This is a genomic window from Terriglobia bacterium, assembly GCA_020073185.1.
GTDB lineage: Bacteria > Acidobacteriota > Terriglobia > Terriglobales > Acidobacteriaceae > JAIQGF01.
In genome coordinates, this window is sequence record JAIQFT010000018.1 from 1 (window position 1) to 55999 (window position 55999).

Annotated in this window: 58 protein-coding genes and 1 pseudogene (1 of these 59 cut by a window edge); 34 read left to right on the forward strand and 25 right to left on the reverse strand. The window is 62.3% G+C overall.

The genetic code is table 11. From position 1 onward, the window contains the following. Window positions 1–139: 139 nt before the first annotated feature. The 10 genes and pseudogenes from LAN64_08555 to LAN64_08600 all read right to left on the reverse strand — a co-directional run bounded on the left by LAN64_08555 (window position 140) and on the right by LAN64_08600 (window position 8430). Window positions 140–304 carry a type II toxin-antitoxin system HicB family antitoxin gene (locus LAN64_08555; GenBank protein MBZ5567886.1) on the reverse strand — a complete coding sequence of 55 codons (165 nt, stop codon included), beginning with the start codon at window positions 302–304 and terminating at the stop codon, window positions 140–142. Window positions 305–372: 68 nt separating this feature from the next. Continuing rightward, window positions 373–2160 (reverse strand): acyl-CoA dehydrogenase family protein, encoded by a 1788-nt coding sequence (locus LAN64_08560; GenBank protein ID MBZ5567887.1) that lies wholly within the window; start codon window positions 2158–2160, stop codon window positions 373–375. A gap of 19 nt (window positions 2161–2179) precedes the next feature. Continuing rightward, window positions 2180–2602 (reverse strand): GxxExxY protein, encoded by a 423-nt coding sequence (locus tag LAN64_08565; protein ID MBZ5567888.1) that lies wholly within the window; start codon window positions 2600–2602, stop codon window positions 2180–2182. 37 nt (window positions 2603–2639) lie between these two features. Then, window positions 2640–3818 carry an acetyl-CoA C-acyltransferase gene (locus LAN64_08570; protein MBZ5567889.1) on the reverse strand — a complete coding sequence of 393 codons (1179 nt, stop codon included), beginning with the start codon at window positions 3816–3818 and terminating at the stop codon, window positions 2640–2642. Then, window positions 3811–4296 carry a hypothetical protein gene (locus LAN64_08575; protein MBZ5567890.1) on the reverse strand — a complete coding sequence of 162 codons (486 nt, stop codon included), beginning with the start codon at window positions 4294–4296 and terminating at the stop codon, window positions 3811–3813. The genes LAN64_08570 and LAN64_08575 overlap by 8 nt, the downstream gene beginning before the upstream one ends. A gap of 58 nt (window positions 4297–4354) precedes the next feature. Continuing rightward, window positions 4355–4566 (reverse strand): annotated as a pseudogene (locus LAN64_08580) (type II toxin-antitoxin system HicB family antitoxin). 114 nt (window positions 4567–4680) lie between these two features. Next, a complete protein-coding gene (locus LAN64_08585; GenBank protein MBZ5567891.1) occupies window positions 4681–4893 on the reverse strand; it encodes a type II toxin-antitoxin system HicB family antitoxin in 213 nt (70 codons plus the stop codon). Continuing rightward, complete coding sequence (locus LAN64_08590) at window positions 4890–5075, reverse strand: type II toxin-antitoxin system HicA family toxin (protein ID MBZ5567892.1); 186 nt, start codon at window positions 5073–5075, stop codon at window positions 4890–4892. The genes LAN64_08585 and LAN64_08590 overlap by 4 nt, the downstream gene beginning before the upstream one ends. A 4-nt stretch (window positions 5076–5079) precedes the next feature. Further along, entirely contained in the window at window positions 5080–7503 is a 2424-nt protein-coding gene (locus tag LAN64_08595; protein MBZ5567893.1) for an enoyl-CoA hydratase/isomerase family protein, read from the reverse strand. A gap of 459 nt (window positions 7504–7962) precedes the next feature. Then, window positions 7963–8430, reverse strand: a complete 468-nt coding sequence (locus LAN64_08600; protein MBZ5567894.1) for an NUDIX domain-containing protein — start codon at window positions 8428–8430, stop codon at window positions 7963–7965. 150 nt (window positions 8431–8580) lie between these two features. Between LAN64_08600 and LAN64_08605 the strand changes: the two genes are divergently transcribed. Beyond that, window positions 8581–9486: a patatin-like phospholipase family protein gene (locus LAN64_08605; GenBank protein ID MBZ5567895.1), complete on the forward strand. Its 906-nt coding sequence runs from the start codon at window positions 8581–8583 to the stop codon at window positions 9484–9486. A gap of 64 nt (window positions 9487–9550) precedes the next feature. Here LAN64_08605 and LAN64_08610 read toward each other — a convergent pair whose 3' ends face one another. Next, entirely contained in the window at window positions 9551–10414 is an 864-nt protein-coding gene (locus LAN64_08610; protein MBZ5567896.1) for a PilZ domain-containing protein, read from the reverse strand. Window positions 10415–10605: 191 nt separating this feature from the next. Here LAN64_08610 and LAN64_08615 point away from each other — a divergent pair, with 191 nt between their 5' ends. Genes LAN64_08615 through LAN64_08630 form a run of 4 tightly spaced genes read left to right on the forward strand, consistent with a single transcriptional unit; the run spans window position 10606 to window position 13238 of the window. Continuing rightward, window positions 10606–11157, forward strand: a complete 552-nt coding sequence (locus LAN64_08615; GenBank protein MBZ5567897.1) for a GAF domain-containing protein — start codon at window positions 10606–10608, stop codon at window positions 11155–11157. Continuing rightward, window positions 11154–11993 carry a transketolase gene (locus LAN64_08620; protein ID MBZ5567898.1) on the forward strand — a complete coding sequence of 280 codons (840 nt, stop codon included), beginning with the start codon at window positions 11154–11156 and terminating at the stop codon, window positions 11991–11993. Before LAN64_08615 ends, LAN64_08620 begins: the two co-directional genes overlap by 4 nt. A 29-nt stretch (window positions 11994–12022) precedes the next feature. Then, window positions 12023–12979 (forward strand): transketolase family protein, encoded by a 957-nt coding sequence (locus tag LAN64_08625; GenBank protein MBZ5567899.1) that lies wholly within the window; start codon window positions 12023–12025, stop codon window positions 12977–12979. A 49-nt stretch (window positions 12980–13028) separates the two neighbouring features. Continuing rightward, complete coding sequence (locus tag LAN64_08630) at window positions 13029–13238, forward strand: hypothetical protein (GenBank protein MBZ5567900.1); 210 nt, start codon at window positions 13029–13031, stop codon at window positions 13236–13238. A 100-nt stretch (window positions 13239–13338) separates the two neighbouring features. Here LAN64_08630 and thiC read toward each other — a convergent pair whose 3' ends face one another. Continuing rightward, the gene (thiC, locus tag LAN64_08635; GenBank protein MBZ5567901.1) at window positions 13339–14802 is read right to left on the reverse strand and encodes a phosphomethylpyrimidine synthase ThiC; all 1464 of its coding nucleotides are present in this window, start codon (window positions 14800–14802) and stop codon (window positions 13339–13341) included. Between the two features lie 140 nt (window positions 14803–14942). On the opposite strand from thiC, the gene LAN64_08640 reads away from it, so the two are divergent. From LAN64_08640 to LAN64_08665, 6 genes are all read left to right on the forward strand, one after another. Continuing rightward, a complete protein-coding gene (locus tag LAN64_08640) occupies window positions 14943–15449 on the forward strand; it encodes a cytochrome c maturation protein CcmE (GenBank protein ID MBZ5567902.1) in 507 nt (168 codons plus the stop codon). Continuing rightward, window positions 15446–16156 carry an ABC transporter ATP-binding protein gene (locus LAN64_08645; protein ID MBZ5567903.1) on the forward strand — a complete coding sequence of 237 codons (711 nt, stop codon included), beginning with the start codon at window positions 15446–15448 and terminating at the stop codon, window positions 16154–16156. The genes LAN64_08640 and LAN64_08645 overlap by 4 nt, the downstream gene beginning before the upstream one ends. A 146-nt stretch (window positions 16157–16302) precedes the next feature. Next, window positions 16303–16668: an isoprenylcysteine carboxylmethyltransferase family protein gene (locus LAN64_08650; GenBank protein ID MBZ5567904.1), complete on the forward strand. Its 366-nt coding sequence runs from the start codon at window positions 16303–16305 to the stop codon at window positions 16666–16668. Next, on the forward strand, window positions 16665–17342 hold the full coding sequence (locus LAN64_08655; protein MBZ5567905.1) for a heme exporter protein CcmB: 678 nt from the start codon (window positions 16665–16667) through the stop codon (window positions 17340–17342). The genes LAN64_08650 and LAN64_08655 overlap by 4 nt, the downstream gene beginning before the upstream one ends. Beyond that, the gene (ccsA, locus tag LAN64_08660; protein ID MBZ5567906.1) at window positions 17339–18037 is read left to right on the forward strand and encodes a cytochrome c biogenesis protein CcsA; all 699 of its coding nucleotides are present in this window, start codon (window positions 17339–17341) and stop codon (window positions 18035–18037) included. Before LAN64_08655 ends, ccsA begins: the two co-directional genes overlap by 4 nt. Before the next feature lie 196 nt (window positions 18038–18233). Then, window positions 18234–18434, forward strand: a complete 201-nt coding sequence (locus LAN64_08665) for a twin-arginine translocase TatA/TatE family subunit (GenBank protein ID MBZ5567907.1) — start codon at window positions 18234–18236, stop codon at window positions 18432–18434. Window positions 18435–18451: 17 nt separating this feature from the next. On the opposite strand, the gene LAN64_08670 is transcribed toward LAN64_08665, so the two are convergent. Then, entirely contained in the window at window positions 18452–19180 is a 729-nt protein-coding gene (locus LAN64_08670; protein ID MBZ5567908.1) for a formylglycine-generating enzyme family protein, read from the reverse strand. A 249-nt stretch (window positions 19181–19429) separates the two neighbouring features. Between LAN64_08670 and LAN64_08675 the strand changes: the two genes are divergently transcribed. Both LAN64_08675 and LAN64_08680 read left to right on the forward strand, forming a co-directional pair. Further along, the gene (locus LAN64_08675) at window positions 19430–19768 is read left to right on the forward strand and encodes an RNA-binding protein (GenBank protein ID MBZ5567909.1); all 339 of its coding nucleotides are present in this window, start codon (window positions 19430–19432) and stop codon (window positions 19766–19768) included. Window positions 19769–19990: 222 nt separating this feature from the next. Further along, entirely contained in the window at window positions 19991–20401 is a 411-nt protein-coding gene (locus LAN64_08680) for a cytochrome c family protein (protein ID MBZ5567910.1), read from the forward strand. A gap of 119 nt (window positions 20402–20520) precedes the next feature. Here LAN64_08680 and LAN64_08685 read toward each other — a convergent pair whose 3' ends face one another. Next, a complete protein-coding gene (locus LAN64_08685; GenBank protein MBZ5567911.1) occupies window positions 20521–22245 on the reverse strand; it encodes a tetratricopeptide repeat protein in 1725 nt (574 codons plus the stop codon). 325 nt (window positions 22246–22570) lie between these two features. On the opposite strand from LAN64_08685, the gene LAN64_08690 reads away from it, so the two are divergent. Then, window positions 22571–22981 (forward strand): hypothetical protein, encoded by a 411-nt coding sequence (locus LAN64_08690; GenBank protein MBZ5567912.1) that lies wholly within the window; start codon window positions 22571–22573, stop codon window positions 22979–22981. Window positions 22982–23242: 261 nt separating this feature from the next. Here the strand turns inward: LAN64_08690 and LAN64_08695 are convergent, their stop codons facing one another. From LAN64_08695 to LAN64_08720, 6 genes are all read right to left on the reverse strand, one after another. After that, window positions 23243–23464, reverse strand: a complete 222-nt coding sequence (locus LAN64_08695; protein MBZ5567913.1) for a hypothetical protein — start codon at window positions 23462–23464, stop codon at window positions 23243–23245. Between the two features lie 147 nt (window positions 23465–23611). After that, window positions 23612–24040: a hypothetical protein gene (locus tag LAN64_08700; protein ID MBZ5567914.1), complete on the reverse strand. Its 429-nt coding sequence runs from the start codon at window positions 24038–24040 to the stop codon at window positions 23612–23614. Between the two features lie 261 nt (window positions 24041–24301). Continuing rightward, complete coding sequence (locus LAN64_08705) at window positions 24302–24610, reverse strand: hypothetical protein (GenBank protein MBZ5567915.1); 309 nt, start codon at window positions 24608–24610, stop codon at window positions 24302–24304. Window positions 24611–24800: 190 nt separating this feature from the next. Further along, window positions 24801–25337, reverse strand: a complete 537-nt coding sequence (locus tag LAN64_08710; GenBank protein MBZ5567916.1) for a DinB family protein — start codon at window positions 25335–25337, stop codon at window positions 24801–24803. Between the two features lie 72 nt (window positions 25338–25409). Continuing rightward, window positions 25410–26426, reverse strand: coding sequence for a TIGR03617 family F420-dependent LLM class oxidoreductase (locus tag LAN64_08715; GenBank protein ID MBZ5567917.1), 1017 nt, complete (start codon window positions 26424–26426; stop codon window positions 25410–25412). 64 nt (window positions 26427–26490) lie between these two features. Next, a complete protein-coding gene (locus LAN64_08720; protein MBZ5567918.1) occupies window positions 26491–26937 on the reverse strand; it encodes a hypothetical protein in 447 nt (148 codons plus the stop codon). Between the two features lie 126 nt (window positions 26938–27063). Here LAN64_08720 and LAN64_08725 point away from each other — a divergent pair, with 126 nt between their 5' ends. Together LAN64_08725 and LAN64_08730 are read left to right on the forward strand one after the other, a co-directional pair. Next, window positions 27064–27741 (forward strand): response regulator transcription factor, encoded by a 678-nt coding sequence (locus tag LAN64_08725; GenBank protein MBZ5567919.1) that lies wholly within the window; start codon window positions 27064–27066, stop codon window positions 27739–27741. A 408-nt stretch (window positions 27742–28149) separates the two neighbouring features. After that, window positions 28150–28884: a lipid-binding SYLF domain-containing protein gene (locus LAN64_08730; protein MBZ5567920.1), complete on the forward strand. Its 735-nt coding sequence runs from the start codon at window positions 28150–28152 to the stop codon at window positions 28882–28884. An 18-nt stretch (window positions 28885–28902) separates the two neighbouring features. Here the strand turns inward: LAN64_08730 and LAN64_08735 are convergent, their stop codons facing one another. Continuing rightward, the gene (locus LAN64_08735) at window positions 28903–29442 is read right to left on the reverse strand and encodes a cytochrome c (GenBank protein MBZ5567921.1); all 540 of its coding nucleotides are present in this window, start codon (window positions 29440–29442) and stop codon (window positions 28903–28905) included. Between the two features lie 151 nt (window positions 29443–29593). Between LAN64_08735 and LAN64_08740 the strand changes: the two genes are divergently transcribed. From LAN64_08740 to LAN64_08755, 4 genes are all read left to right on the forward strand, one after another. Continuing rightward, entirely contained in the window at window positions 29594–30493 is a 900-nt protein-coding gene (locus LAN64_08740) for a lysophospholipid acyltransferase family protein (GenBank protein ID MBZ5567922.1), read from the forward strand. Window positions 30494–30524: 31 nt separating this feature from the next. Next, window positions 30525–31547 carry a UDP-3-O-(3-hydroxymyristoyl)glucosamine N-acyltransferase gene (lpxD, locus tag LAN64_08745; protein MBZ5567923.1) on the forward strand — a complete coding sequence of 341 codons (1023 nt, stop codon included), beginning with the start codon at window positions 30525–30527 and terminating at the stop codon, window positions 31545–31547. 61 nt (window positions 31548–31608) lie between these two features. Then, complete coding sequence (locus tag LAN64_08750; protein MBZ5567924.1) at window positions 31609–32229, forward strand: hypothetical protein; 621 nt, start codon at window positions 31609–31611, stop codon at window positions 32227–32229. Window positions 32230–32373: 144 nt separating this feature from the next. Then, complete coding sequence (locus LAN64_08755; protein ID MBZ5567925.1) at window positions 32374–33240, forward strand: dihydrofolate reductase family protein; 867 nt, start codon at window positions 32374–32376, stop codon at window positions 33238–33240. Between the two features lie 562 nt (window positions 33241–33802). Here the strand turns inward: LAN64_08755 and LAN64_08760 are convergent. Together LAN64_08760 and LAN64_08765 are read right to left on the reverse strand one after the other, a co-directional pair. Next, window positions 33803–36631 (reverse strand): hypothetical protein, encoded by a 2829-nt coding sequence (locus LAN64_08760; GenBank protein ID MBZ5567926.1) that lies wholly within the window; start codon window positions 36629–36631, stop codon window positions 33803–33805. Between the two features lie 228 nt (window positions 36632–36859). Next, a complete protein-coding gene (locus LAN64_08765; protein MBZ5567927.1) occupies window positions 36860–37315 on the reverse strand; it encodes a YbhB/YbcL family Raf kinase inhibitor-like protein in 456 nt (151 codons plus the stop codon). Window positions 37316–37653: 338 nt separating this feature from the next. On the opposite strand from LAN64_08765, the gene LAN64_08770 reads away from it, so the two are divergent. From LAN64_08770 to LAN64_08835, 14 genes are all read left to right on the forward strand, one after another. Then, complete coding sequence (locus tag LAN64_08770) at window positions 37654–38373, forward strand: Crp/Fnr family transcriptional regulator (GenBank protein ID MBZ5567928.1); 720 nt, start codon at window positions 37654–37656, stop codon at window positions 38371–38373. A gap of 177 nt (window positions 38374–38550) precedes the next feature. Continuing rightward, the gene (locus LAN64_08775) at window positions 38551–39069 is read left to right on the forward strand and encodes a cyclic nucleotide-binding domain-containing protein (protein MBZ5567929.1); all 519 of its coding nucleotides are present in this window, start codon (window positions 38551–38553) and stop codon (window positions 39067–39069) included. A gap of 276 nt (window positions 39070–39345) precedes the next feature. Then, on the forward strand, window positions 39346–40305 hold the full coding sequence (locus tag LAN64_08780) for a DmsE family decaheme c-type cytochrome (GenBank protein ID MBZ5567930.1): 960 nt from the start codon (window positions 39346–39348) through the stop codon (window positions 40303–40305). A gap of 18 nt (window positions 40306–40323) precedes the next feature. Then, a complete protein-coding gene (locus tag LAN64_08785; GenBank protein MBZ5567931.1) occupies window positions 40324–42999 on the forward strand; it encodes an MtrB/PioB family outer membrane beta-barrel protein in 2676 nt (891 codons plus the stop codon). Between the two features lie 316 nt (window positions 43000–43315). After that, window positions 43316–45340 carry a hypothetical protein gene (locus tag LAN64_08790; protein ID MBZ5567932.1) on the forward strand — a complete coding sequence of 675 codons (2025 nt, stop codon included), beginning with the start codon at window positions 43316–43318 and terminating at the stop codon, window positions 45338–45340. Then, complete coding sequence (locus tag LAN64_08795) at window positions 45327–46280, forward strand: cytochrome b/b6 domain-containing protein (GenBank protein ID MBZ5567933.1); 954 nt, start codon at window positions 45327–45329, stop codon at window positions 46278–46280. The genes LAN64_08790 and LAN64_08795 overlap by 14 nt, the downstream gene beginning before the upstream one ends. A 30-nt stretch (window positions 46281–46310) precedes the next feature. After that, window positions 46311–48335 carry a cytochrome b/b6 domain-containing protein gene (locus tag LAN64_08800; GenBank protein MBZ5567934.1) on the forward strand — a complete coding sequence of 675 codons (2025 nt, stop codon included), beginning with the start codon at window positions 46311–46313 and terminating at the stop codon, window positions 48333–48335. A 178-nt stretch (window positions 48336–48513) separates the two neighbouring features. Then, window positions 48514–50058, forward strand: coding sequence for a NapC/NirT family cytochrome c (locus tag LAN64_08805; GenBank protein MBZ5567935.1), 1545 nt, complete (start codon window positions 48514–48516; stop codon window positions 50056–50058). 581 nt (window positions 50059–50639) lie between these two features. Next, the gene (locus tag LAN64_08810; protein MBZ5567936.1) at window positions 50640–51875 is read left to right on the forward strand and encodes a radical SAM protein; all 1236 of its coding nucleotides are present in this window, start codon (window positions 50640–50642) and stop codon (window positions 51873–51875) included. Between the two features lie 138 nt (window positions 51876–52013). Next, entirely contained in the window at window positions 52014–52901 is an 888-nt protein-coding gene (locus LAN64_08815) for a YwiC-like family protein (GenBank protein MBZ5567937.1), read from the forward strand. Window positions 52902–52978: 77 nt separating this feature from the next. Then, on the forward strand, window positions 52979–53683 hold the full coding sequence (locus LAN64_08820; GenBank protein MBZ5567938.1) for a Crp/Fnr family transcriptional regulator: 705 nt from the start codon (window positions 52979–52981) through the stop codon (window positions 53681–53683). A 185-nt stretch (window positions 53684–53868) separates the two neighbouring features. Continuing rightward, a complete protein-coding gene (ric, locus tag LAN64_08825; GenBank protein MBZ5567939.1) occupies window positions 53869–54588 on the forward strand; it encodes an iron-sulfur cluster repair di-iron protein in 720 nt (239 codons plus the stop codon). A gap of 72 nt (window positions 54589–54660) precedes the next feature. Then, the gene (locus LAN64_08830) at window positions 54661–54870 is read left to right on the forward strand and encodes a hypothetical protein (GenBank protein ID MBZ5567940.1); all 210 of its coding nucleotides are present in this window, start codon (window positions 54661–54663) and stop codon (window positions 54868–54870) included. Window positions 54871–54911: 41 nt separating this feature from the next. Next, window positions 54912–55097 (forward strand): hypothetical protein, encoded by a 186-nt coding sequence (locus tag LAN64_08835; protein MBZ5567941.1) that lies wholly within the window; start codon window positions 54912–54914, stop codon window positions 55095–55097. A 57-nt stretch (window positions 55098–55154) separates the two neighbouring features. Here the strand turns inward: LAN64_08835 and LAN64_08840 are convergent, their stop codons facing one another. Together LAN64_08840 and LAN64_08845 are read right to left on the reverse strand one after the other, a co-directional pair. Then, window positions 55155–55922 (reverse strand): DUF1211 domain-containing protein, encoded by a 768-nt coding sequence (locus LAN64_08840; GenBank protein ID MBZ5567942.1) that lies wholly within the window; start codon window positions 55920–55922, stop codon window positions 55155–55157. 35 nt (window positions 55923–55957) lie between these two features. Further along, window positions 55958–55999: the 3' end of a cation:dicarboxylase symporter family transporter gene (locus LAN64_08845; GenBank protein ID MBZ5567943.1), read on the reverse strand. The gene runs 1344 nt beyond the window's last position; the window shows 42 of its 1386 coding nt (coding positions 1345–1386); the start codon falls outside the window, past its right edge — the gene reads right to left on this strand; it ends in the stop codon at window positions 55958–55960.

Sequence of the window (55999 nt, forward strand, 5' to 3'; positions counted from 1 at the left end):
CGTACGCCACCAAAATCCTCCGCCGCAGATCGTCGGAAAAGGCTCGTGCCATCAGCTGTATTCGCAGAGACCGCCAGCACCAGCAGCTTACGTCCAAACACTCATTCGCGGGTATATCTACTCGGGAACCGCTCTAAGGTCAGGAGGGAAATTCTTCGAGGTAAAGCTCTGTCGCTTCCTTCAGATTGGCCACTGCTTCTTCGACGGTCGTGCCCTGGCTCACCGTGCCGATCTCAGGACAATCGGTGACGTAGAGGTTCTTCTCTTCCTGGTGCACGACGGCGGTCAAGCGGCGCACCGCCATAGGCAAACAATAACACGGAGACACGGAAGATTGAACCACCGTGTCTCCGTGTGTTTATCGCCTCAAAATTACGCGGTTACGTACTTGCCTTGCTCGATCACGCGCGCGGCGATCTTCTCCCGCAGCGCGATCGTGTTGATGGGTTCGTACTTGAGCAAGCGGCGCAGGATTGCCATCTGGGTGCGCAGCATGTCGCCCTCGGCGATGGCGGCGATTACCTTGCGCGCCGCTGCCTCGACGGTTTCCATGGCGCGCGCCACGTAGACCTGCGTCATGGCGGTGGCGAGTTCGCCATCGCGCCCGCCCAGCTTTTCCGCGCGCAGCAGCGCCGACTCCATGCAGTAGGTCTCGATGATGATGTCGGCCAGCGCGCCCATGATCTCCTGCTGGTCCACCAGCTTCTGCATGTATTTCTGCGACGCGGCGCCGGCGGTGAACAGCGCGATCTTCTTTGCGTTGCTCACGATCGCCTTCTCCGCGCCCAGCGGCCCTTCCGGAGTTTCCGACATCGAGGGCCCGCCCAGAACCTCGTCCATCAGCCTCTTGATGGCGGGCATGAGCGGCAACTGTCCGGTCATGGCGCGTTTCATCAAAAAGCCAGTGATGATGAGGCGATTGATTTCGTTGGTGCCCTCGAAGATGCGGTTGACGCGCGAATCGCGGTAGGCGCGCTCCGCCGGGTACTCTTCCACGAAGCCGTAGCCGCCATAGATCTGCACCGTGGCGTCCACGGCGCGGTCCAGCGCCTCCGAGCCCCACACCTTGATGATGGAGCACTCGACGGCATACTCTTCGATGGCTTTACGGACTTCGCGCGCCGCGTCGGGCGAGCTCTTGTCAATTTCGCCGAGCGCGACGTCCATCATGCCGACCGTGCGATAGACCGCACTTTCACCGGTCCAGATGTCGACCGCCATGTCGGCGATCATTTCGCGAATCAGGCCGAACTGCGAAATAGTGGTGTTGAAGGCCTTGCGCTGCTTGGCGTAAGCGATGGCGTCCTGCAGCGCGGTGCGCGCGCCGCCGACGCATCCGGCGCCGAGTTTGAAGCGGCCGACGTTAAGAATATTAAACGCGATGATGTGACCCTTGCCGATATCACCCAGCAGGTTCTCCACCGGGACCTGGCAGTCGTTGAGGATGAGTGGGCAGGTGGACGAGCCGCGGATGCCCATCTTGTGCTCTTCGGCGCCGACCGCGAAGCCGGGGAAAGTCTTTTCGACGATGAAGGCGGTGAACTTTTCGCCGTCGACTTTGGCGAAGATAATGAACACGTCGGCGAAGTTGGCGTTGGTGATCCACATTTTTTCGCCGTTGAGGATGTAGTGCTTGCCGTCGGGCGAGAGCACGGCCTTGGTGCGGCAATTCAGCGCGTCGGAGCCGGAGGAGGATTCCGACAGCGCGTAGGCGCCGACAAATTCCGCCGTCGCCAGCTTGGGCAAATATTTCCGCTTCTGTTCTTCGGTGCCGAAATAGACGATGGGTAGCGTGCCGATGCCGGAGTGCGCGCCGAAGGTCACGACAAAGCTGCCGTACTTGGCGATACGCTCCGCGACGATGGCGGCGCTGACCTTGTCCATGTCCATGCCGCCGTAGGTTTCGGGGACTTCCACCGAGGTCAGCCCGAGCTCGCTGGCCTTGGTCAGCAGCTCGCGAGTAAGCGCCCAGTCCTTTTTCTCCAGCTTGTCGGCCACGGGAGCGATTTCTTTGAGCGCGAATTCGTCGGTCGTTTGCGCGATCTGACGGTGCTCGTCGGTGAAATCCTCGGGCGTGAAGACTTCATCGAGCCGGCGTTCTTCAATGAGAAAACTGCCGCCGGTGATTTTCGTGCGTGTTACAGGTGTTGCTGTCGCCATAAGTCCTCTCTCTTATCTCTTACGAAACCACAGAGGCCACAGAGGCTCGCAGAGGCTTCTCCCAACCTCTTCCTTCGACGAACCTCTTGATGCCGTCCCGCAAATGCTTGACGTTGAAATTGATCAGCAGCCCGACCGGCCTGCCGCTGAGCTTGAGGTATGAAATCAATTGCGCTTCGTATACAGGCGTAATGCCTTCGCAAGCTTTCAGTTCTACGATCACCAAATCCTCGACCAGCAGATCGATTCTGTATCCAGCGTCAATCCGAACGCCGTCATAGATAACCGGCAACTCAACTTGCGAAGCAGCTTTCAAACCGCGCTTCCGCAATTCATGTAACAAACACGCTTCGTAGGCTTTCTCGAGAAGGCCGGGTCCCAGGGCCGTATGCACCTTCATTGCGCTGTCGATGATTTCAGAGGTGATGTCATTGATTTCCATTCTCTTTTCCCTCTGTGTACCTCTGTGCCCTCTGTGGTTAAGGAACATTCTCAAAAATTCCAGCCGCGCCCATGCCGCCGCCGACGCACATGGTCACGATGCCGTAGCGTCCGTTGCGGCGCTTGAGTTCGCGAATGATGGTGGCCGTCAGCTTGGCGCCGGTGCAGCCCAGGGGATGCCCGAGCGCCACCGCGCCACCGTTGGGATTCACGCGCGCCGGATCCAGCCGCGCTTCCTGAATCACGCAGAGCGACTGGGCGGCGAACGCTTCGTTGAGTTCGATGACGTCGATGTCGGAAAGTTTGAGCCCTGCGATTTTCAGTGCTTTCGGAATCGCGTAGACCGGCCCCACGCCCATTTCCTCCGGTTTGTAACCGGCGGTAGCGAACGCAACAAAACGAGCCAGTGGCTTGATGCCAAGCTGCTGCGCTCGGTCCGCGGACATGACCACGGCGGCCGCCGCGCCGTCGGACATCTGCGAGGAACTGCCGGCGGTCACGATGCCATGGGCATGGAACGCGGGCCGCAGCGCGCCCAGGACTTCCATGGACGTATCGGCGCGCGGGCCTTCGTCAACCTTAAAGATGATTTCCTGACGCTTCGGCTTCGAGCCGTTCGGCGTGGTGAAGCTGACGGGCACGGGAACGATTTCTTCTTCGAAGCGCCCCGCCTCGATCGCCGCAATCGCTTTTTTGTGCGAGTTGAGCGAGAACTCGTCGGACATTTCGCGGGTCACGCCGAAGCGTTTGGCAATGCGCTCGGCGGTCAGGCCCATGGAGAGGTAGGCGTCGGGATAATTCGCCACCAGCCAGGGGTTGGCCGAGACCTTGTGCCCGCCCATGGGAATCATGGTCATGGATTCCAGACCGCCGGCCAGAATCACCTCGGCGCCACCCGCCATGATGCGCTCGGCCGCCATGGCAATCGCCTGCAGGCCGGAAGAGCAAAAGCGGTTCACGGTCATGGCCGAACATTCCACCGGCAGGCCGGCGCGCAGCGAGGCGATGCGGGCGACGTTCATGCCCTGCTCGGCTTCGGGCATGGCGCAGCCCATGATGACGTCTTCGATCTCTTTGGGATCGACTTGCGGCACTCTTTCGAGTGCGCCGCGAATGGCGATGGCGCCCAGTTCATCGGGTCGGGTGGCGCGCAGCGTGCCCTTGTAGGCCTTGCCGACGGGCGTGCGGACGGAACTAGCAATGATTACTTCACGCATTTTGTACCTTCGCACAGAAACTCTTTGCTGCTTCAACAATGTCGGCAGCCAGTTTAGTTCTCAAATACGGATTATCTTCGTACTCGCTGCCCAGACCGACAAAGGGGAGTAGCTCTACAGGCTCGCCTACTTTGTGATAGATTCGGCGCCAGATAACATTCGCGCCTTCGTACGGATCCAAGCGGCCTTCACAAATATCTTCAGCAATCGCTCGACTCAGTGTCAGTGCGGCGTCTTTCTGCGACGTGGAAACAGTGCCGAGCTCGTCAAAGAATTGCGACAGTGTGTGAGAAATTTCGCGAAGCGTAGGGCCATTCAAGGCGGCAATGAACCGAATGCTCGGGCCATCAAACCCACGCTCCAGCGCGCGTTGTGCGATTTCAGGTAAACCCTCCGGCGGAAGAACACCGACCATATGTGCTGCCCTGAAGAGCACCGGATCAAACCTGTCCTTGAAATACCCACCAAAGCTGAACATCAATTCCTCAGCGGTTTCCCCGTCACAGCGTGAACGCAATCCGCTCTCGGATTTGTTGTCAATCGCCGACCGTCACGTACTCCGTAACCGTGCTTGGTTCCGGAATCGGCTCCCCGTGCATGCGCATACCTTCGAGATGAAATTCAATGGCTTCACGGACGAGCTGCTTCACCTCTTCCATGGTTGCGCCGGCCAACCGAGCCCTGGCAAGTCGGGAACATACGCGCCCCAGCCAGTGCCTGATTCTTCGAAAATGACTGCGTACTTCATTTCGTGCCGTCCTTGTGGGACTCGGTTGTTTTCTTGCGCGTATCCCGGTGGCTCACGCCACCTGCTAGGTTCAACCCCAACTGGGCAAGAAGTAGCCGCACGGCTGAAGGTGATTCAGTCTCCGACCGCAATGTATTCCGTTTTTGTAGTCGGCTGGGGCACCGGCTCCCCGTGTTCGCGAAGGCTCTCGATGTGAAATTCAATCGCCTCGCGGATTAGCCGTTCGGTCTCATCGAGCGTTTTTCCTGTCGTGACGCAACCGGGCAAGTCCGGCACGTAGGCCGCATATCCGGTAGCCGACTCTTCAAAAACGACTGCGTACTTCATTTCAGCCCTGCCTGTTTCTTGATGCTGTTCAGCGTCCCGGGCGGAAGGTCGTCGCCGGGATGTCCGGGGACAGTCACCGTACCAGCCTTACTCGAATGGCGGTATTGTCGATGACTACCCTTGACCCGTTTGAGTCTCCAGCCTTCCTGTTCCATCCACTTGATGACGTCACGAACTTTCATGACGTCAGTTCCTCAGCGGCTTCCCCGTCTTCAGCGTGAAGGCAATGCGCTCCTGCGTTTTCTTCTCGCCGCAGAGCGACTTGAACGCCTCGCGCTCGCAATCGAGCAGATATTGCTCGCTTACAGGCGTGCCGGGCGTGATCGCGCCGCCGCAGAGGACTTCCGCGACTTTGTTGCCGACCTTAACTTCGTGCTCGGTGACGTACTCCCCTTGCCGCATTAGATGGACGCCAAGCTTTAAAGTCGCCAAAATGCTTTCGCCCGGCGCGGGAATGTCGATGCGCGGGCGCGGCGGCTTGTACGAACGCGTCAGTTCGAGCACGTGCGCCTTGGCGTCAGCGAGGACGCGGTCGCGGTTCATGGTGACCTGGTCAACCGGCGCGAGAAAGCCGAAGGCGCGCGCTTCGGCGACCGAGGTTGAGACTTTGGCCATTGCGACGGTCTCGAACGCTTTCTTCATCGCCTCCATGAGTTCGACCGACTCCCCGCGGCCGTCGGGCCTAATGGAAGCCGCCGCGTCCACCGCGCGCAGCGTCATCTCCTTGCATCCGCCGCCGCCGGGCAGCAGGCCAACGCCAACTTCCACCAGTCCCATGTAGAGCTCGGCGTGCGGATGCCGCGCCGCGCCGTGCAGGGAGATCTCGCAACCGCCGCCCAAGGTCATCCCGAAAGGCGCCACCACCACGGGTTTCGGAGAGAATTTGATCGCCTGCGTCATCCCCTGGAACTGGCGGATGATCATGTCAATCTCGTCCCACTCCTCTTCCTGGATGGCCATCAGCAGCAGCATGATGTTGGCGCCGGCGGAAAAGTGCTGGCCGTCGTTGGTGATGACGAAAGCGTCGAAGTTATCGCCAGGGCCACCGGGCTTTAGCGTCTGGGTTACAAGTTGAATGATGTCGCCGCCGATGGCGTTCATCTTGGTGTGGAACTCGATGCAGCCGACGCCGTCGCCTAGGTCCACCAGCGTCGCGCCCGCATTCTTCTTGACCACACCGCCGGATTTTTTCGCCACCTGCACCGACCAGATTCCGGGCGGCACTTGCTGGCTCTTGTAGCTGGCGGTGGCTACATCGAAGTACGCCACGCCCGAAGACGCGCCCACTGCGTCGCTGTACCACGTTTTCTTGCCGGAGGCGAGCAGGCGGGAGACATTTTCCGCCACCGGGCGGCCTTCCTTCTTCATGCGAGCGACCGTGGGTTCGACCCCGGCCGCATCCCACAACTCGAACGGGCCCATCTCCCAGTTGAAGCCGAGGCGCATGGCGCGATCAATCTCGACAATCGAATCACAGATTTCGCCGATGCGGTTGGCCGAGTACGTCCACAGGTCCGATAGCACCGACCACAGGAACTGGCCGGCGCGGTCGCCTTTCTGCGGGCCGCTGCCGTCGGTGCCGAGCAGCGTGCGCAGGCGCTGCGCGGTGTCCTCGATCTGCTTCGCCATGTCGAGGGCGGGGAACTTCGCCTTCTGCCGCGGGCGATACTCCAGCGTCTTCCAATCCAGCGCCAGCCGCTCGTCGTCTTTGCCCGGCGCGCCTTTGGTTTTCTTGTAGAAGCCGCCCTTGGATTTGTCGCCCAGCCACTTGCGCTCGAGCATGGCGTTGAAGAAATCGGGCAGTTTGAGGTCGCTGCGCTCGTCCTTCAAGCTGCGCGTCATGTTCGATACGACGTGCCCAAGAACGTCGAGCCCGACCATGTCGGCCAGGCGAAAGGTGCCCATCTTCGGCCAGCCGACCGCGCTGCCGGTGAGCGCATCCACTTCCTCGATGATGAGGTCCATCTCCTGCATCAGGCGCATAACGTTGAGCGCGGAAAACGTGCCGATGCGGTTGGCGATGAAGTTGGGCGTGTCTTTGGAGACGACGATCCCCTTGCCCAGGCGCACGTCGCAAAAGTGCGAGATCGCCTCGACCGCGGCGCGATCGCTGTCCTCGGTGGGTATGATTTCCAGCAGGCGCATGTAGCGCGGCGGATTGAAAAAGTGCGTGCCGAACCAGTGGCGGCGGAAGTCGTCACTGAAGCCCTCGGCGATCTTGGCCACCGGCAGGCCGCTGGTATTGGTGGTGACGATGGCGCCCGGCCTGCGAGTGGCCTCCACTTTCTTCAGCAGCGTGCGCTTGATGGCCAGATCTTCGACCACCGCCTCGATCACCCAATCGGCCTCGGCCACATACTTCATGTGGTCTTCGAAGTTGCCGATAGTGATCAGGCGCGCCAGCGACGTCTCGAAAAACGCCGCCGGCTTCGACTTGCGCGCGGCCTCCAGGCCGCCGGCGGCGACGCGGTTGCGCGCCTCGCCGTCGGCGTCGGGCACAATGATGTCCAGCAGGTAGGAGGGAACAGCGGCGTTGGCCAGGTGGGCGGCAATGCGCGCGCCCATGGTCCCGGCGCCCAGGACAGCAACCTTCTCAATTTGTTTCATCATGGCGGAATCCGGGGGGAGGGGTACCCCGGCGGACAATATAGCAGCTTGATCCCCGTCTAGCCTGTGATGTGGACGCTGAGGACAGCGAAAAATTAGCGCGCGATTGGGAAGGAATTATTGCGGGAATTGAGGCCCAAAACAATTTGGGCGCGCCGCGTAGATGTGGGGTGAGGATGGCAGCGGCGCGCCCTTTCTATTAAGTTGTATACACATTACCGGAAGTGTCCTGCGGACGTCAAGATAAATCCTTGCGGCTCTGCAGTTTACGAGGTGAGCGCGGGTAACATATAAGTTGCTCCGGGGGCAAGTGCACCGGTCACCAATGCTTGTGATACGCTCCGAAATGGAACTGCACCGGTGAAGGTACTGATCAGTGCCCCAGTGAACCGTCCCTTGACGCGGCCGAACACCGTCACCAACGTGGGGTCGAGGTGCGGCGTCCGTGGCATGGCGGCCTCGCTAAGGTTCCGGATGAGCCGCCAGATATCGCTGTGCAAGCTTCACCACGTCGCGCTCGCCACGGTAGCTGAGCTTGCCCGGGGCCTCATCCAAGGGGAGCCAGAGGGACTGGCGGACTTCGCGCCGCATCGCCGGGGTAATGTGGCCGATGCGCCCGCTGCGGTACATCAGCAGGAAAAAGCTGACGCTCTTGAACACGCGCTCGCGGCCGCCCCAGGAGCGAATGTAGATGTACTCGATATCGGTGAGCTTGGAGAGCAGGTCGGCCTCCACACCGGTTTCTTCGCGCACCTCGCGGACTGCCGTTTCCTCCGGCTTTTCCCCTTTGTCCACGTTGCCCTTGGGCAGTGCGAGCACGCTGGCGGGAGCGCCGGGTTTACGCCGGCTCTGCGGCTCGATCACGGCCACCCACCACCGTTCCTGCATGCGGCGGAGGACCACGCCTCCGGCAGAAAATTCGCGCACCATCAAAGAGTAGCCTCAGTAACCTCGGGTATGGCGCGCGGTGACCACGGTATTCTGGCGTCGCCGGCTGCACTTCTGAATCATGGGAACAGCACGGGGCATCATAGCCAATACAGCGTCCGCGTGGGGCCGGATGTACGCTGGATCATAGGTATGTTACACAAAATAGCGCGCTCGGTTCGCGCGTTCGCGCGCGGGCTGAAACGCATCTCAGACTCGCCGCTTGCACCGGCGGCGCCACTACCACCTTCGGTCGGACTGGCGCTGGGCGGCGGTTTTGCCCGCGGCCTGGCCCACATCGGCGTGCTCAAGGTTTTCGAGCAAGAAGGTATTCCCGTCAACTTCATCGCCGGTACGAGCGTGGGCTCGGTGATCGGCGCGGCATACTGCAGCGGCATCTCCGCCAAGGAACTGGAGGAGATGGCAGCCCGGGTGCGCTTTCGGGATTTCGCGCGCTGGACGATCTCGCGCTACGGTCTGGCCAGCAACGATCGCATGGCGACGTTTCTCGGCAAGATGCTGAAGAGCCGCACGTTTGAGGACCTAAAGATTCCCTTGGCTGTGGCCGCCACCGATTTTGCCAGCGGGGAAGGAGTGGTTTTCCGCGCCGGGCCGCTGGTGGACGCGGTGCGCGCCAGTTGCGCCTATCCCGGGATGTTCAGCCCGGTTAAGGTGGGCGGCCGCCTGCTGGTGGACGGCCTACTCGCGCACGCGGTTCCCACCGGTCCCTTGCGCGACATGGGCGCGCAGCGCGTCATTGCCGTCTACCTCAGCGCGCCCTGGGCGAGTGCGGATGGCCCACGACACATACTTGACGTCATCGGGCAGTGCTTCTCGATCGCGCAGTCGAAGATGTGCGGATTGTGGGAAGCCGCCGCCGACGTAGTGCTCCAGCCCGAAGTGCGCGGCTTCAGCTACGACCACTTCGAGCGCGCACCGGAATTGATTCGGGCGGGTGAGGTAGCAGCCCGTGCCGCGCTGCCCGCGATCAAGCAGTGGTTCGGACCGCCGGAGCCGGTGACGCTGACAACCCCGGTGAAGGCGCCCTCGCCGGCTTAGATAACAGGCTCGACAGCGGCGCTGATCTCGGCGGCATCCGCGGTCTCCGACTCTTCCAGGAGAGTTACGAAGGCTGCTTGTTTTCTCGCAGCAACTCTTGGAATTCCTTGCGGGTCAATTGCTCGTGGGTAGCGAACCATCGCAAGACCGCGCTGCCGAGCTGGATTGCGGCAGCGGACCCAGCCGGTGCGGAGGTCGCCGTAGCGGCCGCCCTCTGAGGCTCCCCGCTGAGTTCAGCAATCGCCTGGCGGAGCTTCTCCATCTCGCCGGGCGGGACATCGGTGAATTCCACTCCCATACCCATGTTGAGCTGGGCCATGCGGACGATGGCCGGCAAACTCAAGGCATGGCCGCTAAAGTTGATGTCGAGGCGGATCGGGGTGCCGACGCGCATGGGCGACATCATTTCCACATAGCAGCCGCACATTGAAATATCCAGGACGCGGCCTTCCGAACCGAAATGGCTGTTTGACTCGCGCACGCTGGCAATGCCGGCGCAATTGTAGCGTGGGTATCGCCTCCGTTCGCCCTGGCGACGATCGCCTGCACGACGCTCCGCTCCATGCGTCGATGACGCCGCAGATTGCACTGCAGGCGGCGGCGAGTAGGTGTCAACCTCATCGTGTATGCCCGCCGAGGGTGGCAAATGATCGCCAAAAAGCAGCCTGGCCCCTTCCACACCCTCCAATCCCAGCGTGGCAGTGTCCTTTTCCATCCAGACAACGCGGTAGCGCCCCCGCTTATCTTTGTATTGCACCCGCACGATGTCGCCAGGGCCGCGGACGCAACGAATTCCCTTGAGCCGGATGCCACACCAACTGATGTCCACTGTTTTCGCCTTCTGCACAAACGGGTCGCCATTCATGTCGAAGCCGGAAACGGACACGGGCAACTCGATCTGCAGCCGCTTGCCTTTTCGCGCACCCATCGACGTTGCCCCTCAGTGCTGGCGTCAGCCGTCGTCGAGATCGACGCCAGCACAAAACCGCCAAAAGTATCAACCGTTTTATTGACCCGGCAAATCTGGGCGGATAGATTTAGAATATTCCCATCGTTCAGGTTACTGCCGTGAAATCTTATCGTTCTGCGCGGGTAGTACTGGAGGCCGTGGAGCAAGTATTGGCGCCCAAACCCCGGCTTGCCTCGCGTGGGCGGCTGCCGCTGCGCGAAATCCGCGGCGCGCAGAATCCCAAGTCGCCGTTGGACGCGGTCGCCGGGCTGCTGCAAAGCTCGCGGCAATACTTCGCGGTCACGATCTATCTGGCGACGGGCGAAGGCCTGCTGCGGGTCGCCTCGGCGGGACCTGCGCCGCGCTGCGACTGCATGCGCGTGGGCGAGGGCAATGTCGGCGAGGCGGCGAAAACCGGTAGGGCGAAGGTCGTGCCCGACGTCAGCCGCGATCCGCAGTACTTCCAAGTTTTCCGCGAGACCCGTTCCGAGTTGGTCACGCCCATCAAGATCGGCACGCACGTGATCGGCGTGATGGACGTTGAAAGCGACCGCCGGAACGCGTCTGCCTACGAAGAACGCGTTCTGCTGTATGAAGTCGCCAGCGTGCTCGCGCAATTCCTCAGCGGACGCGGAAAATACCTAGTGATGCAGTCCGGCCACCCTCAAACCGAAAGGCAGGTGCCTTTGCGCCCCGCCGCAGGAGACAGAGTCCGTTCATGAGCACCCTGGTGGAGCCGATTACCAACCTCAAGCAGGTCGCCAACCGCATTCGTATTGAAATCGTGAAGATGATTGGCGCGGCCGGCAGCGGTCACCCGGGCGGATCGCTCTCCGCGGTGGAGTTGCTGGTCGCGCTTTATTTCCGCGTGCTGCAGCACGATCCCCAGCGCCCCGACTGGCCCGAGCGTGACCGCTTCGTGCTCTCCAAGGGACATGGCGTTCCCGTGCTCTATGCCACGCTGGCCGAGGCCGGCTATCTCGACCCGGCCCTGCTGTCCACGTTGCGCAAGCTGGGGTCGCCGCTGCAAGGTCATCCCGACAAGCGGATGCTGCCGGTTTTGGAAGCCTCCACCGGATCGCTGGGGCAGGGAATTTCCATTGGTATCGGCATGGCGCTGGCGGCGCGTCTGGACAAGCGCGACTGGCACACCTTTGTCATGGTCGGCGACGGTGAAATCCAGGAAGGGCAGATCTGGGAAGCCGCCATGTACGCGGGTTTCCACCGCCTCTCGAACCTGACCGTGATCGTGGACTACAACCAGCAGCAACTCGACGGCTTCCTCGTTGACATCCTCGATCCCGCGCCGGTCGCGGAAAAATTCCGCTCGTTCAACTGGAACGTCATCGAGATCGATGGCCACGACCTGGAGCAATGCATTGCCGCCCTGCAGCAGGCGCGCGCCGGGCTGACTTCGCGTCCCACGGCGGTGATTGCCCATACCATCAAGGGCAAAGGCGTGTCGTTCATGGAGAATAATCCGGAGTGGCACGGCATGGCGCCGAAAAAAGAACAGGTCGAGGCGGCGCTGAAGGAGCTGGAGGCCAACGCGCGGTGAAGACCACGAGTAACAAATTCGAGCTCAAGATGGGCGTAGCCACGCGCGAGGCCTACGGACAGGCGCTGGTGGAGTTGGGCCGGGCCAATCCCAACGTGGTTGCCCTCGATGCCGACCTCGCCAAGTCCACCTACAGCGCGAAATTCGGCAAGGAATTTCCCGACCGCTTCTTCACCGTCGGCATCGCCGAGGCCAACATGGTCGGCATGGCGGGCGGACTGGCGCTCAACGGAAAAATTCCCTTTGCGTCGTCCTTCGCTGTCTTCCTCATGGACAAGGGCTACGACCAGTTGCGCATGTCGGTGGCGTACCCGCACGTTAACGCCAAGTTCGTCGGCTCGCACGGCGGCATTTCCATTGGCGAGGACGGCCCCAGCCAGATGGCCGTCGAAGACCTCGCGCTGGCCTGCGGCTTGGCCGGGTTCGTGGTGCTCATACCTTCCGACGAGTTTTGTGCTCGCGCCCTGGTGCACCGCATGGCCGAGTGGAATGGCCCCTGCTACATGCGCACCGGACGCCCCAAGGCGCCTATCCTTTACACCGCAGAAGATAAGTTTGAAATCGGCAGAGCCAAGCAACACGGAGTTGGACGCGACGTCGCCATCGTCGCCTGCGGCTTGGAAGTCGGTTACGCGTTGCAAGCCCAGGCGCAACTGGAAGACGAGGGCATTTCCGCGCGCGTGCTCGACATGCACACCGTCAAGCCGCTTGACGATGAGGCTGTGGCCGGCGCGGCGCGCGAGTGCGGCGCCATCGTTACCGCCGAGGAGCATCTGCTCGACGGCGGCCTGGGCGCGCAGGTGGCGAAATCCGTCGCCGCTTCGCATCCCGTGCCCATGGAGTTCGTCGGCATCCAGAATACCTATGCCGAATCCGGCACACCCGACCAGTTGATGGAAAAGTACGGACTGACTGCGCCGCACATCGTTTCCGCAGTGAAACGCGTCCTGAAAAGGAAAGAACCGAAGGCCATGGCACACATGTGACCTCGCTCGTCCGGCGGGGAAGTGCTAGGTTGGGATTGTGCTAAGGCGCGTGATACGAAAATGCACGCGAATTCACGGTGAAGAGCAGATCGCAAGCCTGATCGCCGCCGCCGGTGTCATCTGGGGGGTCAAGGTCGTCACCAGCGGCCCGCTGCCCGCGACGGCCATTGTCCTCCCTCTCGGGCCGCTGGGAACCTGCGGCGTCGGCATTCTCATTTGGCTTCACGCCAAGTGGAGACGCTCGCTGAAAAACGAGTGACCGGCCCCCAGGCGAGTCCCAATTCCCGCCAGGCTCAAGACAAAACAAAAAGCCGCGAACACCGCGGCTTTGGTTTCCTCTGCGGCCTGAAGCCTGTCGCCTATTTGATCGCCACCAGCTTGTTCACCAGCTCCGAGTAGTCCTTCTTCTCGATGCCGTGCACCTGCTTGTTGTACTCGTCCACCTTGGCCGAGTAGTTCATGGAGCAGAATTTCGGGCCGCACATCGAGCAGAACGCCGCCTCCTTGTAGTACTTGTCGGGAAGCGTTTCGTCGTGCATGGATCGGGCCGTTTCGGGATCCAGGGAAAGCTCGAACTGCTTTTCCCAATCGAAGGTGTAGCGCGCATAGCTGAGCGCGTCGTCGCGATCGCGTGCGCCCGGACGGTGCCGCGCGATGTCGGCGGCATGGGCCGCGATCTTGTAGGCGATAATGCCGTCCTTGACGTCCTTGTCGTTGGGCAGCCCCAGGTGTTCCTTGGGGGTGACGTAGCACAGCATGGCCGCACCGTACCAGCCGATCATGGCCGCGCCGATGGCGGAGGTGATGTGGTCGTAGCCCGGCGCGATGTCGGTGACCAGCGGCCCCAGCGTATAGAACGGCGCGCCGTAGCACATCTCCACTTCCTTATCCACCTGCTCCTTGATCTTGTCGATCGGGATGTGACCGGGGCCTTCGATCATGACCTGCACATCGTGCTTCCAGGCGATGGCAGTCAGCTCGCCCAGCGTTTTCAGTTCGGCGAACTGCGCCTCGTCGCTGGCATCGGCCACGCTGCCAGGGCGCAGCCCGTCGCCGAGCGAAAAGCTGACGTCGTACTTCTTGAAGATCTTGCAGATGTCCTCAAAACGCTCATAGAGGAAATTCTGCCGGTGATGATGCGCCATCCACTGCGCCAGGATGGCCCCGCCGCGGCTGACGATGCCGGTGATGCGCTTCGACACCAGAGGCAGGTACTGAATCAGCACCCCGGCGTGGATGGTCATGTAGTCCACGCCCTGCGCCGCCTGCTCCTCGATGACTTCCAGCATCAGGTCGGCGTTCAAGTCTTCCAGCCGCTTGACGCGCGCGATGGCCTCGTAAATCGGCACGGTGCCGATGGGCACCGGCGAGTGCCGCAGGATGGCCTCGCGGATCTCGTGGATGCCGCCGCCGGTGGACAGGTCCATCACCGTGTCCGCGCCGTAGTGCACGGAGGTGTGCAGTTTGCGCAGTTCCTCGTCAATATTGGAGGTCACGGCGGAGTTGCCGATATTGGAGTTGATCTTGCATCTCGACGCCACGCCGATCGCCATCGGCTCCAGCTCGGGATGGTTGATGTTGGCGGGAATGATCATGCGCCCGGCGGCCACCTCGTCGCGAACCAAGTTCGGAGCCAGCCGCTCGCGCTCGGCCACGAACCCCATTTCCTCACTGATCCTGCCCTGGCGCGCGTAGTGCATCTGCGAGAGATTGTCGTCCCCGGCGCGCGTGGCCTCCTCGCGCCGCCTTGCGATCCACTCCGCCCGTGGCTTGGGAATCCAGTTGCTGCCGTGCCCGTTTCCGTTGTCCGTAACTTTACTCATGGGTTGGTCGGCTCCTCCCAAAACGAATATTATACCGCGATATCCCGGGTAATCATTTGTGCACCCGGCGGCAAGGTCACGGCATCCAGTGAAGTTGACCCGGGTTGCCGGGACGGGTACAGTTTGCCTAGTGGGGACGTATGTCTGACTTGAAAAGCCGCCTTACCTACATTCGATTTGGCGTTGCTATCGCCATCGTAATCGTCTCGCTCGGCTACCTCGCCTTTACCGGCGTGCAGGAGAGCAAGAGCTATTACGTGACCATCAAGGAGCTGCGCGACATGAACGACAGCCGCTACGCCAAGCGGCTGCGCGTCGCCGGCAACGTCGTACCCGGCACCATCAAGCGCCAGGGCTCGCGCGTGGAATTCGCGCTCAAGGAGAACGATCTGACCCTGCCCGTGGTGTACTTAGGCACTGAGGCCCCGCCGGACACCTTCAAGGACGATTCGCAGGCCATGGCCGAGGGCCGCTTCGGACGCGATGGCATCTTTCACGCCAACCAACTCCAGGCTAAGTGTGCCTCAAAGTACGCGCCCGCGCCCGACCAGCCCGGCGCACCCGGCTCGCAGCCCACCAATGCCCCGGCCAAGCCGATGCAGAAAGCCCAGGCCGGAACCCTTACCACCGCCGGTCTTGCGCAGTGAGCCTTTCGCAACCAACGATAACTGATCCGGAATCCGCGCCCGCCATCGTCCTCAGCGAGGTCACCAAACTGTACGGGCGCTTTGCCGCCCTGCGCGGCGTCAGCGCCGAGTTCGTGTCTGCCCGCCTCTATCTTGTACTTGGCGACAATGGGGCAGGGAAGTCGACTCTGCTGCGCGCCATCGCCGGCCTGATGCGCCCCTCACGCGGCACGGTCAGCGTGCTCGGCTCCTCGCTACCGCGTTCCGTCGCCGCCCAGATTGGCTACATGGCGCACGCCCCGCTGCTCTACGACGAAATGGACGGCATGGAGAACCTGCGCTACTTCGCGCAACTCTATGGCATCCGCGGCGACGAGCGCTGCGCCGAGGTCATGCGCGCCGTCGGCCTTGATCCCGCTCTCCCGCGCCGCGTCGGCCAGTATTCACAGGGCATGCGGCAGCGGCTGTCGCTGGCCCGCGCCATCCTCAATAACCCCGTCGTGGTCCTGCTCGATGAGCCCTTCTCCAACGTGGACATCGTGTCCGCCCGCGAGATGGTCCGCCTGCTTGGCGAAATGCGCGACGCCGGGAAAGCGGTTTTTGTGGTAACCCACCAGCCCGCCCTGCTCGACGGCGTGGCCGACGAATCCATCTTCATGGACGCCGGCGTGATCACCGAGCGCCGCACCCAGGTTCGCGACGAGCTGCCTTCGCCGAGGGTTTCGTGAACACCGTGCTCATTGCTCTCCGGGCCGTCGTGGTAGTGTGCCTGTTCGTATGGCTGTGGGCCTGGGTCGCGCTGGGCCTTCGCTCCTACGACCCGCGGTTCAGGCTCACGCTACCTGACTGGACCGGACTGCTGGCGGTTCCCGTCATGCTCGCCGGCGCGGCGATTGGGCTGACGTGCGTCGCCACGTTCGTCTTCCGCGGCCGCGGCACTCCGGCGCCCTTTGATCCGCCACGCCAGTTTGTTGCTGTTGGACTGTACCGCTACGTGCGCAATCCCATGTACATCGGCGGCTCAGTGCTGCTGGCGGGCTTTGCGCTCTTCCTTCGCTCCGGTGCAGCCCTGCTGTTTTGTCTGCCATGGCTATTGCTGGGTCACATTTTCGTCTTGCTCTACGAAGAACCGACGCTGCGGAGAAAATTCGGCGCCACCTATGAAGAGTACTGCCGGACGGTCCCGCGCTGGATTCCGCGAAAACCCCGGCGCGGCGCCGATGCGGGAGGACGCCCATGAGCGCGTTCCTTCCCGTCCTCCGCGTCACCCTGGCCAAGGACATGCGCCTGGAATGGCGCTCCAAGGACGCCATCAACTCGATGCTGTTTTTTGCCCTGCTGGTAGTGGTGATCTTCAGCTTTTCTTTCGACCTCACGGCCGAAGAATCCCGCCGCATTGCCGGCGGACTGGTGTGGGTAGCACTGCTGTTCGCTGCCGTGGTCGCGCTCAATCAGACCTGGGCGCGCGAGTTGCGCAATCAAGTGCTGGACGCCTACCGCGTATCCCCCGCGCCCGCCGAATCGCTGTTCCTGGCCAAGGCGATCGGCAACTTTCTCTTCGTCATCATCCTGGTGGCGCTGATGACGCCGCTGTTCGTCGTCTTCTACGACCTGCGCAGCGTCGGACCTGCCTATCAACTGGTTTTCGCCGCGGTGCTGGGGACTTGGGCGCTGGTGGTGAATGGCACGTTTTTCGCGGCGATGTCCATCCGTACCCGCAGTCGAGAAGTCATGCTGCCGCTGCTGTTGTTCCCCATCTCGATCCCCGCGCTGCTGGCCATGGTCGCGGCCACGACCGCCATTCTCACCGGCGACAACTCGCCCTACCTCCCGCTCGTCTTCCTCGCCGTGTACGATATAGTGTTCACCATCGTGGGATTTTTCCTGTTCGAAACGGTGTTGCACGCGGAATGAAATCGGCCTTCTCCATCTTCGCCCTCATCACCCTCGCGCTGCTCTCCTATGGGCTCTACCAGGGACTGATCGTCGCTCCCAAGGAAATGACCATGGGCGACGTGCAGCGCATTTTTTACTACCACGTGCCCTCGGCCTGGACGGCGTTCCTCTGCTTCTTCGCTAACTTTGTTGCCTCCCTCTGGTATCTAGCCTCGCGCAACTTGAAGGCCGATGCCGTTGCCCTCTCCACCGCGGAAGTGGGCGTGGTGTTTTGTACGGTCGTGCTGGTCACCGGGCCCATCTGGGCGAAGCCGATATGGGGCATCTGGTGGACTTGGGACGCGCGCCTCACCTCCACCCTGGTTCTCTGGCTCATCTACGTCAGCTACCTGCTGCTGCGCCGCTATTCGACCGCCGGGCAGAACCCTGTGCTCGCCTCGGTGCTCGCTATTTTCGGCGCGGTTGACGTGGTCTTCGTCTACATGGCCATCCGCTGGTTCCGCACCCAGCATCCGCAGCCGGTGATCGGCGGCGGCCAGGGTTCCGGCATTGATCCGCGCATGATGCAGGCCCTGCTCATCAACTGGTTCGGATTCCTGGCGCTCGCATTCCTGGTGCTCTGGATCCGCTACCGGCTCGAGCGGCTGCGCCAGCAGGTGGAAGAGGCGCACGCCATGAGAGCGATCGCCGGCGTGAAAGGAGTAGCGCGATGAAATGGGTTTACGCCGCTTACGGCGCCGCCTGGGCGATCCACATCGTTTATCTGATCATTCTCACCCGCGGCTACCAGCGCCTGCGCAACGATATCGATGACCTCAACCGCAGCTAAGCCGATTCGTCGCGAGCTGCGAATTCCGCGCGACACCGCTCCCGACTTGGGGTTAAAGTAGGGAGTATAGGGGTATTTTTGTGGGCGAAATCGGACTTCCCGAACTGCTGGTCATCTTCGGCATTGCCCTGCTGATCTTCGGCCCGCGCAAGATTGGCGAGCTGGGCAAAGGTCTGGGCGAAGGCATCCGCGGGTTCAAATCCGCGCTTTCTGGCGAAGAGAAGAAAGAGCCACCCAAGGATGAGTCCAAGCAAGAGCCTGTCGAAACCAAGCAGGCCTGACTACGGCGGACTACCAACTACCGACTGCGAACTAGCCGAAACCCATAATCCGCATACTGAAACTCCGGCGGAATGCTCGATCTGGTATGGCACTTGGAATTCTTGACGTGGTGCCTCCACGAGCCACCCCTCGACGCCCGCCTCGAACCGTTCTCCGGCCCGCGCGGATTGCGCTCCGGCGAATGCAAGTAGTAGGAAGCGTCGAACCAGTCGCCGCACCACTCGTGCACGTTCTCGCACATCTCGTACAAGCCGTATGCATTCGGCTCGCTGTGCCCCACCGGCTCCGGGCCCGTCTTCCACTTTGACGCATATCCCGCACGCGACTGCGGCGGCTCGTCACCCCACGGATACGGCTTGTCGTCTGCTCCCCCGCGCGCCGCCCGCTCCCACTCCGTCTCCGTCGGCAGGCGATACTGCCGCCCCGTTGCCGCGCTCAGCCACTCGCAGTACGCCACCGCCTCGGACCACGACACCGCCACTACGGGCTGCTCGGGATCGCTGAAATCCGGATTGTCGAAATACGGAGGCGGCACCGCGCCAGTCGTGCTCAGGTAGCGCGCGTAGTCACGATGGGTGACCTGCAATGCGGCCATCTCGATTCCATCCACCCACACTCGATGCCGCGGACGCTCGCAGTCCAGGCCCTCGTCGCTGCCCATCCAGAACCAGCCTTCGGGCACGCGCACCATCACCGGTTCGGCAACTGTGGTTTCGCGCACACCTGTGGTTTTGGAAACACCCATATCGTCGAGGCTAGCACACGCCGTCCTTACCCAGCGCCTTATTAACCAGAATGACACTACGCCGGGAAGAAATCGGCGGAAAAAAACTTTGCCCCTTCCTGCCCAGATTCCCTCGAAGCTGGTACTCTTGTACCGCCTTAAGAGGGCAAGCAACCGCTACTTCGGTCTAGAGATCGCGAGCCACACTCGGCAGTGTCTTGGTTGTCTCCGAGCAAGCCCCAATCAACGGACCTCTACCGCGAGGAAAACATGAAGAACATATATGTGGGCAACCTGGACTTCAGGACTACCGAGGAGGAGCTGCGCCAGCTCTTCGAGGGCTTCGGCACGGTCGAGCGCGTCAATATGATCCGCGATCGAGATACCGGCCAGCCGCGCGGCTTCGCCTTCGTCGAGATGACCAACGACGCCGAGGCGGAAAAGGCGATTGCCGGCACCAACGGCGCCAACCTGGGCGGACGCAACTTAAACGTTAGCGAAGCCCGCCCCAAGCCCGAACGCAGCGGCGGCGGTGGTGGTGGCGGCGGCCGTGGTGGACGCGGCGGCCGCGGTGGCGGTGGTGGTGGCGGCTACGGTCGCGGCTACTAGATACTTACTGAAGCTGCAATGCAAGTACGTTGGCATTGATCCTGAGGTCGCTGCCTCTATGGCGCGGCCTCAGGAGCCATGCTGTTTCTGAACCCTCCGCGCAGTGCCCAGCCCCGCCGTGATGTGCCGCACCTAGGCGCGTGACGTCCTCGTTTTCATCACTGAAATCCGCTATAATCCGCACCGCTTTTCGTCCTGTCGTTTATCTCTCGAGGAGGCGACGTGAAGAGTTCGAAACTGTTTATTGTAATGTTGGGCTTCGCCCTGCTGGTGGTCATGTGCGGCCTCGCCTTTACCGCGGATAAGACCCCGCAGGACACTTACATCCTCAAGGGCAATCCCATGGGCGGCGTGAAATTCATGCATTCAGCTCACGCCAAGGACCGCAAGATCAAGTGCGAGACCTGCCACCACGCGTCCAAGCCGGAAAAACCGGCTACCGCCAAACAGCAGGCTTGCAGCGACTGCCACACCAAGGTGGCTGTGGCTCCGATGAAAACCACCTACAAGCTCGCATTCCACGATGCGATGGCCAAGAAAGGCACCTGCATTGATTGTCACACGGCCGAGAACGCCAAGGGCAAGAAGGCCCCGACCAAATGCACGGAATGCCACCAGAAAGCCAACGTCTGATCCAAGCGATCTGATCTCGTCGGGAACTCTCTCTCGCGCCGGCCTCATCCGCCGGCGCGTTTTTTGGTAGTCCGTAGCCGGCAGCCGGTAGCCTGGGACCGCGGATTACGAACTACGATTTATTGTCCCCGTAACGCAATGGCCTTTTGATATTCCGCGAATGCTTGCTCGGACTTTCCCTGCTTGCGCAAACACTCTGCCAGGTAGGCGTGCGCCTCGAAACTGGTCGGATCCATATGCGCGGCGTGCGAGAGGTGCTGCGCCGCGCCCTCCAGCTTTCCCTGTACCAGCAGCGCCGAACCAAGTTTCACCTCGGCAACGGCGCTCGCCGGCATCAACTCGACCGCGCGCGCCAAGTGCGGCTCCGCTTCCGCGGGGCGCTTCTGCTCGATCAGCAGCACGCCGAGGTTGTACTGCGGCTCCGGAAGTTCGGGGTTGATTCGCGCCGCCGCTGAGTATTCCGCGAGCGCCCGCTTGATGTCGCCGCTTCTCTGATATGCCGCTCCGAGATTGTTGTGCACTGCCGAATACTCCGGGTTCAACTCCGCCGCGCGCTTCAGGTTTGCGATGGCGGTAGTCAGATCGCCGCGCTCGCTGGCCGTCAATCCCAGTCCGGCCCACGCCGCCCACGCCTGCGGATTGCGCATGATCGTCGCTCGCCACAGCGTGTCCTCGCCCTTATAGTTCCGGGCCTGCATGAACGTGAGGGCGCCGAGCACCACTATGACGGCGGCGGCCATCGCCGGGTGCGCCACCTTGGCGAATCGCGCGTTTCCGGAATGGCTCATGCTTTCGCGTCCCACTCTGGCACGCGGCCGGGCGAGATTCGCAACCGCCGAAACCACCAGGGCGATCGGGGCAATCATTGCCGGATACTGGTAATGGTCGGCGACCGGCGCGAATTGCATCCACGCCATGTCGAGCAACCCAAGGACCGGCAGCAGCATGGCAACGTAGCAGGCCAGCGCCACCAGGGGCCCGCGTCCCCAGCGCGCGCGCATTCTCCACAATAGTGCCGCCAGCGCAATCAGCGGGACGAGGCTTGCGACCGTGAGCGCATCAAGCCCGCTGTGCCGCCATCGCGGGTTGAAGAAAATCAGCTCGCGCGGAACCAACAGCTTCGACAAGTAGAACCACGCGGCCCTGATTGCCTGCGCAACTCTTGTGTCCAAGCCGCCGAGCGGAATGCGTTCCGTGCCGATGGCGCGCTGCTGATACCAGATCGTGACCACCGCAAACACCGCCGACAGCGCAAAGAACGGCGCGCTGCGCAACCCGTCGACGCGCGCGACCGCGCCACGCTTCCACCACGCCAGCAGCAGCAGGACCACCGGCAGCATGATTACCGCAGGTTTGGCGCACAGCGCCAACGCAAACGCCGCCACCGCTGGCCAATACCTTCGCGGGCGCGTGTTGGAATCCAGGTAGAGCAGCAACGCGACTGCCGCGAGCAGCAGCGACAACGGGTTCTTCTCCTCCGCCACCCACGCCACCGATTCCGCGCACACCGGATGCACCGCGAAGATGGCCGCGGCGATCCATGCGCCGCGCACCTCCAGCCGGCGCAGCACGCGCCACAGCATCGCCACGGCTCCGCCGTGGAGCAGCACGTTCACTGCGTGGAACGCGGTCGCGCTGTCGCGCCAGATGCTCCATTGCAGCCGGTACAGAGTGTAGGTGAGCGGCAGGTAATCAATCGCGTCCGGCGCGAACCACAGGCGCCAGAGCGGGGAGCGCATCAGGCTGCCCTGCGTCAGGTACATGCGATCGTCCCAGATGAATCCACCGCCCAGCGCGGGAAAGTAGGCGATGATCGAGAGCACGATCAGCGCCGCGGCGCGCAACCAGGCTGCGTTCCACCATGGTTCCGCGCTGGCGGATGCGGCTGTTGGCTGGGGACGTGATCGGCTGCGGGAAGACAACAGGAGTCCTCGATGCTGACGCGATCTTAGCTGATTGCGCGCCGCGTCTGACAACGAGAATTAGGAGGTCAGAATGAAGAATGAATGAGAGTGGCAGCGAGTCTTCGACTTCTGACTTCTGACTTCTTAGTTCTTCATCTCGCTGCCATGCCTGCGTGCGTGAAGCGACGGATTCGCCGGTGAGCACGATGGTTCACGCCCGCACGTAATCTCTCCGGGCGCGCCGACCGCGCTAAACTGAGCACGAATGGACGCAAGCGTGGTGCAGAAGCTCAGCACATCGGCCCGCGTGCGGCTCGCTCTCGCCATGGTGCTGGTGGTGATCGGGCTGGCGCTCGGCGTCGCCCGGGCGGCCAACCGCGCCGGCTGGGTGCCGCATCGCGAGGACACGACCGTGTACTTTGGCCGCGGCGAATGGGCCGCGAGCGAAGAGCGCAACTGCATCGCCTTGCCGGAGAGCGACGGCGCCATTATTTTTCTCGGCTGCGTCGAACGGCGCACGCCGGAAATCTCGCCCGAGGTGTGGCCGGTCACCTACTGGGGCCAGACCCGCCGGGTTGACATGTACGAGCACGTCCACGCCGATCCCGGCATCAACACTTGGAATTGGCGCTGCCGCCGTAATCGCAACTCGCTTACCTGCTGGGCCATCAACTAATGCAACTAGGAGTTCCCCCGGCTCTGCCGGGGAGGCTCCCAAAGTTTGACAGTTCCGGGAGTATGCCGTCGCATTGTTTGCGCGTGCGATTGAGCAGCGTGTGCGTGGCGGTTTTGCAAGCGCACAGCTTTCACTTTCAAGTTCCAGTTTCGGGTTTTCACTAGAAACCAGAAACTAGAAACTGCTTTCCCTCACGTCTGCAGGATATCGGGCCGATTGAGTGCCTGCTGCCACTGGATTTCCGCCGCAGGCGGAGTGACCTTATAGAGCCTCGGTCTGCGCCATGGCGAATTGCTGCGCCGCTGTGCAGGAGGGTTGGTTGTGCGCCGAAGCCACGGCCTGCTTGCGCGTAAAGTCGAAGACGATAGCGGTCCAGCAGGAGGGCGCCTCACAGGTGAGCAAGAGGGCGACTTCGGGGTGCTGCAGGATGGCGAAAACACGGTCGCCAGTGCGGTACGGTTCGCTTTTGCCCCAGACTTTCACGGCGATACCTCCGTCGCGCTGGAAAGTTCTATGCGCAACGGCAAGCTGCGTCAAGATGGTTGTTGCCTTGATTCGGGCGCAAGGAGACAGAGCGCGGCACAGCGAGCCTGGACCCGCGAGGGCGCGCCTGCCACTGGTTACGGGAACTCAGTCAGGCTTGGCCTTAATCGAAGGCGAGGAGGCGGTGGCAGGCTGATCGTCTTCGGCGCGGATTGTGCCGGTGTCGTCGGCGAAGAAAGCGCGGTGAGCGGGGTCAAACTGCTTGGGCACCATGGAGAGGGAGAAATTCTTGCCGGTGGAGGTGAAGTGGACGGTGTAGTCGCCGCGGTCAGGATTGGTCATGCGGCGGGTGAAGGAACTGGAGCCGACCAATGACCGCAGCGAGGTGGCGTAAGAGCCGTGCTTTTTGTAATAGACGTGCTGAGCGTAGAGAACGGTGCGCATATAGCCGAGCGCGGCGGCCTCGGCGATGGAGTGGGCGGGGTCGCCCTTGAATTGCGGCGTGTATGGGGTTTGCGCAGGGGCGAGGAGCGAGAACGCCAGGGAGGCGGCGGCGATGCGGACCGTATTGCGCATGGCGTGATCCTCAGTGCAGTCGGTACAAGCTAGCGCAGAAGTACGGCGAGTGGGAAGAGGCGAGGGTGACCATGGGCCCCGCGAGCCCGGCGTTGAAGTGCCGCGCTGGGCATCCTAAAGTCCCAGCGCATCCATTTTCGGCTTCTCGTACTCGGCGTTTTCGCCGGGCTAGCGCAGTCTCGTGTCGAAGCCGCCCGACTCTTTCGCCAACGCCCATACAAGACTCTCGCCCGGACGGATGCAGACTAGCGCGAGGACGGGTTAGTGGCGGTCCCTGTCATCATCATGATCCGGATGTTCGCGGCGCCACTTCCAGTATTGCGACTGCTCCTTGGCCTTCAGCTTGGAGAATTCCCGGTGGGTTTTGTGCTTAACCTCCAGCCATTTTTGGTAGGCACGGTCTTCGCGGTCGTCCCAGCTATGGCACACCTTACGGTCACGATCGTAGTATGCCTTGTCGGGGCAGTTGTGATCCTTGTCCTTATCTCTATCTTTGGCCTGCATGCCTGCGGGCGTAATCAGGGCTGCACCCAGCAGAAGAGAACCTAGATACCAATACAATCGCTGCATGTATTTCTCCTTAGAAAGCGGGACACCAGTGTTTTGACGCGCTGGTTCCGACCGCAGTTGTACGAGACGTGCAAGTTGGAACGGTTCAGGGATTCCATGCGCGGTCCCTGCGGGGCTCGACGTTTGCGAAGGGCAGGCTGGACACCGCAACGCCGATCCGCGCGCGCTCTCGCTCAAAGGCAGTTCCGGCCTACTCCTTCGACCAAGGCGGCACAACTCCGCTCATGCGCGCGTAGGCGACCAACTGCCCCATGTGTTCATTGTTGTGAATGATCAGACGCAGGAAGACAGCGTCCGCGGTGGTCTCTCGCTTGAAGAGCGTGACCTTGCGATCGAGGTCGGCGGGCTTGGCGGCTGCATGGGCGGACTTGACGGCGTCCAGCGAGCGCTTCAGCCAGTCGATAACCTCGGCCTTGGCGGTAACGGCTTTCGCCATGTCTGGCTTCAAGTCGGCGGGCATCTTGGTTCCTGGTCCCGTCATGCTGAGCAGGTAGAAATTGGCGGAAACGATGTGCATGTACACTTCGCTGGTGGAGCGCACGCCCGGCGCCGGGCGCCAGGCGAATTTCTCGGCGGGAGTCGCTTCGGCGAGTGCGATCAGTTGCCGGGAAACATGCCCGAACTCCCCGTCATAACCCTGACCAACGCCCTCCGGTACTTGCTGGGCAAACAGTCCTTGTGCGGCCAGGCAGACCAGCAAGAGCAGCAATACGGTTTGTCTTGTCATGGTAGTGCGGCTCCTCGACCGCGCAGTGCCAAGCCTTATACGCGGAGGCGATGAAGCGCGTCAATGAGGACGTTATTCGTTCAACTGCTGCGCCAGGCGGGAGAGCCGGGATTCGTCAAGTGGAACGTCGTACGGTGTGTAGAGCGCGACTCGATCGAGCAGGCCGGCGTAACGCTCGCGGAGCTGGGAGCCGATGGTGTCCCAAGTTCCGGTGACGGCGATGGTGGAGAGCATTTCGTCGGTGATGAGTGCGGCCATGCCTTTCCAGTCTCCTTGCAGGGATTTGTCATGGAGCTCGGGCGTGATTCCCTCCCAGCCGTGGGCGGCGAGCACGGGCTCGTAAGTGCGGGTGGAGGCGTAGAAGGCGATCTGCTGGCGGACGGCTTCGGCGTTGCGAGCGCGCTCCTGCTCGGTCTCACCAAGGATGACAAAGGCGGCGGTGGCGTAGTGGAAGTCCTGGCGCAAGCGGCCGGAGGAGCCCAGGCCTTCGTCCACGGCGGGGTGAACGTATTCGCGCAGGTACTTCGGGGTGTGGAAGGGGTGGACGTGCAGGCCGTCGCAGACCTCGCCTGCTGTGCGGCACATGAAGTGGTTGACGCCGGCGATGAAGACCGGAATTTTCGGGTGCGCGATGGGTCCGGGATTGAAGAAGGGCGTCATCAGGTCGAACTGATAAAACCGGCCGTGGAACCTGAGCGGCGCGCCATTCTGCCAGCAGTCCCAGATGGCGCGCAGAGCGAGGACCACCTCGCGCAGCTTGGGGCCGGGGGCTTCGAATTTTACCGAGAAGCGGCGCTGGTTGTGCGCCCTCACCTGCGAGCCGAGACCGAGGATGAAGCGCCCGGCGGAGGCTTTCTGCAGGTCCCAGGCGGTGTAGGCGAGGACCATCGGGCTGCGCGGGAAGGCGACGGCAATGGACGTGCCGAGCTTGATTTTCGACGTGGCGGCGGCGGCGGCGGCGAGCGGGAGGAAGGGGTCGTGCTGGGTTTCGGAGGTCCAGAGGCAATCACAGCCGGCGGATTCGACCTGACGCGCGTAGGCGGCAACGGTGCCAAGGTCGTAGTCGCGCAAGCCGATGTCGAGTTTCATGATCAGGCTCCAGGCTTCAGGCTTCGGCCTTCAGGCGTCGGACGAAAGTGTTTCACCTTGAATCCTAAGGTGCTTTTGCGGGATTAATCTCGGTTACGGGGAGGTCCCAGTGGGCGAGGAGAATTTGGAAGCGGCGCTGCTCCTCGCGCTGGAACGTTTCCTGGTCGGGGTAGAGCTGCTTGATGAGCGCTTCTTCGCCGGGATTGGCGGTGGTGGCCAGGGTGGAGTTCTTGTATTTGAGGGTGACGCGGTAGTCCCAGCGGGCATCCTCGGTCATGTGGTTGGCCGGAGTTTCGATTTTGATGGAAAGGATGCGGCCTGTCTCGACGCTTTTCTTCAGCAACGGGTAGTGGTTCTTGAGGAAGAGTTGCAGGAACTCCTGCTGATGACCCCATTGGACCTTGTAGTAATACTCCAGGGTGTAGGGCTGGTCGGCGGAGACCTGCGGGGGAGCGCCCTGGGCGAACAGGGTGGAGGTGGAGAGCAGGCTGGCGAGCAAGATATTTTTCATCGGTCCTCCAACATCAGTCGATCGGTCTGTCGGTCGATCGGGTCATCGCGACGTGAACCGCGACAGACCAAGGATGTCACTACGGGACATGGCCGGAGGTACATTGTCCGAAATCCGAATTGAGGTATGCTACGCGCCAAGGACAAGAATATGAAACCGCCGCCCCCGAAGAAACCCAAAATCCGCATAGCCGTGATTGAGCCGGACCCACTGCGCCTGGTCGGGTTCCGCTCTTTGTTTGATACCGAACCCGAATTTGAGCTGGTGTCGGTTCCCCTCGACAAAGTGGCCGCCGAACCGGACCTCGACCTGGTGATGCTGGGCAGCCACGGATCGCAGAACTTGTTCGACGTGATGGCCGGGCTGAAGGCGGCGCGTCCGGATTTTCGGCTGCTGGTGTGCGGCTCGGGCGCGGACGATGAGACCATTCTGAAGGCGCTGGCGGCGGGCGCGAAGGGCTACGTGGACGAGGCGGCGTCGCCGGAGGAGTTCGTGATGGCAATCCGCATCGTGAACCAGGGATCGGTGTGGGCGCCGCGGCGGGTGCTGTCCCTGTTTATCGAACGCGTGACGACGTCTCCGGGGAGGATTTTTCCGGCGGGGCGCGTGACCTTTACCGACCGCGAAAAAGAGGTCTTGGAGATGCTGGTGGTGGGCCGTTCGAACAAGGAGATCGGCGCGGCCCTTGGGATTGAGGAGCGCACGGTCAAGGCGCACGTCGCCAAGCTGATGCGGAAGGTCGGCGTGCAGAACCGGATCGCGCTGTCGGTGCACGCGATCACGCATTCGCTGGTTACGAAATAGAAAACAATTCGACCACGGATTTCCGCGGATGAGCACGGATCGGAACAAATGTTTTCATGATCAATCCGTGAACATTCGTGGCGATTTGTGGTCATTCGTTTGGGGGCCTGGAGACGGCGTTACTTTTGGTCAAGGACTGGCGAGATTTGCGCGGTCCGGGGAATCGAAGCATACTGCGCTCACCTACCACAGAACCCTGGGAGAGCATTACCCCGGTAGCGGACGCACAAACCGCGTGCCGGGCCGAAAGGAAGCCGGGATCGAACTGGGCCTCGATCCCGGTTTTTATTTCCACACCTCCATCGATTTCCAAGAACCATGGACCTTTTTTTCGGCGCACCCACGACGTCAACACCGCAGGCCGCATCTCAGTATTAGTATGAAAAGGCGCGCCACGGAGAACCTGCCATGAAGAAATTTCTCGTTGTTGTGCTACTGACAGTGTTTGCAAGTCTGAGCTGGGCGCAGGGCGACCGCGACAAGGTGATCGACCGGGTGGATGAAGCGGGCACGGTAATGAACGAAATCATGGGGGCGCCCGACAAGGGGATCCCAGAGGAAATCCTGGGCTCGGCGGAGTGCATTGCGGTGGTCCCGTCGATGCTGAAAGGCGGATTCGTGGTGGGTGCCGCCTATGGCAAGGGGTTGGCTAGCTGCAAAACGGCAAACGGCTGGAGCGCACCGGCCTTTTTCCGGGTGGAAGGCGGCAGCTTCGGCTTCCAGATCGGCGGCCAGGCGGTGGACCTGGTGATGGTGATCATGAACGAGCGCGGCATGCGCGCGCTGCTGTCCAGCAAGTTCAAGCTGGGCGCGGACGCGTCGGTGGCGGCGGGGCCGGTGGGACGCCACGCCGAAGGCGCCACCGACTGGAAGATGCGGGCGCAGGTGCTGACCTATTCGCGGGCGCGCGGCGTGTTTGCCGGGATATCGCTGAACGGTGCGGTGATCAAGCAGGACCGCGACGACACGCGCGCGTTCTACGGTCGCATGGTGCCGTATCGCTCGCTGCTGAACGGGGCGCACCCGGCGCCGGCGGATGCGAATCCGTTTTTGGAGACGCTGCGGACTTACGCGCCGGTGAAAACGGCGGATATTCCCAAAGAAACGACCCCTGCGGCGGACAAGCAGGCGGAAAAACAGTAGTTAGCAGTAGCTCCTACGTCAGTGCTTGTGCTCCGGGCCTTCTTGCGACTGCTTGTGCTCGTGCGACCCGGCAGCCGCACCGTGTTCGGCGTGCTGGTGCTCCTCTTCTGATTCCTTATAAATCGGCGGCGCGCCCAGCGATCCTTTGGGGGGCAGGTGGCGGAGGAAGCGGATGATGGCCCACTGCTCGTTGTCGTCGAGGATGCCGTTCCAGCCGGGCATGCCGGTAAAGCGGATGCCGTTCTGAATAATCCATTTCAATTGGCCGTCGGAGTAAGCCTGCACGCTCTTATCGCCCAGGTCGGCGACGGGCGGCGACAGCAGGTCGGCAAAGGGGACGCCGGTGTTGTGGCCGTCCAGGCCGTGGCAAATCTGGCAGTGATGCTGGAAGTGCTCAGCGCCGGTCTTCTGGGTGTCGGGCGTATCGGATAGCGGGTTCTTCCAGTCATTGCCACCGATGCTTTCCTTCTTGATCTCCCTGACTAGGGCGGCCTCGGCGCTGCCGGGGGCCTTGGCGCGGCAGGCGGCGAGAAGGCCCCCGGCGACGAGTGCAAGCATGATCAGCGCGCGGTTGAATTTCATCCCATCCTCTGAGCGGAGATGATAACCGGTCAGGGGAAAGGTTGACGAGCGGCGTGGGCGGATAGTGGGTGGCTGGTGGTCGGTTTGACAGCTGAAATTGCGGGTGCTAGCGTCCGGTCAGCTTCGAATGCGGCATCGACTTGAGTATGCGCTGGTCTGGCCCGTGGTGAAGATGCTGGGGCTATTGCCGCGTCCGCTGGCGCGCGCGGCGGCGATCCTGCTGGCCGGGGCGGTATATCACCTGCACCGGCGATTGCGGCGCGTGGGTGTGCGCAACCTGGAATTGGCGTATCCGCAGATGTCGCGGCGGGCGCGGCGGCGGATCGTGCGCGGGGTGTTTGTGTCGCTGGGACGGCAACTGGCGGAGTTTTGCCAGTTCCCACGCTATACCCGGGAAACCGTCTCGCAGGTGGCGGTGTACGAGGGCTTCGAAAATTTCGACGCGGCGTTGCGTCGCGGCAAGGGCGTGCTGTTCCTGACGGCCCACCTGGGAGGATGGGAGGTTGGGTCGTTCGTTCATTCGATTCACGGGCACAGGCTGCAGATCGTGGTGCGCGCGCTGGATAATCCCTACCTCGACCGGATGGTGGAGCGGTATCGCACGCTGCACGGCAACTCGACGTTCGAGAAACAGGATTTTGCGCGCGGGCTGATCTCGGCGATGCGCGCGGGCGAGACGGTCGGGCTGCTGATGGACCAGAACATGACGCCGCCGGCGGGAGTGTTCGTGGATTTCTTCGGCATCAAGGCGTGCACGGCGAGCGGAACTGCACGGGTAGCGCTGCGGACGGACGCGTCGGTGGTCCCGGCGTTTACCATTTGGGACGCCACCCTGCGAAAGTACCGGATTACGTTTGGGCCGCCGCTGACGCTGCCGCGCACCGGCGATGATGAGCGCGACGTGGTGCAGGCGACGCAGTTATTCACCAGCGTGATCGAGGAGTACGTGCGGAAAAACCCTGATCAGTGGCTGTGGGTGCACCGCCGATGGAAGACGAGGCCGGAAGGGGAAGCGTCACGGTACTAGTTGCGAGTTCCGAGTTGCGAGCAAACTAAAGATGAGGCTCAGCGAAATCGCAAAGCACGTTGGCGGGCGGGTGGTGGGTGGCGACGTCGAGGCCGGCGGCGTCGCGAGCATCGAGTCGGCGACGGCGAGGGAGGTCGTTTTTGTCGAAAGTGAGAAGCATTTGGCGGCAGCGCTGGCATCGAAAGCAGCGGCGGTGATTGCGGGGGAGTTTGCTGACGTAGCGACCACTGAGACGCCGAGATCACCGAGAATCCCCGAGAAACGACATTCCAAGCCGCTCATCATTGCGAAGCAGCCGCGGCTGGCGTTTGCGCGGGCGGCGGAGTTGTTGTGTCCGGGAAGAGAGGCGGGAACGGGGGTTCATGCGACCGCAGTCGTGCATGAGAGTGCGCGGCTGGGCAAGGGAGTGTCGGTCGGGGTGCTGGCGGTGCTGTCGGAGAATGTCATCATTGGTGACAAGAGCGCGATTGGGTCGGGAACCTTGGTCGGCGCAGGCGTGCGCATCGGTGCCGATTGCGACATCAAATCGAATGTTAGCATTTATCCGGGCACGACCATCGGCGACCGCGTAATTGTTCACGCTGGGGCGGTGCTGGGAAGCGACGGATTTGGTTTCGTACGCGATGAGCACACGGGGCGATACGCGAAGTTTCCGCAGGTGGGCAGGCTGGAGATCGGGGACGAGGTCGAAATCGGCGCCAACAGCACGGTAGACCGGGGCGCGCTGGACGCGACGGTAATCGGGCGCGGAACGAAGCTGGACAACCTGGTGCATGTCGGACATAACGTGCGCATCGGCGAGAACGTGGTGATCGCCGCGCAGACGGGGATTTCAGGCAGCTCGGTGATCGAAGACGGCGCGGTGATCGCGGGGCAGGTGGGCATCGCCGACCACGTTACCATCCAGAGCGGCGCGATTCTGGGCGCGCAATGCGGAGTGCCCAGCGGGAAGGTGATACGCGGGAAAGGTACCTTGTTCTGGGGAACGCCGGCGCGGCCGATCAAGCAGTATTTGAAGGAACTGGCGGTGTTGGCGAGGCTGGCGAAGAAGTAGTTGGGAGTGAGTAGCGAGGAGCTGGAGCCCTGCGCATTTTGGGCGCATGTGGTTCATCGACATGCCGATCGTTGTCATTGGCGGACATTCGCGGAGTGTGGGCAAAACCAGCGTGGTGGCGGGGCTGATTGCCGCCATGCCGGAGCGGCACTGGACTGCTGTCAAGATCACGCAGTACGGGCACGGGATCTGCTCGGCGAATGGAGAGCGGTGCGATTGCGCCTCCGACGAGCACTCGTGGGAGATCACGGAAGAGCGCGACCGGTCGGGGGAGAGTGACACTTCGCACTTCCTGGTGGCGGGAGCGGAGCGCTCACTGTGGGTGCGGACGCAGCAGGGAAACCTGGCGGAAGCGATGCCGGCGCTGCGCAAGCAAATTGCGGGCGCGGAGAACGTGATTGTCGAGTCCAACAGCGTGATGAAGTTTCTGCGCCCGGACTTGTATATGACCGTGCTCGATTACGGTACGGCAGATTTCAAGGCAACGGCGCGGGAGTACCTGGATTTGGCATCGGCGGTGATTCTGCATGATGGGCCGCCGGATGCGCTCCCGGCATGGAGCGGGGTGTCGTTGAAGCTGATCCAAGGGAAGCCGGTGTTCCGGGTGCGTCCGCCGCAGTATGTGAACGAGCAGATCGTTTCGTTTGTGCGGGAGAGGCTGGGGACGGTGCGGCATTCATGATTCAGAAACTGGGCGCTGGGTGACATCTACAGACTTCTGCCTTGATCAGTACGTCAGATTTGTCTCGCTCGGACAACTTCAGGACTGACAAAGCGAGACTGACACGACGAAACGCCGCACTTAGGGGCAACGTACAATTCCGTCATGCGCAAGTTTGAGGTGCTGTTCGACGAGGGCGAGGCGTCGCCGGTGGAGGATGCGGCGTACGGGCCGTACGGACGGCTGGGATTTCCGCCGGTGCCGGCGGGCAGGCCATGGATTTTCTCCAACTTCGTGCAGTCGCTGGACGGGATTGTGTCGTTCAAGGGCAAGCACGCGGCCGGCGCGGACATCTCGCGCTCGCAAGAAGACCGCTGGCTGATGGACCTGCTGCGGGCGCACGCCGACGCGGTGCTGATCGGGGTCAATACTCTGCGAGACGAAACCGAGCTCGGGGAGCGGCCGCGTGGGCCGGTGTTCCGCATCATGGACCCGGAGTTGTGCCGGCTGCGGCAGAAGCTGGGGAAGCGGCGAGAGATGAACATCTTGGTCACCGGCGCGGCCACGCTGGATTTGTCGGCATTCCGGGTGTTCGATGGCGAGCTAGTGGACGCGGTGGTGGTGACCACAAATGCCGGGGCGAAGCGTTTGGCGGAGAAGCGCAGCCATCCGCACCTGAAGGTGATCGCCTCGGGCGGGGAGAGGTACGTGGACTTGCGCGAGACCGCCGGTCGGCTTCGGCGGGAGCTGGGTATCGAGTACCTGCTGTGCGAAGGCGGGCCGACGTTGTACGGATACCTGTCGCGCGCGGGGCTGGTGGACGAGAAGTTTGTGACCGTGTCGCCGGTGGAGGTCGGACAACTGACGCCGCCGGAACAGGAGAGATCGGTGGCGGATGAACGCAGCCCGTCACCGTATCGTCCCACGACATTCAACGCGCCCGGGTTTACCGTGGATAATGCGCCGTGGTGGAAGTGGGTGAGCTGCCGGAAGGTGGGGGAGCACCAGTTTTCGAGATACAGAAGGAAGTAGTTGCCAGTTTCTGGTTGCCAGTGACCGTCTCCAAAGCCGGCGCAGGAATCCGTTTGCAAGTGCCAGTTCGTAACCGTAGCGCTTACAAGCCGGCGCTGCGCAAGCGGTCCAGATTAATCTGCTCGGAGCGGCGGCGGAATAGATAACGCGCCACCAGAAGCCCGATCCAGAAATAAATCATTCGCCACATAACCGCTCTCCTTGCGAAGCGCTCCACCGTCCTTGGACGGGCGCGACCCGGCAGGATTGCCGGGCCGCGTCCATTTGGCCCTCGAGAGACGATGCCAGTCTCCAACTGCCGCGAAGGTATCGCGGCCACGGGACGCGGTAAAGATAGCGAGCGTAATCGCGTGGGAGTTACCTTTGTTTGTGGGCGGAGTCTCGATGGGCCGGCCTTCCAGTTCATCGGCGTTTCCTTTATTTCAACGGCAGCGCGGCGGGCAGGGCTCGAACGCGGGGACCTGAGTTACCGGCCTACCGCAACCCTGATCAACTGGGCGAGCTACATAAGAAAAAAGCCCCGGCGCCGGGGCTCTTTCTACGGGCCGCGATCTGGCAGCGATTACGGCCAGGTGATCTGCTTCATAAAGCCGGCCGTAGCCGGGTTGGAAGCCGGGGTGTGAGCGGCATCGCCCGTCGTTCCGGTGCGCGACATTTTGGTTTTGTCCACGATGTCGGTCATATTGATCTGAACAACGCTCTTGAAGCTACCGGCGAGTAGATAGCCGTAGGTCCGACCGTCGGAATTGTTGTGCACGATACCGACGGCGTGCGGATCGGTGGCGTAGAAGTAGCCGGTGAATGCGGTGGACACATCACCGTAGATCCAGTCGCTCAGGCCTTGCCAGCCGGCCGTGGCGTCGGCCGGATGGGCCGGATCGTCGAGCTTGCCCACACCCCAACTCGTGGAGAAGCCGGCCATGAACAGCGCGAGGTGACTGCTGCTGTCCACCGCCGAACCTGAGAATACGGGAAATGGGCTGGTTCCAAAGCTGACCAACTTTCCCGCGGTCGCAGGCAGAGCAAGCGTGTTCGGTGCTCCCGCCGCTCCCGCCGTCTTGGTTCCGGCACCCAGGTTGAGGAACAGCGCAGTGTTCGTATCCTCGTAGGTGAGGATGCCAACTTGCAGTCCGGTATCCACGGAGTCGCCGTCAATGTCGAGGTCCCAGCTCGAGTTGAAGCCGGTCGGCAGGCCCGACAGGAAATCCGCCACATAGGAGACGGGCGTGGTCGTGGAGCTAATGTCTATGAACTGGATGCCTTGGTAGTTGCCACACAGCAGGAAGTTGTGCGTCGTGTCGCCGCCGAGGTTCTCCGCCAGGAACAGGTTGGTGGGAACCGGCACCGGCGTGCCGAGCGTGGGCGGGCTGGTGCGCAGGTCGAAGAAAGCGTAGCCATCGGCAGTCGCCAGCCACACGCCCGCGCCAGCCACCGGGATGCCGCCCGCGATGAAGGCCGAGCCGCCGCTAAAGCCGACGGGGAATGTCGCCGCTATCGGCAGGTCAGCTTCGTAGTCAATCAACCCGGCAGGAACTGAATTATCGGTAGGTGGAGTGCCCGTCGCCAGCATCTCGGCGTTAACCACTGCGATGTGCTTGCTCCCATAAGCGAACACGACCGCCTGGGCGTGTGCCGCGGTGCCGATGACCGGGATGACTCCGCCGACCGCCTGGTTCTTAAACGCTGTCGTGTACAGCCCCTTCCAGGACTTGGCTGTGGGAGCGGTGGGATCGGTGACGTCCGCTACTGCAACCCCCGACGTGTGCGCCGCAATGAACACATACTGATGGCCGCTGAAGCTCAACTGGCCGATAGCGCCCGAACTGGATGCTCCGATGCCGGCCGAGGGAGGCGTCGCCGGGCTGCTAGCGATCGCAGCCGAAATGGCGCTGACGACGGAGGAAACCGTGCTGATCATCGAGGGTGGCGGCGGCGAGCCCGCGGGCACGCCATTCTCCTTGGTCAATTCGGTGTTCGGGCTGGTCACATAAGTCTGCACGCAACTTAAGAAGTCAGTGTCGCCGGCATATTGGGAAAGAGGGATGCCGGGAGTGCCCGTGCCCGGGATGAACACCTGCGCCTTTGCGCCGCCCTTCAGGCCGAAGCCGTCGAAGACGCCATCGGCGATGTCGGCGCCGAGCGCCTTGACGAAGTTGCCGGGATCCACGGTCGGGAACGCGGCCAGGGCTTTGTGCGCGCACTCCAGCATGGCGCCACTCAGCAGGCCGACTTTGAAGCCGTCGGTACTGGCTGCGCCGATACTGCTCGTTGGGGTTGTTTTCTCGGGGTCGCTCTTGACGCCCCAGTGGCCGCTGATCAGGGTTTTCATGGTGGCGTGGGTGCTGGAAGCGGTGCCGCCGGCAGCCAGGGTCTTGATCGAGCTGGCGCTGCCGCCGAGCGCGGCTTGAGTCGCCGAACTGATCATGTCGGTGATGGGGGTGATCGCCAGACCGCTGACACTGACCGAGCCATCGTCAAGGAGAGTCGCGAGCGTGATGGTGTTTACGATCGGCGGATTGGTGACGTTGGTTTCGTCAACGTAGGTGCCGCCGCTGACTTCCACGCGCAGCGGAGCGCCGGCCGTGGGGAGCGACGACAAGGAGACGCTGAAGACGCCGTTGGCGTCGGTCTTGCCTGTGCCCAGGGCGGCGCCGACGTCAGCGCCGGTGCTCGGACTTACCGCGAAGATACTTACGCTGGCGCCGTTGAGCAGGCCTTTGGCCGCGGTGCCTGCGATCACCACGGGATTCGCCGCCGTCAGGTTGGCGGTGGTGGTCGAAGTGGCCGACCCGGGATCGGGGTTCTTCACGGAAAAGGTGACACTGCCCGCGCTGGTCACCGTGACCGTAGCGGTCAGAGAGGTCGGGCTGGCCACGGTTGCCGCTACGCTGCTGCTGCCGAAGACGACTTGCGCGCCGGAAACAAAGTTGGCGCCGGTGACGGTGATGCCGGTGGCAACCCCCACCAGCAGGCTACCGCCGCCGGTGACGGCGACGCTGGTGACCGTAGCGATCGGATTCAACAGCGACAGCGAGACTCCGGCCGAGGTGACGCCCCCCGCGCTGGCGGTGATGGTCACGGTGGTCGGATTCGCCAGCGCGGTGGCGCCCACCGCCGGCGGAGTGTACTTGCCGATGCTGTCAATGGTTCCGGTGGTGGCGCTGCCGCCGGCGACCCCGTTCACCGCCCAAGTGTAGCCGCCACTGCCTCCGGTGGCCGTGAATTGCACCGCGGCATCGCCCAGACGCGCACTGGAGCCAGCCGAAGAGACCGTGATGGTGGAAGTCGCAGTGGAGGAGGAAGAAGACAAACGGCCCGAAGGAGTGAATCCACAACCTGCCAGCCACGCAGTGGCGAAAATCGCGAGCAGCACCAGACACACTTTGCGCATGAGCGTCTCCATGACACCACGTCCAATTCTCTGCGCAATGGCCAATTCACCGGCCACTGCGAACCTGGTCGGTCTAGGGCTTGGGGGGAATAATGCCGGCCATGACCGGCATGGGTGTGATGTTTGTCACCTTATCGTGTGACAAAGCTGGTGTCAATCTTGACCAACTCGATAATGCGCGCCGCTGATCCCAAGCGGATGCGGCCACCAGGAGCGCGGGTTGCGGCCTCAGCGCCCATAGCGTCCCATGAGTTCGCCGCGGGCGACGGAGTGACCCCGCATGGCCCGTTCGAGTTCGCCGCGGCCGGCGCCCGCTTTCAATCCCAGCACCGTGTCCAGCGCATACAAGCGGAAGAAATAGCGGTGAGGCTTTCCGGGCGGCGGACAGGGGCCGCCGTAGCCCAGTTTGCCGAAGTCATTGCGCCCCTGATTTCCGCCGGCGGGCAATTGCGCGGTCTTGGGCGCATTTTCCGCCAGTTCGCGCGCCGCGGCGGGAATGTCCCACAGGAGCCAGTGGGTGAAGGTTCCGCCGGGAGCGTCAGGATCGTCAAGGATCACGGCAAACGATTTGGCGGAGGCGGGTACGTCGCTCCAGGCCAAGTGGGGGGAAATATCCCCACCGTCGCATGTGTTCCGTTTTGGGAATTCGCCGCCGGGGGGAATCATTTTGCTATTGACCTGCATGGCTGCCTCCGTGTTGGCGGCCGCAGACGCGGCCGCGGGGCGCGCGGAGGATGCTCCGGGACCGCGCCAACCCCTGATTTCATGCGCCTCCGCCCCAGTCCGCGTGTACACCGCCACGGTGAGCAAGGTCACAAAGAGTATGGACATGGGCCACATCGTGGGATCATTTCACCAGAACGTCTCCGGCTTGCCAAGGGGCGGATGCGTGGCGCAGCGAAGCCAGTGTTTATGAGGGTAGCAGCGGGTTGCGACGAACGCTCGTTCGGCGCACCGAATGAGCGTTCGAACGATATTCCTTGACGCCCATCGTAAGATGGAATGTCACAGGGGGTTGTGTCGTGTTATCACCTTATGGACTTGACATCATAGAAAGCTGCTTCACCTGTAAGCTGAGGGCGGACAGAATTTTCTGCGATTTGCCCACAGCCGCCCTGCAATCATTCGAAGCCATTAAATATGCCAGTGCGTATCCGAAGGGCGCCGTGCTGTTTGTCGAAGGCCAGGCGCCCCGCGGAATCTTTGTTCTCTGCAAAGGGCGGGTGAAGCTCTCCATTTGTTCCACCGACGGAAAAACGCTGATCCTGAAAATCGCCGAACCGGGCGAAGTCCTCGGGCTCAGCGCCACCGTTTCCGGCAAACCATACGAACTCACGGCGGAGACGATCGATCCCTGCCAGGTGAACTTCGTCAAGCGCGAGGATTTCCTGCGCTTCCTGCGCGAGCACAGCGAAGCGTGCTTCCGCGTAGCCGAGCAATTGAGCGACAAGTACAACACCGCTTGCCACGAAATCCGCTCGCTGGGGCTTTCGCACTCGGCGGCGGAAAAGCTGGCCAAGCTGCTGCTGGAGTGGAGCTCAAAGAACGGGGAAGCGGCCAAGCAGGAGCCGCGCGTGAAGATGGCGCTCACGCACGAGGAGATCGCACAGATGATCGGCACCTCGCGCGAGACGGTCACGCGGCTGTTCGCCGAACTGAAGAAGCGGCAGATTGTGCACGCCAAGGGGTCGACGCTGCTGATCCGCAACAAGGCGGCCTTGAAGGCGCTGGCCAGCAGCTAGGCCGCTGTGCAAGCTTGCCATCGCTCCGCCGCGCGCCTCCGGATGCAGCGGCGGAGAGACGCTTTATTGTTTTCCCTCGCAACCCCGCCCGGGACGCGCCTCTTGGGTTACGCATCACCATAAACAGTGATAGGAATCACTGTTTTGGCTCGCCGCAGCAAGCATCATTCCAGTGTTATGGAGAGCGCAAAGGATCATAGCTGCTTCGCCTGCGAGTTGCGGCCGGACCGCGTATTTTGCGATCTTCCCGCCGAAGCGCTGCAGGCATTCGACGCCATCAAGAGCACGACGGTGGTTCCGCGGGGTGCGACGCTGTTTGCCGAAGGCAAGCAGCCGCGCGGCATTTACGTGTTGTGCGAGGGCCGCGCCAAGCTCTCGGTTTGTGCCGACAGTCGCAAGCGCCTGATGCTGCGCGTGGCCGGGCCGGGCGAGGTGCTGGGGCTGAGCGCCTGCATGTCGGGCAAGCCGAACGAAGTGACGGCGGAAATGGTGGACACCTCGCAGGTGGCGTTCGTACGGCGCAAGGACCTGCTGCACTTCTTGCGCGATCACCGCGTAGCCTGCCTGCAGGTCGTGCACCTGCTGAGCCAGGACCTGCACCAGGCTTACGACCGGGTGAGGTCGATCGGGCTGGCGCGCGCGCGCCGTCCGCACCCGCTGCACTTGTCCGCGCATGCCGCGGAGCACAGCAACTGACAAGTTAGCATTGCGCAAGCGCCCGCTGCGGCGGGCGTTTTTTCCTGCCTGGAAGGGCGGGGAGAGTTTTGCACAGAAGCAGCCGGAAAGCGCAAAGCACGTCACCGAGCTATGTGAGCGATCTCACAGCCTCTCCGCCCATGGATATCCGATGCTACCTGTGCCGTCCGGGGTCCGATGCGGATCCGCCCCGGTTCTGCCTAGGAGCTAATAGCAATGAACGAATTCAAAAATCATAAGCGGTTCGCGATCTCCCTGGCCGCTGTGATGCTGGTCATGCTCGTGGTGGCCGGCGTCAGCGTCGCCGGCGAGCTGCCCAAGGCGGCTCCCGCCCCGGCCGCCGACAGCGACTACGTCGGCAGCGATACCTGCATTACATGCCATGATGATCAAAACCGCCGCTTCAAGAATACTGTGATGGGGAAAGCTTTTGCGAATCCCCACACAGCCGACGAAAAACTTGGATGCGAGTCTTGCCACGGACCCGGCAAGGCTCACGTGGAAGCCGGCGGCGGCAAGGACACCATCCCCATCACTTATGGCAAAGACACCAAGACCTCAGTCGAGGAACAGAACCAGTCTTGCGCGCAGTGCCACAAGAGAGGCAACCGCATGTTCTGGGCCGGCAGCCCGCACGAATCGCGTGGTATGCGGTGCGTCGACTGCCACCAGGTCAAGCAGCAGCTAAAAAGGTCCTTGAGCGGCGAGGCATTCTTGACGGAGCCGCTGAAGGACACCGGAGGTCTAGTCAAGCCCGAGACCGAGCTCTGCCTGCAGTGCCACCAGATGCGGCGCGCGCAACTGCAGCGCTCTTCGCACATGCCGTTCCGGGAAGGCAAGGTTACTTGCACGAGCTGCCACAACCCGCACGGTTCGCCCAATCCGGCGCAACTGAAACAGGCCACCGTGAACGAGAACTGCTATAGCTGCCATGCCGAGCGGCGCGGCCCCTTCCTGTGGGCGCATCAGCCGGTGACGGAAAACTGCGACTCCTGCCACGAGCCGCATGGTTCCTTCAATCCGCAGTTGCTGAAAGCGCGCATTCCGCGGCTCTGCCAAGAGTGCCACAACGAATTCGCGCACGGGACGGGCACCATCGGCTACCCCCTGGGTAACGTCTCCGCCAAGGGCCAGCCCATGGGCTATCCCAACAAGACCTTGAACCGTGGCTGTGCGAACTGCCACTCCAAAATCCACGGGACCAACGCCCCGTCGGGTACGTTCTTCCTGCGCTAGGAAAAAGGAGAGAGAGCAATGAAAATATTCAAGCTGTTTGCGCTTTGTACACTGCTCGCGCTCCTGCTTGTTCCGGCGGCGGTTTTCGCCCAGGAACAGGCGGCTCCCGAGCGCGGCGTCGTGGAGTTTGGCTTCCGCGGGGTTACGGGCGAGGTTTACGGTCGCACTTTCCCTGCATCAACGGCGTTACCCGGATCAACCTTCAGTCCCGATGTGTTGAACTCCGGCCTTAACACTTATCAGGATCACAGAAGCGGCTTCTACATTCCGAAGTTCAACGCCTTACTGGACGGCATTTTCGGCTCCAACAACTACCTCCGGATTCAGTCGGCCAGCAACGGCTTTGCCTTTGAGGGCGGAGGAAGTCTGACTCGAGATCAGAGCGTACTGGTTACGTTTGGTCAATACGGACATTACAAGATGCAATTCCGCTTTGACGAAACGCCGCACATCTTCAGCGGCACCACGCGTACGCTGTTCAGCAGTAACGGCGCGGGCGGGTGGACGCTGCCTGCGGGCGTGCAATCCACCACGTATGCCTGCCTCAACGGAACACCAAACGCCGGCGGGATAACGGGATGCCCGATTACGAATCAAATGTTTGCGGGCTTTACCACGAGCGCCGCTAATAGCGCTATCAGAACCAACGGCACCATATCGAGCTTGGTGGCCGGCGGCCTGGTAGCAGGCGTGGATGCGCAACCGTTTACCCAGCAGGAGAGCCGGAAAGCACTTACCGGTTCGATGAGCTGGAACATCACACCCGACGTGAACGTGAACGCCTTGTTCTCGCGGGAGCACCAACTCGGCACGCGGCCGATTGGCTTCGTGATGGGCAACGGCTCGACCGGCTATGCGGCCGAGGCGCCGGAGTCGATCGACTACTACACCAACAATGTGAAGATCGCCACCGAGTTCGGCCGGAAGAACTGGGACGCATCGCTGGGATACCAGGGGTCGTTCTTCCAGAACGACACTCCCAGCATGGTGGTGGAGAACCCGTTCTCGACCGTGTACAACAACACGACGGTGGGACCCGCCACGGGACGGATGGACCTGTACCCGGACAATAAGTACCAGCAGTTTGTGGGCCAGGGTGCAGTCCAGATTGGCAAACACATCAGCTTGATGGCGAATGTCACCCCTGGGTGGATGTCGCAGAATGCGAATTTTCAGCCTCTGACGACCAACACTTATGTGAACTTAACTCCAGATCCTGGTTACCCCGCTTTCCTGCCGGCGCAGAGTCTGAACGGCAAGGTGGACACGCTGGCCATGAACTACACCGCGGTATTGAAGGCAACGAAAGACCTGAAATTCGTAGCCAAGTACCAGCATTACAAGTACGACGACGGCACTCCGGAAATGCTGGTCAGGCCGGTCATAGCCGATACGGCATTCCTGACCAGCTTCCACGGTGCGACAGCCTGGTTTGACCCGCTGCATCCAGCGGAGAGCCAGCTCGCTGCCGCTACCAATTCACCAACGGTCGCGAACTATAGATACTATGCCCCCTCCGAACACAGCTCGTTCACGACCAGGCTGTTCGATATCGGCGGTACATGGTTCTTTACCAAGAAGAACTCGGTGAAGTTCGGCTACCAGCGGGGCTGGACCGACCGCACCCAACGCGAGGTTGCCGAGAGCATCGAGGACTCGGTATACGCTGCCCTCGACATGCGCCTGCGCAAGGATCTGACGTTCCGGGTTTCGGGGCGTCACCAGAACCGCGTGCCGCAGGAGTACGAGATCGACACAAGCAACTACTATTCCCGCATGTTGGATCAATCGTCACGCGTTCGTAACCGCGGCGATGTGTCGCTGCAGTGGGATGCCACTCAGAAGCTGAGCCTCTCGGCCTTCTGGGGAACGTTGCAGGACAACTACAACCAGCGCGGCGGAGTCAACAGCCCGGTGCCGCTCGGCGACGCCACGTATAGCGCAGGGACCGGCGTTCCGACACCGATCTATGGACCGTATTACGCCTACGGGTTGCTGACCAACGTGGGGCGCAACTACGGCGTGGATGTCAATTACGCGCTCACTCCAAAGGTCGTGCTGTTCGCGGAGTATGCGCGTGAGAAGAACACCGGCATCATGATCGAGGGCAGGGGACTCAACACCCCCGCAACCTGTACACCCACGGGGGCCGGCTTCGTTTATCCGAGTTCCTGCGACCCAATCAACGACCTGCTGACCGCTCCCAAGGATGTGGTCAACAGCTATTATGGCGGAGTGGATGTCACTGCCTCCAAGAAGCTCGACTTCAGCCTGTATTACAGCTTGTCGCTGGCGCAGAGCTTCAATTTTAGCGATGGCGTGAACTGCCAGATCGGCAACGGCTGGACCACAGGGACCTCCCGTTGCGACACGCAATTCACTAACTGGAGCCTGGATCAGGCTGCCTATCCTGCCGTGAATTTCGGTTATCCGCAGAACGTCAACCGGATTCATGAGGTGGGCGTCGTTACCAGGTTCAAGCTGACGGATAGCCTAGTACCGAAGTTCCAGTACGTGTTCCGGCAGTTCGCCAACAACGATTGGCAGACCGGCGCTGTGAATCCTTACAGCTTTGCCGGGACTACCGCTGACTCGGGCGGCGCGACTGCGTTGCAGAAGATGCTGTTCCTGGGCGCGGATCAGCCGTCGTACCGGGCGCACGTCTTCACGGCTACGCTGGAGTACCACTTCTAGTTCTGTAGTTTATGTAGTCTTAGGCGAGGGCGGCCCACCGGCCGCCCTCGGTTTTTTCCGCTGCCGCAGTTGGACGCAACGCCGCCATCCCGAAAATCGGCCGCGATAGGGGACGAATGGTCCGACCCACCGGTGATGCGGCTCACGGCGAAATGTGACGCACATGGCGGGGGTGATTCATGTCACGTTCAGGGGTGAGGTGTCTCACAGCCGCATGTTCGCCGATTTGAGAACGTAGTGTTGGCCCCGCCTGCCTGACCTGCGTCACCGGCGGCAGGTTGCCGGGGCCGAACCCGGGCGAGCGAGTAGGTGCTGGATGAAGGTATCGCGACAAACCGGCGGCCGCAGGCGCACCTTGCCGGGGCTGTTGTTGTTGACCACGGTCTTACTCGCCGCCGGCGTGGCCGCGCGCGCGGCGGAAGACCCGAACGAAACCTGTTTTGCCTGCCACAGCGACAGGACGCTCACCACCAAGCGCGCTGGGCGTACCGTGTCGCTCTACGTGGAAGCCAAGAGGTTCCAGGGTTCCATCCACGGCTCGCTGCCCTGCACCAGTTGCCACGCCGACCTGGAAGGCAAGGAGCTGCCGCACGAGACGCCGCTGAAGCGTGTGGACTGCGGTACCTGCCATGGCGAGGAGGCCAAGCAGCACGCCCGGTCGCTGCATGGACGGGCGGTGGCGCGCGGAGACGCGCTGGCGCCGCGCTGCGTCAACTGCCACGGAAACCACGACATCCTTTCGGTCAAAGACCCGCGCTCGCCAGTGTCGCCGTTGCAGGTGCCGTTTACCTGCGGCAAGTGCCATCGCGAGGGCACGCCGGTGCAGACGCAGCGCAAGATCGAGCAGCACAACATCATAGAGAATTATGCGGAGAGCATGCACGGCGAGGCCCTGCTGAAGAAGGGCCTGGTGGTGGCGGCGAACTGCGCGTCGTGCCACACGGCGCACAACATCCTGCCGCATACCGATCCCAACTCCTCGATTGCGCGCGCCAACATCGCCAAGACCTGCACCAAGTGCCACGCCCAGATCGAGGCGGTGCATCGCAAGACGATCAAGGGCGAGCTGTGGGAGAAAGAGGCGCACGTGCTGCCGGCGTGCGTCGATTGCCACCAGCCGCACAAGGTGCGCAAGGTCTTCTACACCCAGGGCATGGCCGACGCCGACTGCATGCGCTGCCACGGCAACGCGAATCTGAAGTCGCACGACGGCCGATCGCTGGCGGTGAATGCCGCCGAGGTGGCGTCATCGCGTCACGCCAAGGTGGCTTGCAGCCAGTGCCATTCCGAGGTCAACGCCTCGCGTGTGCGCCCCTGTGAAACCATCACGTCGGCGGTGGACTGCTCGAAATGCCACGAGCAGATCGGGCAGGACTACCAGCGCAGCCTGCACGGGCAGCTGTTCGCCAAGAAAGACCCCAATGCGCCCGTCTGCAAGGAATGCCACGGCACGCATAAGGTGCTGGGAAAGCATGATCCCCAGTCGGTGACCTTCGCCACCAACGTGCCCACGCTTTGCGCTCGTTGCCATCGCGAAGGCAAGAGGGCGGCGGTGCGCTACACCGGAGTGCAGCACGAGATCATCCCGCACTATCAGGAGAGCATCCACGGCAAGGGCCTGCTGAAGAGCGGGCTGACAGTGACGGCCACCTGCACCAGTTGCCACACCGCGCACCGCGAACTGCCGAAGTCGGACCCTGAGTCCACGGTCAATCCGAAAAACTTGCCCGCGACCTGCGGCCAGTGCCACCACGGCATCCAGGAGCAGTTCGTCAACAGCGTGCACTCGCGCACCGTAACCAGCACCAAGGAAGAGCTGCCGGTGTGCAGCGACTGCCACAGCGCGCACCAGATCCGGCGCGCCGACGAAGACGGCTTCAAACTCGACATTATGGCCAAGTGCGGCCGCTGCCACGCCGAGATCGCGAAAACCTACTTCGACACTTATCACGGCAAAGTGTCGCGGCTGGGCTACACCAAGACGGCCAAGTGCTACGACTGCCACGGTGCGCACGACATCCTCAAGGTCACCGACCCGCGCTCGCACCTGAGCCGCGCCAACGTAGTGGAGACCTGCCGCAAGTGCCACGCCGATGCGACGCGGCGCTTCGCCGGGTATCTGACGCACGCCACGCACCACGATCCGAAGAAGTACCCGTTCCTGTTCTGGACGTTCTGGGGCATGACGTCGCTGCTGGTCGGGACTTTCATCGCCGGGGGCGTGCACACGCTGTTGTGGCTGCCGCGCGCGTTCCAGATGCGGGCCGAACTGCGCGCCGAGGAGGCCAAGGAAGCGGCCGAACTAAAAGGGCGAGAGGAGAAGCGCGATGGCGACCGTTAAAGAGGAAATGGAAACCGTCGTGGCGCAACCCAACCCCGCGGTTGCTATCCCCGCCGCGGCGCACGAGACGGCGGTAATTGCGAGCGACGAGTGGGGGCCGGAAGCGCCGCCCGACCACCGCGAGTTCGTGCGCTTCACCCGCCTGCACCGCGCCCTGCACGCCTGCATGATCGTCAGTTTCATTACGCTGGCACTGACCGGCCTGTCGCTGAAGTTCTCCTTCACCGGGTGGGCGCGGTTCCTGTCGCGCATGCTGGGCGGGTTCCAGGCCGCCGGCTTCATCCATCGGACCGCCGCGGTGATCATGTTCGCCACCTTCATCGCTCACATCGTGGACCTGTTCAAGCTCAAGAAGCGCGAGTACGGATCGTGGAAGGCGCTGCTGCTGGGGCCCAATTCCATGATCCCCATGAAGCCCGACTTGCTGGAATTCATCGCCACCATGAAGTGGTTCGTCGGACTGGGCCCGCGGCCGCAGTACGGGCGCTGGACGTACTGGGAAAAATTCGATTACTTCGCCGTGTTCTGGGGCGTGTTTATCATCGGCTCCACCGGCCTGACGCTGTGGTTCCCGGTATTCTTCACGCGCTTTATTCCCGGCTCGTTCATTAACGTCGCCACCATCATTCACAGCGACGAGGCGCTGCTCGCCACCGGCTTCATCTTCACCGTCCACTTCTTCAACACGCACCTGCGGCCGGAAAAATTTCCCATGGACACCACCGTCTTCACCGGCCACATGAAGCTGGCGGAGTTGAAGCGCGACAAGCCGCGCGAGTACGAGGCGCTGCTGGCGAGCGGGCGCATGGAGCGGCACCTGGCCGAACCGCATCCGGCGATCGTGGTGAAGACCATCCGCGTGTTCGCGTGGATGGCGTTGTCCATCGGGTTCAGCATCATTGTGTGGATCATCTACGCGATGCTGTTCGCGTACCGGTAGGCGCCGGCGCGCAGAGAGAAGGGTCCTGGCATGCTGAAACGCAACGGAGCACGCACTGCGGTCGCGCTGGCTTTCCTATTCCTGATATTCTCCGGCGCGTCGTCCTGGGCCGCCAAACAACCGAAGCAGCCCAAGATAACCGACGCCGAATGCATCGCCTGTCATGCCGACGCGGGCCTGACCAAGGAAGTGAACGGCAAACCGGTATCGCTCGCGGTCGACCAGGAAAAGTTCAAGGGCTCGGTGCACGGCATGTTCGGCTGCACCGATTGCCATACCGACATCAAGTCGGCGCCGCATGAAACCCCGCCGGCGACACCGAAGTGCGCCACCTGCCACGCGGAGGAGAATGCCGCCTACAACCGCGGCTTCCACGCGCAGGCGGTCAAGCACGGCGACAAGCTGGCAGCCACCTGCCAGGACTGCCATGGCAGGGTGCACGAGATCCTGCCCATTACCGATCCCAAGTCCAAGGTGCATCGCTCCAACATTCCGGCCACCTGCGGCACCTGCCACGGGCAGAAATTCGTGATGGAGGCCAGCGGGCACAGTGCGCAGCCGTTCATCAATTACGAAGAGAGTGTGCACGGCAAATCCGTCGCCAAGGAAGGCGACAAGAGCAAGGCCGCGGTCTGCACTGACTGCCACGGCGCGCACGACATTTTGAACGGCGCCGATCCGAAATCTTCCATCGCGAAAGCCAACGTTCCCTTTACGTGCGGCAAGTGCCACACCGAAGTGGAACAGAAGTACATTGCCAGCATCCACGGCCAAGCCGTCACTAAGGGTAACTGGCAGGCCCCGGTGTGCACCGACTGCCACGGCATCCACACCATCAAGGCGCCCAGCAACCCCTCGTCTTCGGTTAGCGCGCTGAACATCTCCCGGTACACCTGCGGGCGCTGCCATGAGAACGTGCGCTTGGCGAGCGAGTTCGGTATGCCCGCGGGACGCGAAAGCACGTATTTGGCGAGCTATCACGGCCTGGCCTCGGAGAGCGGGTCCACGGTGGTGGCCAATTGCGCCAGTTGCCATGGCGCGCACGATATCCTGCCCTCGTCCGATCCCAGGTCGAAGGTCAACCACGCCAATCTGAAGGCCACCTGCGGCCAGTGCCATCGCGGTATCAGCGACAAGTTTCTGCAGGGCAAGGTGCACGTCAATGCGCCGCTCTCCGCCGATATCGGCAGCGTGGTGGTGCGCTGGATCCGGCGCATGTATCTGACGTTGATTCTGGTGACGATCGGGGCCATGCTGTTGCACAACCTGATCATCTGGCGCCGCAAGGCGCTGCTGCGCCGCGACGCGCACCGCCGCATCGTGCGCCGCATGGACACTAACCAGCGCATCCAGCACCTGACGCTGCTGATCAGTTTCTTCGTCCTGGTGATCACCGGGTTTGCCCTGAAGTTCCCGGACTCGTGGTTTGCCGAGTTGCTGAACCTGAACGAGACCTTGCGCAGCATCCTGCACCGCACCGCCGGCGGCGTGCTGATCGCTGCCGGCTTGTACCACGTCGGCTATCTCCTCATCAGCGCCGAAGGGCGGCGGCTGATGCTGGCCATGTTGCCTGAGCCCAAGGACGTGGTGGACGCGCTCGACAACATGCGTCACTACCTCGGGTTGAATGTGTCCAAGCCGCAATTCAAGCGCTTCAACTACGCCGAGAAGGCGGAATACTGGGCGCTGGTCTGGGGAACGATCGTGATGGCTGGCACCGGCTTGGCCCTGTGGTTCAAGGTGCAGGTTGGGCACACGCTGCCGCGCTGGTGGCTCGACGTCGCTACCGCCATCCACTTCTACGAGGCGGTGCTGGCGACGCTGGCGATCATCGTGTGGCACTTCTACCAGGTGTTTTTCGACCCCGACGTGTACCCGATGAACTGGGCCTGGTACGACGGAAAAGTCTCCGTCGAGCATTACCAGGACGAGCACGGCCTGGACATCGAAACGGTGCGCCGCGCGGTGGACGTAGCTGCGGCGGAAAGTGGCGAGCCGGAACCAGTGCCGCCGGCGTCGGAGGAAGAGAAACAGCCGGTTGGTCCGCGGCATTAACCAGCGGCGGGCAAGGTTGATGGCCCGTGGCGTGAATCACTGGTGATTGTGATCTGCGCCCACGGGCCGAGGTTTGTCAGGAGTTTATCTTTGGCGTAAGCTGCCCGGTTGCCGTTTCTCCCAGCGCGGCCACTGGCGCCTGATCGCCGCGCGCAGCAAGAACCTGGAGGAGTTTTGGATGGCCGACCAGCCCCAAGATGACATAGCTACGCCCCAGCCCCCGAATGGCCGCACGCCGGGGCTCATCCGTAATCCCATCAGCTTGATCGGCGCGGCGCTGGCGGTCATCAGCGCCGCCAACATCGCCTTCCTCATTTTTATTGATTACATTTCCGCCCGGCCCAGCCCCTACATCGGCATTTTCGCCTACATGATTATCCCCGCGTTCCTGATCCTGGGCCTGCTGCTGATTCCCGTCGGGATGTGGGCGGAGCGCTCGCGCCGGCTCACCCATGCCCCGTCCATGCCGCGCTATCCGCGCATCGACCTGAACAATCCCCAGCAGCGCAGCGCGTTCGCGTTTTTTGTCAGCTTCGCCATCGTCTTCGTCGCGCTCAGCGCCGCCGGCAGCTATCGCGCCTACGAGTTCACGGACTCGGTCCAATTCTGCGGCCAGCTCTGCCACAGCGTGATGAACCCCGAGTTCGTGGCCTACAGCCAGTCGCCGCACGCGCGCGTGCGCTGCGTCGATTGCCATGTCGGGCCGGGTGCCGGCTTTTACGTGCGCTCCAAACTCTCCGGCGCCTACCAGGTGTACGCGGTCGCGTTTCACAAATATCCGAAGCCGATCCCGACGCCGGTCGAAAACCTGCGTCCGGCGCAGGAAACCTGCGAGCAGTGCCACTGGCCGCGCAAGTTTTACGGCGCGCAGTTGAAGGTCTTCTACCACTACGGCAGCGACGAGAAGAACACGCCGCGGCAGATCCGCATGCTCATCAACACCGGTGGCGGTGATCCCACCACCGGCGCGCCTTCCGGCATTCACTGGCATATGAACATCGCCAACGAAATCACCTACATCGCCAGCGACCGGCAGCGTCAGGTGATCCCCTGGGTGCAGGTGAAGGACCAGAGCGGGCGCGTCACCGTGTACCAGTCGAAGGACAATCCCCTGAAGCCGGAACAGATCGCCAGCATGCCCAAGCGCCGCATGGATTGCGTGGACTGCCACAACCGTCCGACGCATATCTATCCCTCGCCGGACCACTCTGTGGACGAGTCGCTGCTGGCCAAGCGCATCGATCCAACGTTGCCCTTCGTCAAGCAGCAGGCGGTCGAGGTGCTCAGCGCCAAGTACAACACCACGCCGGAAGCCGTGCAGGCGATCGCCACCAACCTGGAGAAGTTCTACGGGGAAAAATATCCGGCGCTGTCCAAGAGCCGGGAACTGGAGATTCGCAGCGCCATTGCGGAGGTGCAGCGTATCTACAAGACTACGATCTTCCCCGAGATGAAGGTGGACTGGCGCGTGCACCCGAACAATATCGGGCACTTCCTTTCCCCCGGATGCTTCCGCTGCCACGATGGCGACCACGTCAGCGCCGGCGACGGCAAGGCGCTCACGAAAAACTGCGACACCTGTCACACCGTGATCGCGGAAGTCGAAAGCGGCCAGCCCGTGTACGGCAGTACCCTGGGCATGCCGTTCAAGCATCCGGTGGATTTGGGCGATATGACGGCCGTCAATTGCAGCGACTGCCACACCGGCGGCGTGGGACCATAAGAACAGTAAGCTGTAGCGGACACGAGATTGCAGTTAAGCGGCGCTCCGTAACTTGTGATAGGGCGATTTAGCGACAGTTACGCCATACATCTACAGATCCAGCCGTATTGGCCCGTCCTGCGGCGCAAGAGCAAGTTCTGCCGGAACCAACCGAAACGAAAGAACAGCTAAGCCGAAGTAGACCACGGCGAAAAGAACCAACCATCTGAAGTGCCCACTGAGGGTGAGATTCTCCACGGGATACCACCGATATGTAATCAGCAGGTCAACTAAACCACAACTGATGCCTCGTGGCCATCGCCACTTGCCATAGAAATAGACCTTGGCTCCGCAGTGACGGCATCTCCGGGGCAAGTCCCTTGGCCGAACCTTAGCTTTGCACTGTGGACATCGCATTTCGGCTGATATTCGCACAGCCCGAGAAAAAACCAAAGAAGCTGCCGTAACTGGCGGTAACAGCCCTGATCACAAGTTACGCGCGAAGCGTGCTGGGTGACCCTTCTCACACCAGGTTGTGACGACTGTCACGGCCTCATGTTCTCCTCCGGGTCTAGCCTTGAACCAAGTAGAGGAGAATGAGGATGGAAACCGGAACCGGCCCCAAAGCGCAGTCCAAGCCGCGGCTGATTTTCTGGGAAGTCACCAAGGGCTGTAACCTGCGCTGCATCCATTGCCGCGCCACCGCCACCGAGCTGAGTTCGCCGACCGACCTGCCCACCGACCGCGCCCTCGACATCATCACGCAAATCGCCGCCTACACCAGCCCCATCCTGGTGTTGAGCGGAGGCGAGCCGCTGTACCGGCGCGACATTTTTCAGCTTGCCCGTTTCGCCACCGACCGCGGACTGCGGGTCGCGCTGGCCACCAACGGCACGATGGTGACCAAGGAACTGGCCCGCCGCATCGTGGATTCCGGCGTGCGCCGCGTTTCCATCAGCCTCGACGGCTCCGACTCCCTCACCCACGACACCTTCCGCGGTATTCCCGGCGCCTTCGATGCCGCCGTGTACGGGCTGCGCAACCTGAAGGAGCTGGGCATGTCGGTGCAGATCAACACGACCATCGCGCGCCACAACGCCCACCAGTTGCCGCAGGTGCTGGAGCTGGCGCGAGCCCTCGGCGCCGACGCGCTGCACACGTTCTTGTTGGTGCCGGTCGGCTGCGGCGTGGACATCGCGGCCGAGCAGATGGTCCCTCCCGAGCAATACGAGGAGATGCTGAACTGGTTCTACGACCGCTCGCTGGAGGGTGGCATCGAGCTGAAGGCGACCTGCGCGCCGCATTATTTCCGCGTGGCTCGCCAGCGCCGCGCCGCAGACCGCCGCGCGGCTTCGGGCAGCGGAACGGGAGCCGGGATCGGTCCGACCGACATGATGATGCCGGGCTCCACCGGCGTCGAGATTCATCCGCAGGGCGGCAATCACGCCGCCAAGAACGCTGAGCACGCCGGCATGGGCGGTCATCCCGACGGCATGAACGCCATGACCAAGGGCTGCCTGGCGGGAACCGGCGTGTGCTTCATCTCGCACGAAGGGGAAGTGTTCCCTTGCGGCTACCTGCCGGCGGTTGCGGGCGACTTGCGCAAGCAGACGTTTGCCGACATCTGGGAAAACTCGGTGGTGTTCAACCAGCTCCGCGACACCGACAACCTGAAAGGGAAGTGCGGCTGCTGCGAGTTCCGCAACATCTGCATGGGATGCCGCGCGCGCGCCTACGCCGCAACCGGCGATTATCTCGACGAGGAACCGTTCTGCGTCTATCAGCCGCGCAGCGAAGCGCTGAAGACGCGCAAGACGGTTGCGGTGACGAACGACTGATTTTCTACGGCCGGGAGATCGTGCTGGTAAGCATCGTCAACCAGCGAGCCGCGGCACGATCTCCCGCAAGAACAGGGTACGGCGCCTGCAGCGGCAGTGGGGCCGCGCGCGCGACTAAAGTCACAGCCTGGAGTGAGGTTGGCGGCTAACCTTCATCACGACGTTTACGATATGGCGACGTTCCCTGCCACAGTCAAGCCCGCTCCCGTCGGCAAGGCGCGCATGCGCGCGCTGGTGATCCCACGCGAGCACGGCGCCTGGGGCCTGCTGCTGATCCCACTGATCACGGGCGCATGTGCGGGACTGGCGGTGCAGCGGAACTGGCTCTCGCTGGCGCTGTTCACCGTCGCGGCTCTGGCCTTGTTCTGGATACGCACCCCGGTGGAGAGCGCGCTGGGCACGTCGCCGATGCGAGCCCAGTCGGTGGCAGAGACCAATTGGCTGCTGCTGGCGATCGCGGTACTGGGCTCGACCGCCATGGCCTGTACTACCGTTCTGCTTTTGGAAGGCGACGATCGACTGCTGGTGCTGGGCGCGGCCGCCGCACTGGCCTTTATCGCGCAAGCGGCGGTGAAAAAGCTGGGACGCGGCGCGCGCATGGCGTCGCAACTCATCGGATCCATCGGGCTCACGCTCACCGCGCCCGCCGCCTGGTACGTTGTCACCCAACGGCTCGACACGACCGCGCTGGGCTTGTGGCTGGTCAACTGGATTTTCGCCGGCAACCAGATCCATTTTGTCCAACTGCGCATTCACGCGGCACGCGCCGCGACTCGGCAGGAAAAGGTTCGTCGCGGACGTGGGTTCCTAATCGGCCAATTTGCCATGAGCGCCGCGCTCTTGGCGGCCTGGCGCTTACACCTGGTGCCCGCTCTGGCGCTGCTGGCGTTTGTTCCGCTGCTGGTGCGTGGCTTGCTGTGGTTCAAAGCCGGTGCAAGGCCGCTTGTGGTCAAGCGCCTCGGATGGACAGAACTGGTGCACGGAGTAAGCTTCGGTTTGCTGCTCGTCACGGCATATCTCCTGTAGGGATCCCTCCTTTATCCGTATTTTGCAGACGTGGGTCCGGACTGACGCGCGCCGCCGGGCCGCGTACAATACCGCCAATGCCGACAACCCAAGCCACCGCAGCCGAGGTTCTGCGCCGCGTGCCGCTTTTCGCCGACCTCTCGGAAACGGAAATCAAGTTCCTCGCCGCGCGCGCTGTCCCGCGCCGCTACGCGCCCGGCGAACTGGTGTTTGCCGAAGGCGACGCCTGCCCGGGGCTGTTTGTCATCGAGAGCGGCGCCGTCCGCCTGTTCAAGAGCTCGCCCGGGGGACGGGAGCAGGTGCTCGCCATCGAGAAGTCTGGCAATTCCATCGCCGAGTTGCCCGTTTTTGACGGCGGAAACTATCCCGCCTCCGCCACGGCGATGGACGAAGCGCAGCTCTTGTTCGTCAGCAAACAGGATTTTCACTCCCTCTGCCTGGTTCACCCCAAAGTCGCGCTCAAGGTATTGCGCGTGGTGGGCAACCGGCTGCGACGGCTGGTTAACATCATTGAAGAGCTGTCGTTCACCACCATCCGCTCGCGCCTGATCTCGCTCTTGCTGCGCCTGGCCCGCGAGCAGGCCCCCGGCGCCACCGCCAACGTGCAGATCGCACTGCCCGCCAGCAACCAGGAACTGGCGGCACATATTGGCACCGTGCGCGAGCTGGTGTCGCGCAATATCAGCCGGCTGCAGGCTGAGGGACTCATCGAGGTAGACGGCCGCACCGTCACCATTCCCAAGCTTGCTGTACTGCGGAACCAGCTCGAAACCGGCGAGTAGCGCACAAGCAAGAATTATGAAGTAAGAAGTCAGAAGGCAGAAGTAACCCCATCGTGAATCGAAATTATCCGTCCGGCTTTCACTTCTTACTTCTGACTTCCTCGCCCCGTGACAAAAGTCATCGGCCCCGCCGCCTCGCCTCGCTATCCTTCTGGTCGAGAACGATTGACAGAGGGAGAACAAAGATGAACGTTGACACGGCAAAGACGGTGCGCGAAGTGGTGCTGGAATATCCGCAAGCTACCCGCGTGTTCGAGAACCTGGGCATTGATTACTGCTGCGGCGGCCAGAAATCGCTGCAGGAAGCCTGCGCGGCGCGCAACCTTGCCGTGGATGAGGTGCTTGCCTCGCTTGCGGCGCAGGCGGAGCAACCGGCGCCCTCAGCCGATAGGAAGACGGGGTCGTTGGCCGCGCTCATCAGCCACATCGTCGGCACGCATCATGCCTACGTGAAGGCGGAAGTACCGCGCCTCGAACAGCTCTTGGCAAAGGTCTGCTCGGTGCATGGGCAGAATCATCCTGAGCTGCACCAGATCCGTGAAACCTTCGCCGGCCTCGGCCAGGAACTCTCCATGCACCTGATGAAGGAAGAGAACATCCTGTTTCCGTACATCGTCGAGATGGAGAATGCGGTGACGTCGCACCAGGCGCCGCGCCGTCCGATGTTCGGCACGGTGAAAAACCCGGTGCAGATGATGATCATGGAGCACGACTCCGCCGGCGACGCGCTGCGCTCGATTCGCGCGGCCAGCTCGGAGTTCACCGCGCCCGAAGACGCCTGCATCAGCTATCGCACGTTGTACAGCGCGTTCCAGGATTTCGAAGCCGACCTGCACCAGCACATCCACCTGGAAAACAACATCCTGTTTCCGCGCGCCGTCGCCATGGAGAGCGGCGCCAACTGAAGTTTGGGCGTCCCACATCTGCCCGCCTTTGGCAGGTGTGGGCGTGGCCAACGCTAGCGCAAGGAGATTCGCGTGAAGCATCATTACTGCCCGACCTGCCAGCAGCCGTACGGCTGCCCGCGCGGTGAGGCGGACTGCGGTTCGCCCCACGTGTACGACTGCCTTTGCTGCTATCAGCGGCGCCACCGCCAGGAACTAGCGGCGCTGGTCGCCTCCGTGGTCACAAGGTTCGGTGACGACCAGAGCTGTGCCGGTTATGGCGACCTTTGCTACGCCCATTAACCGCGCGGCATCCTGGGGCGCCTCCGTTCTATAATCACGGCGTGCAGGATACTGTCTTGGTGCGCGAATGGGATGCCGAGCAGTTCCACGCCCGCGTCCTGGAACTGGAGGAGCAGGGCTACGTCGCCCGGCGCGACTCCTACCGCATCACCGCAGAGATGAACCCGGAAACCGGCTGGATCTCGCACGTCCATTCCATCGAACTCGCCAAGCCCGAGGCGAAATAACACCTTCGACCATCGAGCTCGTCTCCGACGAGGAGGCTGCTTAGTTGTCGCAGCCCTTCACAAGGATGAAGCGTGGTCGTGTTTGTGTGCGCTGCGGTCCAGTTCCTTCGCCCGTCGTCCGAAATACGTACCGCAGGCAGTGGCATAGGCGGGAATGAGGAAATACGCGAATCCCGCCAGACCGGATCTCCCGACGGGCAGCAGGTGCGCAAGCAGGGCCGAAAACAGTCCAATACAGCCCACACCCACGTTTTCGAACAGCGAGTGCTGGGTAAGCAATGTCTCGTGCGGGTCAAGTTCCAGTTCGCCGCGTTTGCGGTAGGCGTTGCCGTACAGCAATGCCAGGATGCCGAATACGGCAGCGAAGCCCAATCCGTAGATGGTCATCAGCATGGGCACGTCTTGCGGGCCGAGCATGGCGTCAAGCGCGGTTCTTCCGCCGACGGTGGCTCCGCCGGTGATGCTCCCGACAAGCGTGGTGAACAGGAATTTCAGCGGGTACACATAAAACAGGACCACGAACAACAACCCTGCATTCAGCACTACGGTGACGCCGTCCTGCAAGCCGTACCGCCGAAAGTAGCGATAGTGATAGAACCAGACCTGCACCAGGATGGCGAAGCAGACGCCGAAGGCGACGAAGCCGCGCATAGTGTCCATGAGCTCGTCAAACGTGTGTGGCACTTCCAGCGAAACCACGAGCAGCGTTAGCGCGAAAGCGAAGACGGCATCGCTGAAGCCTTCCAGGCGGGTGATTTCGCCGGCGCGCCAGCGGAAATGCTTCTCCACCCCGACACCGTGCTCGTGCGCCGTGTTCCTAAACATGATTGTTGCCTCAATCTATTCCTAACTCCTAACTCCTAACTACCAACCGCCGCCTGCACCGTCTCCGACGGCTGTTC

What these genes read in the sequence shown, in the direction of transcription:
- LAN64_08810 (MBZ5567936.1), top strand. Translation starts at nt 50,640, where the DNA reads ATGGAAACCGGAACCGGCCCCAAAGCGCAGTCCAAGCCGCGGCTGATT.
- LAN64_08750 (MBZ5567924.1), top strand. Translation starts at nt 31,609, where the DNA reads ATGCCGATCGTTGTCATTGGCGGACATTCGCGGAGTGTGGGCAAAACC.
- LAN64_08790 (MBZ5567932.1), top strand. Translation starts at nt 43,316, where the DNA reads ATGAAGGTATCGCGACAAACCGGCGGCCGCAGGCGCACCTTGCCGGGG.
- LAN64_08705 (MBZ5567915.1), bottom strand. Translation starts at nt 24,610, where the DNA reads ATGCAGCGATTGTATTGGTATCTAGGTTCTCTTCTGCTGGGTGCAGCC.
- LAN64_08800 (MBZ5567934.1), top strand. Translation starts at nt 46,311, where the DNA reads ATGCTGAAACGCAACGGAGCACGCACTGCGGTCGCGCTGGCTTTCCTA.
- LAN64_08700 (MBZ5567914.1), bottom strand. Translation starts at nt 24,040, where the DNA reads ATGCGCAATACGGTCCGCATCGCCGCCGCCTCCCTGGCGTTCTCGCTC.
- LAN64_08610 (MBZ5567896.1), bottom strand. Translation starts at nt 10,414, where the DNA reads ATGGGTGCGCGAAAAGGCAAGCGGCTGCAGATCGAGTTGCCCGTGTCC.
- LAN64_08555 (MBZ5567886.1), bottom strand. Translation starts at nt 304, where the DNA reads ATGGCGGTGCGCCGCTTGACCGCCGTCGTGCACCAGGAAGAGAAGAAC.
- LAN64_08585 (MBZ5567891.1), bottom strand. Translation starts at nt 4,893, where the DNA reads ATGAAGTACGCAGTCGTTTTTGAAGAGTCGGCTACCGGATATGCGGCC.
- ric (MBZ5567939.1), top strand. Translation starts at nt 53,869, where the DNA reads ATGAACGTTGACACGGCAAAGACGGTGCGCGAAGTGGTGCTGGAATAT.
- LAN64_08605 (MBZ5567895.1), top strand. Translation starts at nt 8,581, where the DNA reads ATGTTACACAAAATAGCGCGCTCGGTTCGCGCGTTCGCGCGCGGGCTG.
- LAN64_08765 (MBZ5567927.1), bottom strand. Translation starts at nt 37,315, where the DNA reads ATGCAGGTCAATAGCAAAATGATTCCCCCCGGCGGCGAATTCCCAAAA.
- LAN64_08675 (MBZ5567909.1), top strand. Translation starts at nt 19,430, where the DNA reads ATGAAGAACATATATGTGGGCAACCTGGACTTCAGGACTACCGAGGAG.
- LAN64_08590 (MBZ5567892.1), bottom strand. Translation starts at nt 5,075, where the DNA reads ATGAAAGTTCGTGACGTCATCAAGTGGATGGAACAGGAAGGCTGGAGA.
- LAN64_08620 (MBZ5567898.1), top strand. Translation starts at nt 11,154, where the DNA reads ATGAGCACCCTGGTGGAGCCGATTACCAACCTCAAGCAGGTCGCCAAC.
- LAN64_08650 (MBZ5567904.1), top strand. Translation starts at nt 16,303, where the DNA reads ATGCTCGCCGGCGCGGCGATTGGGCTGACGTGCGTCGCCACGTTCGTC.
- LAN64_08570 (MBZ5567889.1), bottom strand. Translation starts at nt 3,818, where the DNA reads ATGCGTGAAGTAATCATTGCTAGTTCCGTCCGCACGCCCGTCGGCAAG.
- LAN64_08710 (MBZ5567916.1), bottom strand. Translation starts at nt 25,337, where the DNA reads ATGACAAGACAAACCGTATTGCTGCTCTTGCTGGTCTGCCTGGCCGCA.
- thiC (MBZ5567901.1), bottom strand. Translation starts at nt 14,802, where the DNA reads ATGAGTAAAGTTACGGACAACGGAAACGGGCACGGCAGCAACTGGATT.
- LAN64_08820 (MBZ5567938.1), top strand. Translation starts at nt 52,979, where the DNA reads ATGCCGACAACCCAAGCCACCGCAGCCGAGGTTCTGCGCCGCGTGCCG.
- LAN64_08720 (MBZ5567918.1), bottom strand. Translation starts at nt 26,937, where the DNA reads ATGAAAAATATCTTGCTCGCCAGCCTGCTCTCCACCTCCACCCTGTTC.
- LAN64_08755 (MBZ5567925.1), top strand. Translation starts at nt 32,374, where the DNA reads ATGCGCAAGTTTGAGGTGCTGTTCGACGAGGGCGAGGCGTCGCCGGTG.
- ccsA (MBZ5567906.1), top strand. Translation starts at nt 17,339, where the DNA reads ATGAAATCGGCCTTCTCCATCTTCGCCCTCATCACCCTCGCGCTGCTC.
- lpxD (MBZ5567923.1), top strand. Translation starts at nt 30,525, where the DNA reads ATGAGGCTCAGCGAAATCGCAAAGCACGTTGGCGGGCGGGTGGTGGGT.
- LAN64_08730 (MBZ5567920.1), top strand. Translation starts at nt 28,150, where the DNA reads ATGAAGAAATTTCTCGTTGTTGTGCTACTGACAGTGTTTGCAAGTCTG.
- LAN64_08735 (MBZ5567921.1), bottom strand. Translation starts at nt 29,442, where the DNA reads ATGCTTGCACTCGTCGCCGGGGGCCTTCTCGCCGCCTGCCGCGCCAAG.
- LAN64_08725 (MBZ5567919.1), top strand. Translation starts at nt 27,064, where the DNA reads ATGCTACGCGCCAAGGACAAGAATATGAAACCGCCGCCCCCGAAGAAA.
- LAN64_08690 (MBZ5567912.1), top strand. Translation starts at nt 22,571, where the DNA reads ATGGACGCAAGCGTGGTGCAGAAGCTCAGCACATCGGCCCGCGTGCGG.
- LAN64_08625 (MBZ5567899.1), top strand. Translation starts at nt 12,023, where the DNA reads ATGGGCGTAGCCACGCGCGAGGCCTACGGACAGGCGCTGGTGGAGTTG.
- LAN64_08795 (MBZ5567933.1), top strand. Translation starts at nt 45,327, where the DNA reads ATGGCGACCGTTAAAGAGGAAATGGAAACCGTCGTGGCGCAACCCAAC.
- LAN64_08670 (MBZ5567908.1), bottom strand. Translation starts at nt 19,180, where the DNA reads ATGGGTGTTTCCAAAACCACAGGTGTGCGCGAAACCACAGTTGCCGAA.
- LAN64_08575 (MBZ5567890.1), bottom strand. Translation starts at nt 4,296, where the DNA reads ATGTTCAGCTTTGGTGGGTATTTCAAGGACAGGTTTGATCCGGTGCTC.
- LAN64_08740 (MBZ5567922.1), top strand. Translation starts at nt 29,594, where the DNA reads ATGCGGCATCGACTTGAGTATGCGCTGGTCTGGCCCGTGGTGAAGATG.
- LAN64_08760 (MBZ5567926.1), bottom strand. Translation starts at nt 36,631, where the DNA reads ATGCGCAAAGTGTGTCTGGTGCTGCTCGCGATTTTCGCCACTGCGTGG.
- LAN64_08565 (MBZ5567888.1), bottom strand. Translation starts at nt 2,602, where the DNA reads ATGGAAATCAATGACATCACCTCTGAAATCATCGACAGCGCAATGAAG.
- LAN64_08640 (MBZ5567902.1), top strand. Translation starts at nt 14,943, where the DNA reads ATGTCTGACTTGAAAAGCCGCCTTACCTACATTCGATTTGGCGTTGCT.
- LAN64_08785 (MBZ5567931.1), top strand. Translation starts at nt 40,324, where the DNA reads ATGAAAATATTCAAGCTGTTTGCGCTTTGTACACTGCTCGCGCTCCTG.
- LAN64_08600 (MBZ5567894.1), bottom strand. Translation starts at nt 8,430, where the DNA reads ATGGTGCGCGAATTTTCTGCCGGAGGCGTGGTCCTCCGCCGCATGCAG.
- LAN64_08715 (MBZ5567917.1), bottom strand. Translation starts at nt 26,426, where the DNA reads ATGAAACTCGACATCGGCTTGCGCGACTACGACCTTGGCACCGTTGCC.
- LAN64_08595 (MBZ5567893.1), bottom strand. Translation starts at nt 7,503, where the DNA reads ATGATGAAACAAATTGAGAAGGTTGCTGTCCTGGGCGCCGGGACCATG.
- LAN64_08840 (MBZ5567942.1), bottom strand. Translation starts at nt 55,922, where the DNA reads ATGTTTAGGAACACGGCGCACGAGCACGGTGTCGGGGTGGAGAAGCAT.
- LAN64_08775 (MBZ5567929.1), top strand. Translation starts at nt 38,551, where the DNA reads ATGGAGAGCGCAAAGGATCATAGCTGCTTCGCCTGCGAGTTGCGGCCG.
- LAN64_08780 (MBZ5567930.1), top strand. Translation starts at nt 39,346, where the DNA reads ATGCTCGTGGTGGCCGGCGTCAGCGTCGCCGGCGAGCTGCCCAAGGCG.
- LAN64_08655 (MBZ5567905.1), top strand. Translation starts at nt 16,665, where the DNA reads ATGAGCGCGTTCCTTCCCGTCCTCCGCGTCACCCTGGCCAAGGACATG.
- LAN64_08805 (MBZ5567935.1), top strand. Translation starts at nt 48,514, where the DNA reads ATGGCCGACCAGCCCCAAGATGACATAGCTACGCCCCAGCCCCCGAAT.
- LAN64_08560 (MBZ5567887.1), bottom strand. Translation starts at nt 2,160, where the DNA reads ATGGCGACAGCAACACCTGTAACACGCACGAAAATCACCGGCGGCAGT.